The organism is Stenotrophomonas sp. SMYL20 (assembly GCF_036320045.1).
GTDB lineage: Bacteria > Pseudomonadota > Gammaproteobacteria > Xanthomonadales > Xanthomonadaceae > Stenotrophomonas > Stenotrophomonas maltophilia_A.
Map to the genome: position 1 here is coordinate 57,315 of NZ_JAWIRT010000018.1, position 54,058 is coordinate 111,372.

The following is a 54,058-nucleotide window of genomic DNA, read 5'->3' on the forward strand; positions in this document are numbered from 1 at the left end:
GTCTGGCCTGCTGCGCGGTCGAGATGATGCATGCCGGCGCCGCGCGCCTGGACCTTGACCGCTACGGCGTGGTGTTCCGCCCGTCGCCGCGTCAGTCCGACGTGATGATCGTGGCCGGTACCCTGGTCAACAAGATGGCCCCGGCGCTGCGCAAGGTCTACGACCAGATGCCGGACCCGAAGTGGGTCATCTCGATGGGTAGCTGCGCCAATGGTGGCGGCTATTACCACTACTCCTATTCTGTGGTGCGCGGCTGTGATCGCGTGGTGCCGGTGGACGTCTACGTCCCGGGCTGCCCGCCGACCGCCGAGGCGCTGGTGTACGGGATCCTGCAGCTGCAGAAGAAGATCTGGCGTACACAGACCATCGCCCGCTGACCCCTTCACCTGACAAGAGCGCGCCAAGCCCCCATGGCAGAGCAAGCATCCTTCATCGACCGACTCTCCGCACGTTTCGCAGGTGCGAAGGTCATCGTGGTCGAACCCCGCGGCGAAGTGACGCTGGAAGTGCCTGCCGCCGAGTGGCACGCCACCGCCCTGGCGCTGCGTGACGAGTTTGGTTTCGAGCAGGCCGTGGATCTCTGCGGCGTCGACTACCTCGGTTATGGCTCCGACGAATGGGACACCGCCGACGTGTCCTCGCAGGGCTTCAGCCGTGGCGTCGAAGGCAAGGCCCAGGGCCGTTTCGCGTGGGGCGAGTTCCCCACCGAGGAAAACGGCGCCGACGGTGCCCGCCCGCAGCACATGCCGACCCAGCGTTTCGCCGTGGTCGCCCAGCTGCGTTCGTACCAGCACAACCTGATGATGCACCTGCGCTGCTTCGCCCCTGACGAAGCGCTGCCGGTGGTGTCCTCGCTGACCGGCATCTGGCCGGGCCTGAACTGGTTCGAGCGCGAAGCGTTCGACCTGTACGGCGTGATCTTCGAAGGCCACCCGGACCTGCGCCGGATCCTGACCGACTACGGTTTCGTCGGCCATCCGTTCCGCAAGGACTTCCCGCTGATCGGCAATGTCGAAGTCCGCTACGACGAAGAAAAGAAGCGCGTGATCTACGAACCGGTCACCTCGGTGGAGCCGCGTGTCGGCGTGCCGCGCGTGATCCGCGACGACGCCCGTCTGCAGACCGCAGAAGGTGAGCGCGCGCAGGAGGCAGTGAAGTGAGCCACGTACACCAGGCCGGCGAAGCCTTCGCCAGCAACGCCGCCGAAAGCCGGCAGGAAATCCGCAACTACACCATGAACTTCGGCCCGCAGCATCCGGCCGCGCACGGTGTGCTGCGCCTGATCCTGGAAATGGACGGCGAAACCATCATGCGCGCCGACCCGCACGTGGGTCTGCTGCACCGTGGTACCGAAAAGCTGGCCGAGTCCAAGCCGTTCAACCAGTCGATCGGCTACATGGATCGCCTGGATTACGTGTCGATGATGTGCAACGAGCACGCCTACGTGCGCGCGATCGAGACCCTGATGGGCATCGAAGCGCCGGAGCGTGCGCAGTACATCCGCACCATGTACGACGAAATCACCCGTATCCTCAACCACCTGATGTGGCTGGGTTCCAACGCGCTCGACCTGGGTGCGATGGCGGTGATGCTGTATGCCTTCCGCGAGCGCGAAGAGCTGATGGACTGCTATGAAGCGGTCTCCGGCGCGCGCATGCACGCGGCGTACTACCGTCCGGGCGGTGTCTACCGCGACCTGCCGGACCACATGCCGAAGTACAAGGAATCGCGCTGGCACAAGGGCAAGGCGCTGAAGCAGCTCAATGCTTCGCGCGAAGGCTCGCTGCTGGACTTCCTGGAGAACTTCACCGTCGAGTTCCCCAAGCGCATCGACGAATACGAAACCCTGCTGACCGACAACCGTATCTGGAAGCAGCGTACCGTCGGCATCGGCGTGGTCACTCCGGAACTGGCCCACCAGTGGGGCATGACCGGCGTGATGCTGCGCGGCTCGGGCATCGCCTGGGACCTGCGCAAGAAGCGTCCGTATGCCAAGTACGATGCCGTCGATTTCGACATCCCGCTGGGCAAGGAAGGCGACTGCTACGACCGCTACCTGGTCCGCGTTGCCGAAATGCGCGAGTCCAACCGCATCATCAAGCAGTGCGTGGCGTGGCTGAAGGCCAACCCCGGCCCGGTCATGATCAAGAACTTCAAGGTCGCTCCGCCCAAGCGCGAGGACATGAAGGACGACATGGAAGCGCTGATCCACCACTTCAAGCTGTTCAGCGAAGGCTATTGCGTGCCGGCCGGTGAGACCTACGCTGCAGTGGAAGCGCCCAAGGGCGAGTTCGGCTGCTACCTGGTTTCCGACGGCGCCAACAAGCCGTTCCGCGTGCACCTGCGCGCACCGGGCTTCGCCCACCTGTCCTCGATCGATTCGATCGTGCGCGGCCACATGCTGGCCGACGTGGTGGCGATGATCGGTACCTACGACCTGGTGTTCGGCGAGGTTGACCGGTAATGCCGTCCGCCACGCCAACGCCCGCTGCAGGCAGCCGGCGCAAGCCGGCGCCGCAGTTTCTGGAATTTCACGTTATGCATTTCGCTGAGGTCGGCCGATGAAGGCGACAGGTAATTTCGAGGCGGCGCGCGACGTCGACCCGATGGTGGTGCTGAGCGACAAGACCCGCGCTCACATCGATCACTGGCTGTCCAAGTTCCCGCCGGACCGCAAGCGCTCTGCCGTGCTGCAGGGCCTGCATGCGGCCCAGGAGCAGAACGAGGGCTGGCTGACCGACGAACTGATCGCCGGCGTGGCCAAGTACCTGGACCTGCCGCCGGTGTGGGCCTACGAGGTCGCCAGCTTCTACTCGATGTTCGAGACCGAGAAGGTGGGCCGCAACAACGTGGCCATCTGCACCAACATCAGCTGCTGGCTCAATGGCGCCGAGGACATCGTCCGCCATTGCGAGAAGAAGCTGGGCATCAAGCACGGTGAATCGACCCCGGACGGCCGCGTCTACCTCAAGCGCGAGGAAGAGTGCCTGGCTGGTTGCGGTGGCGCGCCGATGATGGTCATCAACGGTCACTACCATGAGCGTCTGACCCTGGAAAAGGTCGACGAGCTGCTGGACGGGCTGGAGTAAGGGCATGGCACATCACCACGAATCCAAGGGTCCGGTCGGCCCCGCGCCGCTGCCGCACCAGGTGGTCTACACCACCCTGCATTACGACACCCCGTGGTCGTACGAAAGCTACCTGAAGACCGGTGGCTACGCCGCCCTGCGCAAGATCCTCGAAGAGAAGATCCCGCCGGAGCAGGTCATCGAGATGGTCAAGGCCTCGGGCCTGCGCGGCCGCGGTGGCGCAGGCTTCCCGACCGGCCTGAAGTGGTCCTTCATGCCCAAGGGCAACATGCAGAAGTACATCCTCTGCAACTCGGACGAATCCGAGCCGGGCACCTGCAAGGATCGCGACATCCTGCGCTACAACCCGCATTCGGTGGTGGAAGGCATGGCGATCGCCTGCTACGCCACCGGTTCGACCGTGGGTTACAACTACCTGCGCGGTGAGTTCCACCACGAGCCGTTCGAGCACTTCGAGCAGGCCCTGGCCGACGCCTATGCAAATGGCTGGCTGGGCAAGAACGTGATGGGCTCGGGCGTGGACATCGACATCTACGGTGCGCTGGGCGCCGGCGCGTACATCTGCGGCGAAGAAACCGCGCTGATGGAATCGCTGGAAGGCAAGAAGGGCCAGCCGCGCTACAAGCCGCCGTTCCCGGCCAACTTCGGCCTGTACGGCAAGCCGTCGACGATCAACAACACCGAAACCTACGGTTCGGTGCCGGCGATCATCCGCAACGGTCCGGAGTGGTTCAAGGGCCTGAGCCTGACCGCCAACGGCGGTCCGAAGTGCTTCTCGGTGTCCGGCTGCGTGCAGAACGGCGGCAACTTCGAAGTGCCGCTGGGCACCAAATTCCACGACCTGCTGGAAATGGCCGGTGGCCTGCGTCCGGGCCGCACCCTCAAGGGCGCGATCCCGGGCGGCGTGTCGATGCCGGTACTGACCGCGGCCGAGCTGCAGGATCTGCCGATGGACTACGACACCATCCGTGCGCTGGGCTCCGGCCTGGGTTCGGGTGCGATCGTGGTGCTCGACGACAGCGTCTGCTGCGTCAAGTTCGCCTGCCGCATCAGCCAGTTCTTCCACAAGGAATCGTGCGGCCAGTGCACCCCGTGCCGTGAAGGCACCGGCTGGATGCACCGCGTGCTGGAGCGCATCGTCGCCGGCAAGGCCACGATGGAAGACCTGCACCAGCTGAAGGCGATGGCCGGCCAGATCGAAGGCCACACCATCTGTGCGTTCGGTGAAGCGGCTGCATGGCCCATCCAGGGCTTCCTGCGCCAGTTCTGGGACGAATTCGAGTACTACATCGTCAACGGTCATTCGATGGTTGACGGCAAGAAGGTGGAGGCAGCCGCCGCATGAGCGCGCAACCCGTAAACCCGAACGTGCCACCGGATCACGTGACCATCGAAATCGATGGCAAGTCGCTGGTCGTGCCCAAGGGTTCGATGATCATCCAGGCGGCCGACAAGGCCGGCATTTCGATTCCGCGCTTCTGCTACCACGAGAAGCTGCCGATCGCCGCCAACTGCCGCATGTGCCTGGTGGACGTGGAAAAGTCGCCGAAGCCGGCGCCGGCCTGTGCCACCCCGGTGATGGATGGCATGAAGGTCGCCACCCGCAGCGAGAAGGCACTGAAGTTCCAGCGCTCGGTGATGGAGTTCCTGCTCATCAACCACCCGCTGGACTGCCCGATCTGCGATCAGGGCGGCGAGTGCGAGCTGCAGGACGTGTCGCTGGGCTATGGCCGTTCGGTCAGCCGCTTCAACGAGCGCAAGCGCGTGGTGCCGGACGAGGACATGGGCCCGCTGGTCGCCACCGAGATGACCCGCTGCATCCAGTGCACCCGCTGCGTTCGCTTCACCGCCGACGTTGCCGGTACCTACGAGCTGGGTGGCATGTACCGCGGTGAGAACCTGCAGATCGGTACCTTCGACGGCAAGCCGCTGACCACCGAGCTGTCCGGCAACGTCGTCGACGTCTGCCCGGTCGGTGCACTCACCAACAAGGTGTTCCAGTTCCGCGCCCGCCCGTGGGAACTGACCGCGCGCGAATCGCTGGGCTACCACGACGCGATGGGTTCGAACCTGTTCCTGCACGTGCGTCGCGGCGAAGTGCTGCGCACCGTGCCGCGCGACAACGAAGCGGTGAACGAGTGCTGGCTGTCCGACCGTGACCGCTACTCGCACCAGGGCCTGTACAGCGAAGACCGTGCGGTCAAGCCGCTGCGCAAGGTCAATGGCGAGTGGAAGGAAGTGAGCTGGGCCGAAGGCCTGGCTGCGGCCGCCGAGATCCTCAAGGCCAACCAGGGCGACAACCTGGGCGTGCTGGTGCACCCGTCCACCTCGAACGAGGAAGGCGCGCTGCTGGCCCGCCTGGCCAAGGGCCTGGGCTCGAGCAACATCGACCACCGCATCAACAACCGCGATTTCTCCGACGCCGCAACCGCCGAAGTGTTCGGCCTGCCGCTCGCCGAGATCGAAGGCGCCGACCGCATCGTCGTTCTGGGCAGCAACATCCGCCACGAACTGCCGCTGCTGCACGCCCGCCTGCGCAAGGCGCAGACCACCAACGGCGCGAAGATCCACGTCGTCAACCCGGTGGACTTCGACTTCGCCTTCAGCATCGCCGGCAAGCAGATCGTCGCGCCGTCGAAGTTCGTCGACGCGCTGGCCAACGCCGAGCTGCGTTCGGCGGTGCAGGGCGGCAACAACACCGTGCTGATCGTCGGTGGCATCGCCGAAAACCATCCGCAGGCTGCCGCGATCCGCGCCGCCGCGCGTGACTTCGCCGCTGCGACCGGTGCCAAGCTGTGCCGCATCCCGCAGGGTGCCAACGCCGTTGGCCTGACCCGCGCAGGCGTGCTGCCGGCCGGCAAGGACGTCGCCGCAATGCTGGCGCAGCCGCGCCAGGCCTACGTGGTGTACGGCCTGGAGCCGGGCCTGGACTTCGCCGACGCCCCCGCCGCGCGCAAGGCGCTGGTCGGCGCCAAGGTGGTGGCCTTCAGCCAGTTCGCCTGCGTCTCCACCCGCGACGTTGCCGACGTGATCCTGCCGATCGGTGCGCTGCCGGAAATCGACGCCACCCTGACCAACCTCGATGGTCGCGAGCAGTCGGCGCGTGCCGGCGGCAAGCTGCCGGGCGAGGCCCGTGAGGGCTGGCGCGTGCTGCGCGCCCTGGGCGGTGAGCTGGCGGTAGCCGGTTTCGACTTCACCGACCTGGCCGGCCTGCGCGCCAGCCTGGCCCCGGTGTCGGTCGCCGTTGCCGCCTCGGCACAGCCGGTGGTTGCCGGCGAAGGCCTGGAAGTGGCTTCGACCGCCGCGATCTACCGCACCGATGCGGTGGTCCGTCGCGCCCCGGCGCTGCAGTCGCATCCGCTCAACAACGCCCCGCGCATCGTGCTGAACGCTGAAGATGCCGCTCGCCTGCAGCTGCAGGAAGGGCAGATGGCCAAGGTCGGCACCGATGCCGGCAAGGCCACCCTGCCGGTGGTGATCGACGCCCGCGTCGCTGCGGGTTCGGTCTGGATTGAATCGGGCCACGGCGCGACCGCGCCGCTGGGTGCCGCTCGCGTAACGGTGGTGGCTGCATGAACGAATTGCTGTTGAACGCGGTCGATCCGCTGCACCAGTGGCTGCTTGGCCTTGGTGACATCGGCGCGCTGATCTGGATCATCCTGAAGATCCTGGTGATCACCGTTCCGGTGATCATCTCGGTGGCCTTCTACGTGGTCTGGGAACGCAAGCTGATCGGCTGGATGCACGTCCGCCACGGCCCGATGTACGTGGGCATGGGCATCTTCCAGGCCTTCGCCGACGTCTTCAAGCTGCTGTTCAAGGAAGTGGTCCAGCCGAGCAGCGCCAACAAGGCGATCTACCTGCTGGCCCCGCTGATCACCCTGGCTCCGGCCTTCGCGGCCTGGTCGGTGGTCCCCTTCGACTCGCAGATCGTGCTGTCCAACGCCAACGCCGGCCTGCTGTACCTGCTGGCGATGACCTCGCTGGGCATCTACGGCATCATCCTGGCCGGTTGGGCATCCAACTCGAAGTATGCGTTCTTGGGTGCGATGCGCGCCTCGGCGCAGATGATCAGCTACGAAATCGCCATGGGCTTCGCCCTGGTCGGCGTGATGATCGCGTCGGGCAGCCTGAACCTGAGCAACATCGTGATGGCGCAGGCTGGCAATTCCGGTTTCTTCGACTGGTTCCTGCTGCCGCTGTTCCCGCTGTTCGTCATCTACTGGGTGTCGGGCGTTGCCGAAACCAACCGCGCGCCGTTCGACGTGGTGGAAGGTGAATCGGAAATCGTCGCTGGCCACATGGTCGAGTACTCGGGCGGTGCGTTCGCGCTGTTCTTCCTGGCCGAATACGCCAACATGATCCTGATCAGCTTCCTGATCTCGATCTTCTTCCTCGGCGGCTGGCTGAGCCCCATCCAGGGCTGGGTCAACTTCGGCGACGTCTCGCCGCTGGTCGACTGGATCTGGAAGGGCGGTGCACCGTGGCTGTTCGTCAAGGTGTTCTTCTTCGCCAGTGCCTACATCTGGTTCCGTGCCAGCTTCCCGCGCTTCCGCTATGACCAGATCATGCGCCTGGGCTGGAAGGTCTTCATCCCGCTGGCCATTCTGTGGATCGCGGTTACCGCCGTCATGGTGTTCTTCGGCGTGATTCAAAAGGGCGTCTAAGTGATGAACAGGATTACCCATTACTTCAAGAGCCTGCTGCTGCTCGAACTGCTGGGCGGCCTTTGGCTGACGCTGAAGTACAGCTTCAAGCCCAAGTACACGATGATGTACCCGATGGAGAAGTTCCCGCAGTCGCCGCGCTTCCGTGGACTGCACGCCCTGCGCCGTTACCCCAACGGTGAAGAGCGCTGCATCGCCTGCAAGCTGTGCGAAGCGGTGTGCCCTGCATTGGCCATCACCATCGACTCGGCCAAGCGCGAAGACGGCACCCGCCGTACCACGCGCTATGACATCGATCTGTTCAAGTGCATCTTCTGCGGCTTCTGCGAAGAAAGCTGCCCGGTGGACTCGATCGTCGAAACCCACATCCTCGAGTATCACTTCGAGAATCGTGGCGAAAACATCGTTACCAAGCCGCAGCTGCTGGCCCTGGGCGACCGTCTCGAGTCCGAGATCGCCGAGCGTCGCGCCGCCGATGCCGCTTACCGCTGAGGTCGAGAGATGGATTGGGTAAATATCGCTTTCTGGGTGTTCGCCATCGCGGCAACGGTTTCGGCCGGTGCGGTGATCAGCGTGCGCAACCCGGTTCACGCCGTGCTCTGCCTGGTGCTGACCTTCTTCTCCATTGCCTGCGTGTGGCTGCTGGTCGGCGCCGAGTTCCTCGGCGTGGCGCTGGTGCTGGTCTACGTCGGCGCGGTGATGGTGCTGTTCCTGTTCGTGGTGATGATGCTCGACATCGACCCCACCAAGCTGCGTGAGGGCTGGGTCCGCTACCTGCCGGTCGGTCTCATTGTTGCCGTGGCGATGCTGGTGCAGATGCTGATCCTGATCGGCGTGAAGGGCAGGGCGGTCAACCCGTTCCCGGCCGACAACGCCGCCGCGGTCGCTGCCGACAGCTCCAACGTCACCTGGCTGGCGCGTACGCTGTTCACCGAGTACCTGCTGCCGTTCGAGTTCGCCGCCGTCATCCTGACCGTGGCCGTGGTTGCCGCCGTGATGCTGACCTTGCGCCGCCGTACCGGGGTGAAGAGCCAGAACCCGGGTGAGCAGACCATGGTCAAGGCCGGCCAGCGCCTGCGCATGGTCAAGATGGGCGCCGAAGCGCCGGTCGTGCACAGCAACAGCAAGCCGGCCGCCGGCGAGGAGACCCAGCCGTGATTACCCTTGGCCACATCCTTGCGCTGGGCGCGGTGCTGTTCGCCATCAGCCTGGCCGGCATCTTCCTCAACCGGAAGAACGTCATCGTCCTGCTGATGTCGATCGAACTGATGCTGCTGTCGGTGAACATCAACTTCGTCGGCTTCTCGCGTCAGCTGGGCGATCCGTCCGGCCAGCTGTTCGTGTTCTTCATCCTGACCGTCGCCGCCGCGGAAGCCGCCATCGGCCTGGCGATCCTGGTGACCCTGTTCCGTACCCGCCGCACGATCAATGTCGGCGAAGTCGATTCGTTGAAGGGCTGATCCACAGATGGAAATCACTCTCTCCAAGAGTCTGTTGATCGCAGTGGTGCTTGCACCGCTGTTCGGCAGCATCATCGCCGGCCTGTTCGGTCGCCAGGTCAAGCGCTTCGGCGCGCAGACCATCACCATCCTCGGCGTCGCGGTTGCCTGCGGCCTGTCGATGTACACGCTCTACCAGTTGCTGTGGGGCGGTGCGCAGCCGTTCAACCAGAACATCTACACGTTCTTCGAAGTCGGCCAGTACTCGGCCCACGTCGGTTTCATGGTCGACAAGCTGACCGCGATGATGATGGTGGTGGTGACCTTCGTGTCGCTGCTGGTCCACATCTACACGATCGGCTACATGCAGGACGATCCGGGCTACCAGCGGTTCTTCAGCTACATCTCGCTGTTCACCTTCTCGATGCTCACCCTGGTGATGAGCAACAACTTCCTGCAGCTGTTCTTCGGCTGGGAAGCGGTGGGCCTGGTGTCGTACCTGCTGATCGGCTTCTGGTTCAAGCGCCCGACTGCGATCTTCGCCAACATGAAGGCGTTCCTGGTCAATCGCGTTGGTGACTTCGGCTTCCTGCTCGGTATCGCCGGCGTGCTGTGGGTGTTCGGCACCCTGGACTACTCGCAGGTGTTCTCGCAGGCCGGCATGCTGGCTGACCCGCGCGCCCAGCTGCAGATCTGGGACGGCACCATGTTCGGCATGCAGCTGCTGAACGAGCCGGTGATCTGGTCGATCGCCACCGTCATCTGCATCTGCCTGTTCATCGGTGCCATGGGCAAGTCGGCCCAGGTCCCGCTGCACGTGTGGCTGCCGGACTCGATGGAAGGCCCGACCCCGATCTCGGCACTGATCCACGCCGCGACGATGGTGACCGCCGGTATCTTCATGGTCACCCGCATGTCGCCGCTGTTCGAGCTGTCGCAGACCGCGCTGAACTTCATCCTGTTCATCGGTGCCACCACCGCGTTCTTCACCGGCCTGATCGGCATCGTGCAGAACGACATCAAGCGCGTCGTCGCGTACTCCACGCTGTCGCAGCTGGGCTACATGACGGTTGCACTGGGCGTGTCGGCGTACTCGGCCGCCGTGTTCCACCTGATGACCCACGCCTTCTTCAAGGCGCTGCTGTTCCTGGGTGCCGGCTCGGTCATCATCGCGATGCACCACGAGCAGGACATGCGCAAGATGGGCGGCCTGCGCAAGTACATGCCGATCACCTTCGTCACCATGTGGATCGGTACCCTGGCCCTGGTCGGTACGCCGTTCTTCTCCGGCTTCTACTCGAAGGACACCATCATCGAGGCGGCCGAGATCCACGCCCACATGCAGAACAGCTGGGTGGCCACCTATGGCTACTGGGCAGTGCTGGGTGGCGTGCTGGTGACCAGCTTCTACAGCTTCCGCCTGCTGTTCCTGACCTTCCACGGCAAGGAGCGCTTCCGCGACGCGCATGATGATCACGGCCATGCCCATGACGATCACCACGCCGCAGATGCGCACCCTGCTGATGCCCATCATGGGGACGCGCACCATGACGACCACGGCCATGGCCACGGTCCGCATGAGCCGCACGAAACCCCGTGGGTGGTGACCCTGCCGCTGATCCTGCTGGCCATCCCGTCGATCGCCATCGGTTTCTTCAGCATCGGTCCGATGCTGCACGGCACCGACTGGGCCGGCCACCATGCACACGACGCAATCAAGGGCCAGGTCAACACGTTCTTCACCGGCATCGTCGATTTCTACGATCCGGCCAAGAACACCGTTGCCTTCCTGGGCGAAGAGTTCCACGGGCCGGTGGCGTTCGCGCTGCACGGCATGATGCTGCCGCCGTTCTGGCTGACCTTGGCGGGCTTCCTGCTGGCTGCGCTGTTCTACCTGTGGAAGCCGGACCTGTCGGGCAAGGCGCGCAAGACCTTCGCTCCGCTGGTGTCGGTGCTGGAAAACAAGTACGGCTTCGACAAGCTGTGGATCGATGGCTTTGCCGGTGGCAGCGTCAAGCTGGGCAAGGTCGCACGCTGGATCGACAGCAACATCGTCGACGGCGTGGTCAATCTTTCGGCACGTGTTGTGGACGTCGCAGCCGGCGTGCTGCGTCGTACCCAATCCGGTTTCCTCTATCACTACGCCTTCGCGATGATCATCGGCCTGATTGCCCTTCTGGGCGTGCTGATGCATTACCTGCGTTGATGACCTGTACGGAATAAGAAGACGTGTCGAACTGGCCTCTACTCAGTGTCCTCATCTGGCTGCCGATCATCGGTGGCGCCCTGATCCTTGCGATCCGTGATGCGCAGACCGCCCGCTGGGCGTCGCTGGGCGTAGCGGTGCTGACGTTCGTGGCGAGCCTCTCGCTGCTGAGCGGCTACAACGCGGGCATCGACGGTCTGCAGTTCGTCGAGACCCATGCCTGGATCCCGGCGTACAAGATCGGCTACAACCTGGGCGTGGACGGCATCGCCGTGGCGCTGATCCTGCTGACTACCCTGGTCAGCGTGCTTGCCCTGATCGGCGCCTGGAGCGCCATCGACAAGCGCGTCAACCAGTACGTGGCCGCCTTCCTGATCCTGGAAGGCGTCACGGTCGGTATCTTCTCGGCCACGGACGCGATGCTGTTCTACGTGTTCTTCGAGGCGATGCTGATCCCGATGTTCCTGATCATCGGTGTCTGGGGCGGCCCGCGTCGCATCTACGCCGCGCTGAAGTTCTTCCTGTACACCTTCCTCGGCTCGGTGCTGATGCTGGTGGCGCTGATCTACCTGTACATGAAGGGCGGCAGCTTCCAGCTGGCCGACCTGTACGCGCTGCCGCTGTCGGCCAAGGAACAGACCTGGATCTTCTTCGCCTTCCTGATCGCCTTCGCGGTCAAGGTGCCGATGTTCCCGGTCCACACCTGGCTGCCGGATGCCCACGTGGAAGCGCCGACCGCCGGTTCGGTGATCCTGGCCGCCATCGCCCTGAAGATCGGTGGCTACGGCTTCCTGCGCTTCAACCTGCCGATCGTCCCGGACGCGTCGCAGGAATGGGCGTGGCTGGTGATCGCGCTGTCGCTGATCGCGGTGATCTACGTCGGCCTCGTCGCCCTGGTGCAGGACGACATGAAGAAGCTGATCGCCTATTCGTCGATCGCGCACATGGGCTTCGTCACCCTGGGCACCTTCATCGCGTTGTGGCTGGTGCGTGAAGCCGGCAACGCCGATGCCGCACGCCTGGGCCTGCAGGGCGCCATGGTGCAGATGATCTCGCACGGCTTCGTGTCCGGTGCGATGTTCTCCAGCGTCGGCGTGCTGTACGACCGCATGCACAGCCGCCGCATCGCCGATTACGGCGGTGTGGTCAACGTGATGCCCTGGTTTGCGACCTTCGCCATGCTGTTCTTCATGGCCAATGCAGGCCTGCCGGGCACCAGCGGTTTCGTCGGCGAGTTCATGGTCATCCTCGCGGCCTTCCAGCGTAATCCGTGGATCGCGCTGGGCGCGGCCACCACCCTGATCATCGGCGCCGCCTACACCCTGTGGCTGTACAAGCGCATCTTCTTCGGTGAAGTGGCCAACAGCCACGTTGCCGAACTGAAGGACATCAACGGCCGCGAATGGCTGGTGCTGGGCGTGTTCGCCATCGGCGTGCTGGCCCTGGGCATCTACCCCAAGCCGCTGACCGACCTGATGGAGCCCTCGATCGCGAAGCTGGCGATGCAGATCGCATCCAGCAAGCTGCTGTAATTCCAGGATTTGATGATGACCACCTCGCCGCTGCTGCCATTGACCGCCGCTGACCTGCCACCGCTCGCTCCCGAGCTGGTGCTGATCGGTAGCGCCTTCGCCCTGATGATCCTCGACCTGTTCGTCAGCAACCGGAACAAGATCGTCACCCACCTGTTCTCGCTCGCTGCGCTGGCCGTGGTGCTGTTCATGCTGGCCACCGGCGTGGGCGGGCAGGGGGAGGTCTTCCATGGCATGTTCGTGCGCGATACCGCCGCGGACGTGATGAAGACCGGGATCGTGCTGCTCAGCGGCCTGACCCTGGTCTACGGCTGGCGCTACCTGCGCGACCGCAACCTGTTCCAGGGCGAGATCCCGGTGCTGATCCTGTTCGGCACCGCCGGCATGATGATCCTGGTCTCGGCGGGCAGCCTGCTGATGGTCTACCTGGGCCTGGAACTGCTGGCGCTGTGCTCCTACGCGCTGGTTGCCAGCAACCGTGAGAACGGCCTGGCCTCGGAAGCGGCGATGAAGTACATCGTGCTGGGTTCGCTGGCTTCTGGCCTGCTGCTGTACGGCATGTCGCTGATCTACGGCGCCACCGGCAGCCTCCACCTGGACGTCATCCGCGAGGCCATCCCGCACTCGGAAGAGCGCGTGCTGCTGATCACCGGTGCGGTGTTCATGATCGCCGGCGTCGCCTTCAAGCTGGGTGCCGCGCCGTTCCACATGTGGCTGCCGGACGTGTACCAGGGTGCCCCGGCACCGATCGCACTGTTCATCAGCTCGGCGCCGAAGCTGGCCGCCTTCGGCATGGCCTACCGCCTGCTGGAAATGGGCGTGGGCCCGCTGTCGACCGAACTGCAGCTGCTGATCGCCGGCCTGGCCGCAGTCTCGCTGGTCATCGGCAACCTGATGGCCATCGCGCAGAGCAACCTCAAGCGCATGCTGGCGTTCTCCACCGTCTCGCACATCGGCTTCCTGCTGATGGGCATTGCCGGTGGCGGTTCGCAGGGCTATGCCGCCGCACTGTTCTACGCACTGGCCTACGCCATCATGTCGACCGCCGCCTTCGGCGCGATCATCGCGCTGTCGCGTGCCGGCTTCGAAGCCGAGAACATCGAAGACTTCAAGGGCCTCAATGCCCGCAACCCGTGGATGGCCGGCCTGGTGCTGTGCATCATGGCGTCGCTGGCCGGCATCCCGCCGTTCCTGGGCTTCTGGACCAAGCTGGCGGTGCTGGGCGCGGCCGTCAACGGTGGCCTGCTGTGGCTGGCCATCCTCGGCGTGCTGTGTGCCGTGGTCGGCTGCTTCTACTACCTGCGCGTCATCAAGGTCATGTACTTCGATGAGCCGGTGGGCGAGGCCATGCCGCGCAGCAACGACCGCGTGCTGGGCCTGGTCCTGGGCGTGAACGCGCTGGCGCTGCTGGCGCTGGGCCTGGCCTGGAACCCGATCATGGTCTGGTGCCAGCAGGCATTTGCGCATCTTGCATAAAAGTTGACACAAAGCTGCGCGATTCGTGTAATATGCGCAGCCTGAGTTGTCACTGCAGCGGTTCAGCCAGAACATCGTTGCGGTAGCCCTCCTCGAAAGAGCAGGGCAGCAGTTCAAACACTTCCGGTGCGGGGTGGAGCAGTCTGGCAGCTCGTCGGGCTCATAACCCGAAGGTCGCAGGTTCAAATCCTGCCCCCGCTACCAACACATCGAATCGGCGCCAACCAGTTCGATGAATGAGGAAAAGCTTGCAGGTTTTGAAGTTATGCCTCATAATTCCGCTTCTGATGCGGGGTGGAGCAGTCTGGCAGCTCGTCGGGCTCATAACCCGAAGGTCGCAGGTTCAAATCCTGCCCCCGCTACCAAGTAAAGAGATCGCCTTCGAAGTCCTGCTTCGAGGGCGTTTTTCTTTGGGGTTCCGCATTTTTGTAGAGTCGAGCCATGCTCGACTGCCGGTGCGGCAAGGCCGGCCCAAGCCTTGCACCAGCGCGGTGCAGTCGCTATCATCAGCGGCCTAGCAATACCCCTGAAGGCGGCCTCCCAGCGGGAGTCCGGACCCGGAAGGAGGGCCGCAACCGGCAGGCACTGCAGGTTGCAACCGGAATCCAGTCACCGGAGTCTTTCCGGAAAAGGGGCCCAGCGGGCCCTTTGTCGTTTCCGGGGCGTCATGTTTCCATGCCGGCCAAGGCCGGCACCCAACCAAGAGATCAAGGCAGGCTGTGAGCGACAAGGCAACCGACATCGCGAATCTGCTCGCCCCGACCGTTGTGTCGCTGGGCCTGGAGCTGCTGGGCGTTGAGTATCTGCCGGCCCCCGGCGGTGCGACCCTGCGCCTTTACATCGACGTGCCGCTGGCTGAACAGCCCGAGCGCATCATCAATGTCGACGACTGCGAGCGGGTCAGCCGCGAAGTGTCGGCACAGATGGACGTCGAAGACCCGATCAGCGGCAACTACACGCTGGAAGTGTCTTCGCCGGGCGTCGATCGTCCGCTGTTCAACCTGGAGCAGTTCGGCCGTCACCTCGGCGAAATGGCCAAGGTCACGCTGAAGCTGCCGCAGGACAACCGTCGCCGCCTGCAGGGCCGCATCGAAGCCATCGACGAGACCGCAGGTGCCATCACCTTCATCGTCGACAAGGCCGAAGTGGTCGTGTCGGCCGACAACATCGACAAGGCACGGATCATGCCCGACTGGGTGGCGCTGGGGCTGGCCCCGAGCAAGCCGACCGGTCCGGCACCGAAGCGTCCGAAGCCGAACACGAATTCTTCTTCCAACGAGCCGGCGGCAAAGAAGCCGCGCGCGGAGTGAGCCAATGAGCAAGGAACTGTTGCTGGTAGTCGACGCAGTCGCCAACGAGAAGGGCGTGCCGCGTGAAGTGATCTTCGATGCCATCGAGGCCGCCCTGGCCTCGGCAGCGAAGAAGCGCTATCCCGACGAGGAAGTGCTGACCCGCGTGGTCATCGACCACAAGGACGGCAGCTACGAAACCTTCCGCCGCTGGGAAGTGGTGGCCGATGACGTGGTCATGGAATCGCCGGACCGCCAGATCCGCCTGATGGACGCCGTCGATGAAGCCGAAGGCGTGGACGTCGGCGACTACATCGAAGAGCAGATCGAGAACCCGGACTTCGGCCGCATTGCTGCCCAGGCCGCCAAGCAGGTCATCGTCCAGCGCGTGCGCGAAGCCGAGCGCCAGCAGGTCGTGGATGCGTGGAAGGATCGCGTGGGTGAGCTGATCACCGGTGTGGTCAAGCGCGCCGAGCGCGGCAACATCTATGTCGACCTCGGTGGCAACGCCGAAGGTTTCATCCCGAAGGACAAGGGCATTCCGCGCGACGTGCTGCGCGCCGGTGACCGCGTGCGCGGCTACCTGGCCGAAGTCCGTTCGGAACCGCGTGGCCCGCAGCTGTTCATCAGCCGCGCCGCCCCGGAATTCATGATCGAGCTGTTCAAGCTGGAAGTGCCGGAAGTCGGCCAGGGCCTGGTGGAAATCAAGGCCTGCGCCCGCGATCCGGGCGATCGCGCCAAGATCGCCGTGCTCGCCCACGACCAGCGCACCGATCCGATCGGTGCCTGCATCGGCATGCGCGGTTCGCGCGTGCAGGCCGTGTCCAACGAGCTCAATGGCGAGCGCGTGGACATCGTGCTGTGGAACGACAACCCGGCCAACTTCGTCATCAACGCGATGGCGCCGGCCGAAGTGCAGTCGATCATCGTCGATGAAGACAAGCACTCGATGGACCTGGCTGTCGCCGAAGACCGCCTGGCCCAGGCGATCGGCAAGGGCGGCCAGAACGTGCGCCTGGCCAGCCGCCTGACCGGCTGGCAGCTCAACGTGATGACCCAGGACCAGGTCACCGCCAAGTCGGAGGCCGAGCAGGCTTCGGCCCGCCAGCTGTTCATGGACAAGCTGGAAGTGGACGAGGAAATCGCCGGCATCCTGGTGAGCGAAGGCTTCGGCACCGTCGAGGAAATCGCATATGTCCCGGTCGGCGAACTGCTGGCCGTGGAAGGTTTCGACGAAGACATCGTCGAAGAGCTGCGCGCTCGTGCCCGCGATGCGCTGCTCAATGAGGCCCTGGCAGTCGAGGAAGGCCTTGAAGACGGCCAGCCGGCGCAGGACCTGCTGTCCCTGAAGGGCATGGACGAAGCCACCGCGTATGCGCTGGCCGGCCACGGCGTGCGTACCAGTGAGGACCTGTCCGACCTGGCCGCCGACGAGGTCATGGACTTCGGCATCGAAGGGCTGGATCAGGCGCGCGCCGCTGCGCTGATCCTGGCCGCACGTGCCGAGGAGATCGCCCGACTGGAACGCGGCGAATGAGCCGGCAATGAACAGGGCCCTGAGCCGCTCAGGGCGTAGAATCCGCGCCACCTCCAGATGCGGGGGGGCGCCCACAAGATCATAGGATCCGAATGTCGCAGCAAACCACCATCCGCAAGCTTGCCGAACTGGTCAACACGCCGGTCGAAAAACTGCTGGAACAGCTGGCCGGTGCCGGCATGAAGTTCAGCGGTCCCGACCAGGTCGTGACCAGCACCGAGAAGGTGAAGCTCCTGGGCTTCCTTCGTCGTTCGCACGGCAAGCCCGAGCAGGCCCCGGAAGAAACTGATCAGTCTGCAAAGAAGATCACGCTCAACCGCCGGAAACAGCAGGAAGTGACGGTCAGTTCCGGTCGCAGCAAGACGACCGTGAATGTCGAGGTGCGCCAGAAGCGTACCTACGTCAAGGATGGTGCTCGCGCCATGACCCCGGACGAAGAGCGCGCCGACATCCTGCGCAAGCTGGAAGAGTCGCGTGCGCGCAACCTTGCCGAACAGCAGGCCCTGGCCGAGAAGGATCGTCTGCGCGACGAAGCCATCGTCCGTGCCCGTGAGGAAGAGGTTGCGGCCAAGGAACGCGCAGAGGCCGAGAAGAAGGCCGCCGAGGAAGCTGCGGCCGCCGCCAAGGCTGCCGAGGCGCTGGCTGCCAGCAAGCCCAAGCGCGCTCCGATCGATGAAACCGCGCCGCGCCCGCCGCGTGCTCCGGCCGCCGCTCCGGCTGCGCCGCGCAGCGCTCCGCCGCCGCCGCGCAACGACGACCGCAACAACCGCAGCGCGCCGCGCAACGAGCGTGGCCCGGGCGACCGTTTCGCCGGCCAGATGCACCTGTCGGCTGCCGACCGCGCGCGCCGTGGCAACAGCAACAACAGCAACACCCGTGGTCGTCCGGGCGGGCGTAACCAGGCCGGTGGCCGTCGCGACATGTCGCGCGGTGGCAACAATGCAGGTCCGCACGCCTTCGAGCGTCCGACCGCGCCGGTGGTGCGTGAAGTGGCGATCGGCGACACGATCACCGTGGCCGACCTGGCGCAGAAGCTCGCGCTCAAGGGCGGTGAGGTGGTCAAGGCGCTGTTCAAGATGGGCGTGATGGCCACCATCACCCAGTCCATCGACCATGACACCGCCGCGCTGGTGACCGAAGAACTCGGCCACAAGGCGATCCGTGCCAACGACAACGACGCCGAAGACGCACTGCTGGCCTCGACCGGTGAAAACCAGGGCGAAGCCACCCAGCGTCCGCCGGTGGTCACCATCATGGGCCACGTCGACCACGGCAAGACCTCGCTGCTGGATTACATCCGTCGCACCAAGGTCGCCACCGGCGAAGCCGGCGGCATCACCCAGCACATCGGTGCCTACCACGTGGATACGCCGAAGGGCGTGATCAGCTTCCTGGATACCCCGGGCCACGCGGCATTCACCTCGATGCGTGCGCGCGGCGCCAAGCTGACCGACATCGTGGTGCTGGTCGTGGCCGCCGATGACGGCGTCATGCCGCAGACCAAGGAAGCGATCCAGCACGCGCGTTCGGCGGGTGTGCCGCTGATCGTGGCGATCAACAAGATCGACAAGTCCGACGCCGACCCGATGCGGGTCAAGAACGAACTGCTGTCCGAGCAGGTCGTGGCCGAAGACTTCGGTGGTGACACCCAGATGGTGGAGATCTCGGCCAAGACCGGCCTGGGCATCGACGACCTGCTGGACGCCATCTCGATCCAGGCCGAACTGCTGGAACTGAAGGCCGTCGACGAAGGCCGCGCTTCGGGCGTGGTGATCGAATCGTCGCTGGACAAGGGCCGTGGCCCGGTCGCCACCGTGCTGGTGCAGCAGGGCCGCCTGAAGAAGGGCGACTACCTGGTGTGCGGCATCCAGTACGGCCGCGTGCGTGCGCTGTTCGACGAAACCGGCAAGCAGCCGGAGTTCGCCGGCCCGTCCATCCCGGTGCAGGTCCTGGGCCTGTCCGGCGTGCCGGAAGCGGGTGATGACTTCGTGGTCGTCGAGGACGAGCGCCTGGCCAAGGACGTTGCCCAGCAGCGTGAGACCAAGCGCCGTGAATCGCGCCTGGTCGCCACCGCCGGCAGCCGCATGGAAGACATCATGGCGACCCTGGGCAAGGGCGAGGGCCAGCAGGTCCTCAACCTGGTCATCAAGGCCGACGTGCAGGGTTCGGTGCAGGCGCTGAGCCAGGCACTGGTCGCGCTGTCCAACGAAGACATCCGCATCAACGTGATCCACTCCGGCGTGGGCGGCATCACCGAATCGGACGCCAACTCGGCGGCCGCTTCGAAGGCCACCGTCATCGGCTTCAACGTGCGTGCGGACGCTTCGGCCCGTCGCATCATCGAATCCAACGGCGTCGATCTGCGTTACTTCTCGATCATCTATGACGTGATCGACCAGGTGAAGCAGGTGGCTTCCGGTCTGCTGGGCGTGGAGATCCGCGAAGAGATCATCGGTATCGCCGAGGTCCGCGACGTCTTCCGCAGCTCCAAGCTGGGCGCCGTGGCCGGCTCGATGGTCATCGAGGGCGTGGTCAAGCGCAACAAGCCGATCCGCGTGCTGCGCGACAGCGTGGTGATCTTCGAGGGCGAGCTGGAATCGCTGCGTCGCTTCAAGGAGAACGTCGAGGAAGTCCGCAACGGTACCGAGTGCGGTATCGCGGTGAAGGCCTACAACGACGTCAAGCCGGGTGACCAGATCGAGTGCTTCGAGCGTATCGAAGTGCCGCGCACCCTGTAATGCTGCAAGGTGGCCCGACCGTTGGTCGGGCCCCACCATGATGTAGAACCCGACCAACGGTCGGGTACCATGTAGTAGCGCCCGACCGTTGGTCGGGCGACCATTGAATCAAGAGTAGTGCCCGACCGTTGGCCGGGCGACAACTGAACCAAGAGCTCCTCGTGCCCAAGACTTTCCATCGAACCGACCGTGTCTCCGCCCAGCTGCGCCGTGAACTCGGCACCCTGGTGCACAACGCTGTGCGCGAGCACGGGTTGCCCTCGGTGAGCGTGTCCGACGTGGAAATCACCCGCGACATGGCCCATGCCAAGGTGTTCGTCACCGCGCTGATGCCGGAACGTTCGGCCGAAGCCGTGGCCGGCCTGAAGGAGCTGGGCTATCGCCTGCGCATGGACCTGGCCCGTGCGATGAAGCTGCGCCACGTGCCGGAGCTGCATTTCCACTACGACGACTCGGTCGACCGTGGTGAGCACATCGACAACATCCTGCGCGATCTGCCTGATACGCTGGCCGCCGAGAAGCGTCGCGAGAGCGACGAAGAATAACCGCGCGACGCCGGGCATGCCCGGCGTTGTTGCATTCCGGCTGCGCGATGTCTGATGCAGACCGCGCTGCAGCAGTCGAGCATGGCTCGACTCTACAAAATCCTGTCATGACCCGAATTCAGTTCCGCCGCCTGGATGGCATCCTGCTGCTCGACAAGTCGACCGGCATGAGCTCCAACGCCGCCCTGCAGGTGGCCCGTCGCCTGTTCCGTGCCGAAAAGGGTGGCCATACCGGCAGCCTCGATCCGCTGGCCACCGGCCTGTTGCCGCTGTGCTTCGGCGAGGCGACCAAGATTGCCGGACTGTTGCTCGGCTCGGCCAAGGCCTACGACGCCGAGATCATGCTGGGCCAGACCACCGACACCGATGACTCCGAAGGCCAGGTGCTGCTGCAGCGCGTGGTGCCGGCGATCAGTGCCGAGGCCCTGCAGGCGGCGCTGGTGCCGCTGACCGGCAACATCCGCCAGCGTGCCCCGATCTATTCGGCGCTGAAGCAGGGTGGGGAGCCGCTGTATGTGAAGGCCCGCCGCGGTGACGTCATCGAAGCGCCGGAGCGTGAGGTGCAGGTGCACGCCATCGAGGTGATGGAGCAGCAGCCCGAGCGGTTGCGGCTGCGCGTGACCTGCGGCTCCGGCACCTACATCCGCAGCCTGGCCCGCGACCTGGGCGAGGCACTGGGCTGCGGCGCTCACATCACTGCGTTGCGCCGGCTCTGGGTCGAGCCGTTCCATGAACCGGCGATGGTCACCCTGGACCAGCTGCGGGCGATGGTCGAGGCCGGTGACGAGGCCGGGATGGACGCGCTGCTGCTGCCGCTGGCGGCCGGCCTGGCTGAATACCCGCGGGTCGACCTCGATGCCGACCAGGCCCACCGCTTCTGCGTCGGCCAGCGCCAGCGGGACCTGTCCTGGCCGCATGGCCTGGTGGCCGTGTTTGGCCCGGACGATGCTGTCCAGGGCCTGGGCCAGGTCGATGACAGTGGCTTGCTGGCTCCGCAGCGTCGTTTCAACCTCTGACCGGACCCGGGCGGTTCAGCCCCGGTCCTTGTCCCGGAAGCCCCCGACCGTTACAATTTCGCGGCCGTTTTCCGGCAGCCTGCCTCGCGCAGGTTTCATCCTCGTAGTCCACGGCGAGCCTGGCGGTGCGCGAAGCGCGTTCCTGCCGGCCACGCATCACAGAGAAAAAAGAAATGTCGATCGACACCCAGAAGGTCATTGAAGACAACAAGCGCAGCTCGGCTGACACCGGCTCCCCGGAAGTCCAGGTTGCACTGCTGACCGCCCGCATCGAACTGCTGACCGGCCACTTCAAGACCCACAAGAAGGACCACCACAGCCGCCGCGGCCTGCTGCAGATGGTCAACCGCCGTCGCAGCCTGCTCGACTACCTGAAGAAGAAGGACGTCGAGCGTTACAAGGCCCTGATCGAGAAGCTTGGCCTGCGTCGCTAAGCAACGAATCCCCCGCGGCGCAGCGATGCGCCGCGGTTTTGTTTTGTAGCACCGCAATCCCCGATTCAGGCCGGAACGATCCGGCCACCCGCTGGCGGCAAGGGTCGCCGACGGTCCAAATTCGCAGACAGCATCCCCAAGGACACCCTCCGTGGCAAAAATCACCAAAACCTTCCAGTACGGCAAGCACACCGTCACGCTTGAGACCGGCGAAGTCGCCCGTCAGGCCAGCGGCGCCGTCATCGTCAAGATGGACGACACCGTACTGCTGGTCACCGCCGTCGCCGCCAAGAGCGCGCGCGAAGGCCAGGACTTCTTCCCGCTGACCGTCGATTATCAGGAAAAGTTCTACGCCGGCGGCCGTATCCCGGGTGGTTTCTTCAAGCGTGAAGGCCGTGCGACCGAGAAGGAAACCCTGATCTCGCGCCTGATCGACCGTCCGATCCGTCCGCTGTTCCCGGAAGACTACAAGAACGAAGTGCAGATCATCGCCACGGTCATGTCGCTGAACCCGGACGTGGACGGTGACATCCCGGCCCTGATCGGCGCCTCGGCTGCCCTGGCCCTGGCCGGCACCCCGTTCATGGGTCCGATCGGCGCTGCCAAGGTCGGCTACAAGAACGGCGAGTACATCCTGAACCCGACCGTCAGCGAACTGGCTGACTCGCAGCTGGAACTGGTTGTCGCCGGTACCTCCAACGCCGTGCTGATGGTCGAATCCGAAGCCGCGCTGCTGTCCGAAGAAGTGATGCTGGGCGCCGTGACCTTCGGTCACCGCGAAATGCAGAAGGTCATCAACGCGATCAACGAGCTGACCGTCGAAGCCGGCACCAAGCCGTCGACCTGGGAAGCCCCGGCCAAGAACGACGCGCTGATCTCCGCCCTGAAGGAAGCCATCGGCCCGCGCCTGGGCGAAGCCTTCCAGGTGCGTGACAAGCTGCAGCGCCGTGACGCCATCTCGGCGATCAAGAAGGACGTGGTTGAAACCCTGGCTGGCCGCGTGGCCGCTGAAGGCTGGAACCCGGCCGAGCTGTCGAAGGAATTCGGCGAGCTGGAATACCGCACCATGCGTGACTCGGTGCTGGACACCAAGGTCCGTATCGACGGCCGTGCGCTGGACACCGTCCGCCCGATCGCCGTGAAGACCGGCGTGCTGCCGCGTACCCACGGTTCCTCGCTGTTCACCCGCGGCGAAACCCAGGCCATCGTGACCATCACCCTGGGCACCGCCCGTGATGGCCAGGTCATCGATGCCGTTGCCGGTGAGTACAAGGAAAACTTCCTGTTCCACTACAACTTCCCTCCGTTCTCGGTGGGTGAGTGCGGCCGCATGATGGGCCCGAAGCGCCGCGAAATCGGCCACGGTCGCCTGGCCAAGCGCGGCGTGCTGGCTGTCATGCCGTCGCTGGAAGCCTTCCCGTACACCATCCGCGTCGTCTCGGAAATCACCGAGTCGAACGGTTCCTCGTCGATGGCATCGGTCTGCGGTTCGTCGCTGGCCCTGATGGACGCCGGCGTGCCGGTGAAGGCGCCGGTTGCCGGTATCGCCATGGGCCTGGTCAAGGAAGGCGAGCGTTTCGTCGTCCTGTCCGACATCCTGGGTGACGAAGATCACCTGGGCGACATGGACTTCAAGGTGGCCGGTACCGCTGAGGGCATCTCCGCCCTGCAGATGGACATCAAGATCGAAGGCATCACCGAAGAGATCATGAAGCAGGCCCTGCAGCAGGCCAAGGCTGGCCGTCTGCACATCCTGGGCGAAATGGCCCACGGCCTGACCGCTCCGCGTGAAGAGCTGTCGGACTACGCGCCGCGCCTGCTGACCATCAAGATCCACCCGGACAAGATCCGCGAAGTGATCGGCAAGGGTGGCTCGACCATCCAGGCCATCACCAAGGAAACCGGCACCCAGATCGACATCCAGGACGACGGCACCATCGTCATCGCTTCGGTCAATGCCATCGCTGCCCAGGCCGCCAAGGCCCGCATCGAGCAGATCACCTCGGACGTCGAGCCGGGCCGCATCTACGAAGGCAAGGTCGCCAAGATCATGGACTTCGGTGCGTTCGTCACGATCCTGCCGGGCAAGGACGGTCTGGTCCACGTGTCGCAGATCTCCAGCGATCGCGTCGAGAAGGTCGGCGACGTGCTGAAGGAAGGCGATGTGGTCAAGGTCAAGGTGCTGGAAGTCGACAAGCAGGGCCGTATCCGCCTGTCGATGAAGGCCGTGGAAGAAGGCGAAGCCGCGAGCGCCGAATAATCGGCGGTGGGTGTCAACCTTGGTTGACACGCTCCTGGAATCGCTGAAATGAAAAAGCGGGCTTCGGCCCGCTTTTTCTTTGCCTGGAATCCTGTGGATGAGGACCGTTGGTCCTTGCACTTACGCGTCTTCTTCGTCCTCACCCAGCCACCAGACCTGGCCTGGCTCCGGGTCGCTCATCGGGTGCTCGCGCTGTTCGATGGCCTCCAGCACCCGGCCGGGGGCTGCAGCGACCCACACCGCCATGAGCTTTTCCACCGCAGCCCGACCCTGTGCGGCCACGCCGAGGTCACGTTCGCGTCTCCATTGGTCTTCATCTGGCGCCTCATCACCATGCTGGTGCGGCGTGCCGTAGCTGCAGCGGCGGCACAGCCGGCGCACGGTAGCCGTCCAGTCCTCGACCATGCCGATGCCGGGCAGGGTGATTGCCTCCAGCGCAGCGATGTCATCGGCCGAATCGCACTGCACGAACACGGTGAAGGTCGCCATGTCCGATGCCTGCAGGCGCTGCATTGCATTGAACACCGGCACCTCGTGTTCGCTGTACGTACGGCGGCCGGTCGAGGCGCCGTCGTGCAGCACGATGTCGCCGAAGCGGAAGCCGCTTTCGGGCAGCGGTACGTTGTCGATGCGTGCACGCACCGGATCAATGCGGCTCATGTACACCACTTCGGCGTCGGACCATGGCGCCAGGCGCACGCAGGCCACGCCGAAGTGGCCCTCGATCGGGCCCTCGCCTTCGGGCAGGGTGATGCCACAGCGGGTCCACTGGCGTCGTGCTTCGGCCCAGTCCGCCATGCCGGTGGCGGCGATGCCGGCATTCCAGGCAGTGGCGACATCGAACTCGCCGCGCAGCTGCTCCGATCGCAGGTTGTCCTGCAGTGAGGCAGCCCAGTCGCGCAGATACTTGTGCGCCAATCCGCGCATGTAATGCAGGTACGGCACTTCGGGGGCGAGTGCGATCAGCTCGCCGAACAGCGCCACCGCCCGCTGCAGGTTGCCTTCGTGGAAGGCGTCGTAGGCGCGTGCCTCCAGGGCCTGGCCTTCGTCGAGGGTTTCGTCGTCCAGCAGGTCGCCGTCGTCGAGGTTGTCGTGGTCGGTGCTCATGTCCATGCGCGGTTGAAGGTCCGCGGCTACCTTAGCCGATGCGCGAGCCCGCGAACGCGGCGTCGGCGTGTGTCCTGCTGCAGTGCATGAGGGTCGTTGCATGACTGGCGCGTTGTCGCCATTCGGCGGGATGCACCTGTCCACTGGACGACATGCCACGACAACCGTCCCACAGCCCCATCCGTTTGCTAACGTGGCTGCGCCTTCGAACCGGGAGATCCCATGTTCCGCCAGACCGTGGCTGCCCTTGCCGTGCTGATTGCCGGTGCCTTGCCCATTGCCGTGCATGCGGCACCCGCGCAGCCGCCGATCTTCGGTGCCTACTACCCCGGTGGTTCGGCCGAGCGCTACCCGGTGTCGAGCATTCCGGCCGAGCGCCTCACCCACCTGTTCTACGCGTTCTCCACCATCGAGGACGGGCGCTGCACGATCGGTGCGGAAGCGCCGAAGAATTTCGCGGCGCTGGCCGAGCTGAAGAAGGCGCACCCGCATCTGCGCACGCTGATCTCGATCGGTGGCTGGGGCGCAGGTGGATTCTCCGATGCAGCGCTGACCGAGGGCAGCCGCAAGCGCCTGGTCGACTCATGCATGGCGCTGTTCTTCGATCGTCATGCTGGCAGTTTCGATGGCGTGGACATCGACTGGGAGTTCCCGGTCAGTGGCGGGCCAAAGGAGCTGGCACACCGCCCGCAGGACCGCGCCAATCTGACCCGGCTCGCGCAGGCGTTCCGCGTGGCCCTTGATGCGCATGGCCGCAAGGCGGGGCAGCCGATGCTGTTGACCGCCGCACTGGCCGCCGGTCGCCTGCAGACCGATGGCCCCTACGATCCAGCCGCAAGCTATGACCTGCCGGCGCTGGCCAAGGTGTTCGATTTCATCAACCTGATGAGCTACGACATGGGCACCGGCTTCTCGGCGGTGTCGACGTTCAATGCGCCCCTGCATGAAGTGCCAGCTGATCCGCTGGCGCCGGAACTGCGGCGCTGGAACAACGTTGCCGGCGCGGTGCAGTACTACCGCGAGCGCGGGGTGCCAGCCCACAAGTTGGTGCTGGGTGTGCCGTTCTACGGGCGCGGCTTCAAGGTCACCGGCGATGCGCCGGATGGGCTGTACCAGTCCTACAGTGCACCGGCCGATGCCGGCGACTGGCGCGTGATCAAGGCGCGCTATCTCGACCAGCCGGGCTGGACGAAGCACTGGCAGCCACAGGCGCAGAGCCCGTGGCTGTACAACGCCGAGCAGAAGGTTTTCATCAGCTATGAAGACCCGCGCTCGATCGGCCTGCGTGCGCAGTTCGCCCGCGAGCAGGGCCTGGCCGGCGTCTTCATGTGGGAGCTGACCGGCGACGACGAACAGGCCAGCCTGCTCAACGCCATGCTGGGCCCCTGGCAGAAGGCACGCATCGGCGATTGAGCTGCATCAGGCGATGTCCGGCGCAACGCCGCAACGCCATCGGCCCGACCCCGCACAGCATGTCCGTGCCCGCAGCGTTACGCTGCGGGCATGATCCATCTCGAACGCCTGGACCACCTGGTCCTCACCGTCGCCGACATCGACCGCAGCTGTGATTTCTACCAGCGCGTGCTCGGCATGCAGGTCGTGCACTTCGGCGCGGGCCGCACCGCGCTGCAGTTCGGCCAGCAGAAGATCAACCTGCACTCGGCCAGCGCCCCGCTGCAACCGCATGCGCTGCGGCCCATGCCGGGCAGCGCCGATCTGTGCCTGGTCACGCGCACGGCGACGACCGATGTGCTGGCTCACCTGCAGGCGCAGTCCGTTGCAGTGGAGGAGGGGCCGGTCGCACGTACCGGCGCGCTGGGGCCGATCGAATCGGTGTACTTCCGCGACCCGGATGGCAACCTGATCGAAGTGAGTCGTTACCCCGGCGAGGCATGATCCTGCTTGGGTAGCGTCGAGCTTGCTCGACGGAGCTTGGCGCGAAATCAACAGCTGTCGAGCATGCTCGACGCTACAGGGGGCGTTGCGCGTAACGGTCGGTAGCGCCGGGCCATGCCCGGTGACGGCTCAGTTGGCCCAGACGCTGTTGGGGTCGCCGTTGCGGGCGCGGCGTTGGCTGGCCACAGCCAGGCGGGCGAAGCCGAAGGCCATGGCCAGCGCGATGGCATCGACCCAGAACAGCGGCCAGTGGCCACGCGCAGCCGCACGCCACAGCCAGTCACCATTGAGCGCGCCATGCAGGATCGGCACCAGCGCGGTGCTGATCGCCGCCGCCCACAGCAGTTCGCGTGCCGCCTGCGCCGGGCGTCGCAGCGCGGCCCACAGCGCACAGGCCGCCCAGCTGCCGAAGCAGGCCCAGCGGATGCCGTGGTCGACCGCGGACGGTGCCAGCCGCTCCAGCACCAGTGCGGTGACGAACGCCACCGAAATCGCAACGCACAGCCCGATGCAGACGCCGACCGTGGCCCGTGCCATGTTCACCCCGGCACGCGGTTGCTGTGGCTGGCGACGCTTGCGCCGCGATTCGATCCACAACAGGTTGCCGGAGTAGAACAGGAAGGCACCGCCAAGGCCGAGCAGGAAGTACAGCCAGACCACCACACCGTTGCCGAACTCGCCGAAGTGCAGGGCATAGGCCGCGCTTAGCGTGGCGTGGTTGGCGTCGCGCTGGCCGGGCAGCTGCGAGGCCAGGACGTTGCCGGTGGCCACGTCCAGTGCCACCGCGCCGAGCGGGCCGAGCGTTCCGGTGGATTCGCCGGTGATCTCGATGGTGGCGTTGGCATCGCCGGCGTTGGCCAGCTTCAGGTAGGCCGGTTCGAAATTGGCCACGCCCTGTGCGCGGGCCACTTCAAGCGCGCGTGCATGCAGCACGCGCAGGCTGCCCGGCGGTGCCGGGATGCCGCTGGCGTCGCGCACAGGCGCGGTGTCCATTGCGGTCGGTACCGCCTGCAGGGCCTTGCCGTCGTAGATCAGCGGGTTGAGCAGGGCCATCTGCACGAACACCAGGCAGAGCAGGGCGCCAGTGACCGCGAACATCAGGTGGAAGGGCAGGCTGAGCACGCCGATCACGTTGTGCGCGTCCTGCCACAGTTGTTTCAGGTTGCGGCCCGGACGCAGTGCGAACAGATCACCGAACAGCTTTGGCAGGTGGATCACCAGGCCGCTGAGCAGGGCCATGCCATACAGCAGGCTGACGATGCCCATCACGTAGATGCCGGCCACCGGCAGTCCGAGGCTGTAATGCAGCTCGTTGACCAGTTCGGCCAGCCCGGTCTGTGGCGGCGTGGTGCTGCCGGCGATCTGTCCCGGCCAGGCGTAGCGCCAGCTGCCGTCATCGGCCTGCCAGTAGGCCAGTGGCTGCGGGTGTTCGGTGCCGGGGAAGGTCATGCCGACGTGGCGGCGCGCTTCCGGATGCGCGGCAAGCACGTCTTCCAGCAGGTACTGCGCGTCGTCCAGGCCGGCGGGGAGTGCGGTGGCTGCACCGGGCGTCTGCCACAGCGGCAGGTCGTGGTGGAACAGGGTCAGCGCACCCGCGTAGAAGGCCACGAACAGGCCGAAGCCGGCAACCAGGCCGACCCAGGTGTGCAGGGTGGTGAACGTGCGCAGCGTCTGCGAACTGAACTTCATGGGAAAGGTCTCATTGCACCGCGCCGGTCAGGCGCAGCAGCCCGAGCACGGCAAAGCCGGCGGCGGCGCTGCCGGCCAGCATCAGCCAGGCGCGCAGCGCGCTGCGGAAACTGAACGCCCACAGGGCGGCCAGCATCCACAGCGGGATGAAGGCGATGAGGGTCGGCACCAGCGCCCGTTGCCACGGGCCGGGCGGCAGCCACGCCAGCAGGCCGGTGACGGCGGCGGCCAGGAGGAAGCCGGCCACGATGCCGGCGAAGGCGCGCGGCCACATCACGGCGACTCCGTGCCGGGGCGATGCCAGGCGGCCAGTGCCGGCAGCAGCATCGCCGCCAGCATCCAGGTGCACAGCATCGCCACCAGGCCGGCGGCAAAACCGAGCTCGGCCATCCACAGCCACAGCGCGGCGGCAGCGGCGACCAGGCCGATCTGGCGGCCAAGGCGGCCGGCACGGCGCAGGCGCGGCCAGCGGCAGTGTGGCGAGGCGGCATAGAAGGCCAGCGCCGAGAACATCGCCGCCAGCATGCCCAGGCTGCAGAAGCCGAGCGTGGAAAGGCCGACGGTGATCATCGCGGGCGGCCGGCGTGGCAGCGGGCCGGCGAACGCGGGGCACGGGCGGGGCCGGCGGGAGCCGGTCGGAGCGGGTGGCGCATCACGGGGTCCTGGGGGAAAGCGGGCAGGCTGGCACAGGGCGGCCTGCGCCGACATGGTAATCATTGCAATTTCACGCCGCCAGCGAGACCCATTCAGCGGACCGTACGGTAGGCCTTGGGCTTTCCCCTGCGCTGGTTTAAGATCAGCGTAGGACCCTGACTGGAACAAGGTGGCCCGCGCCCAGCGCCGGCCGAGCGTGCGACATGAGCACTACCACCGCCCACTGTTGACCTGCCCCCGAAGGCCCTGTGTTCCAGGCGCCCTCGCGGCGCTTTTTTATTGCCCGGGCGCCGCCCCGGGAACGCTTTCCAGCCCGCCCTGCGGGCCCCGCACGAAGCCACTGCGATGATCAACATTACTCTTCCCGACGGCAGCCGCCGCGAATTCGAAAATCCCGTCAGCGTCATGGAGGTCGCCCAGTCGATCGGCGCCGGCCTGGCCAAGGCCACCATCGCCGGTGCCGTGGATGGCGTGCTGGTCGATGCCAGCGACGTCATCGACCACGATGCCAGCCTGCGCATCATCACCGCCAAGGACGAGGAGGGCGTGGAGATCATCCGCCACTCCTGCGCCCACCTGGTCGGCCACGCCGTCAAGCAGCTGTACCCGGACGTGAAGATGGTGATCGGCCCGGTGATCGCCGAGGGCTTCTACTACGACATCTACTCCGAGCGCCCGTTCACCCCGGACGACATGGCCGCGATCGAGAAGCGCATGGGTGAACTGATCGCCCAGGACTACGACGTCATCAAGAAGGTGACGCCGCGCGCCGAAGTGATCGAGATCTTCAAGGCCCGTGGCGAGGACTACAAGCTGCGCCTGATCGAGGACATGTCCGACGACATCCAGGCGATGGGCATGTATTACCACCAGGAATACGTGGACATGTGCCGCGGCCCGCACGTGCCGAACACGCGCTTCCTGAAGGCCTTCAAGCTGACCCGCATCTCCGGTGCCTACTGGCGCGGTGACGCGCAGAACGAGCAGCTGCAGCGCATCTACGGCACCGCCTGGGCCGACAAGAAGCAGCTCGAGGCGTACATCAAGCGCATCGAAGAAGCCGAGATGCGCGACCACCGCCGCATCGGCAAGCAGCAGGACCTGTTCCACCTGCAGGAAGAAGCGCCGGGCCTGGTGTTCTGGCACCCGAAGGGCTGGGCGCTGTGGCAGGTGGTCGAGCAGTACATGCGCAAGGTGTACCGCAAGACCGGCTACGGCGAAGTGCGCTGCCCGCAGATCCTGGACGTGAGCCTGTGGCAGAAGTCCGGCCACTGGGACAACTACCAGGACGCGATGTTCTTCACCGAATCGGAGAAGCGCACCTACGCGCTCAAGCCGATGAACTGCCCGGGCCACGTGCAGGTGTTCAACCAGGGCCTGCACAGCTACCGCGACCTGCCGATCCGCTATGGTGAGTTCGGTGCCTGCCACCGCAACGAGCCGTCCGGCGCGCTGCACGGCATCCTGCGCGTGCGTGGTTTCACCCAGGACGACGGCCACGTGTTCTGCACGGAAAACCAGGTCGAGGCGGAAGTGACCGCGTTCCACCAGCAGGCGCTGGCGGTCTACCAGCACTTCGGCTTCGATGAGATCCAGGTCAAGATCGCGCTGCGTCCGGAATCGCGCCTGGGCGATGACGCCACCTGGGACAAGGCCGAGGGCGCGCTGCGCTCGGCACTGTCCAGCAATGGGGTGGAGTGGCAGGAGCTGCCGGGCGAGGGCGCCTTCTACGGCCCGAAGATCGAGTACCACCTGAAGGACGCGATCGGCCGTACCTGGCAGCTGGGCACGATGCAGGTCGACTTCATGATGCCGGGCCGTCTGGGCGCCGAGTACGTGGACGAGAACAGCCAGAAGAAGCACCCGGTCATGCTGCATCGCGCCATCGTGGGCTCGATGGAGCGCTTCCTGGGCATCCTGATCGAGCACCATGCCGGCCAGTTCCCGACCTGGCTGGCGCCGACCCAGGTGGTGGTGGCCAACATCACCGACGCTCAGGCCGAGTACGTCTCGGGCGTGACCAAAACCCTTGCGGAGCAAGGCTTCCGCGTCAGCTCGGATTTGCGTAACGAGAAGATCGGCTATAAAATCCGCGAGCATACGTTGCAGCGCGTGCCCTACCTGCTGGTCATTGGTGACCGCGAGAAGGAAAATGGGGCTGTGGCGGTGCGTACGCGTTCTGGCGAAGACCTGGGCAGCATGAGCCTGCAGGCCTTCATCGAGCGGCTCCAGGCCGAGGGCGCGTAAGCAAAGGTCCGGTCCGGGGGCACAGGCACCCGGACCGGTTCGATACCCTTGGGAGAACGTAATATCAGCACCCCTGACAACAAACAGAACCGCAAGAATCAGGAAATCCGAGTGCCGCGCGTCCGCGTGATCGGCAGTGACGGAGAAATGATCGGCGTGTTGTCGCGCGACGAAGCGCTGTCCATGGCCGAAGATGAAGGCCTGGACCTGGTCGAAATCCAGCCGCAGGCCGATCCGCCGGTCTGCAAGATCATGGACTTCGGCAAGTTCAAGTTCGAAGCGCAGAAGAAGGCCAGCGAGGCCAAGAAGAAGACCAAGCAGGTCGAGATCAAGGAAGTGAAGTTCCGTCCGGTCACGGACGAGGGCGACTACCAGATCAAGCTGCGCAAGATGCGCGGGTTCCTCGAGGATGGTGACAAGATCAAGGTCAACATCCGTTTCCGTGGCCGTGAAATGAGCCACCAGGAACTGGGCCGCGAAATGGCCAACCGGATCGAGACCGATCTGGGCGAGGACATCGTCATTGAATCCCGTCCGCGCCTGGAAGGGCGTCAGATGGTCATGATGATCGCGCCGAAGAAGAAGACCTGAGGCCTGACGGGCCGCCTTCCGGGGCGCCTGGCTGAATGGTTCAGGGTAAAGGGACGCCGTCGGCGTCCCTTTGTCTTTTGCGGCAGGCCGGTGCAGTGCCGGTAAACGGGTTGCAGGGGCTGGTGGCAGGGCGGTTTTGCCTGTATCATGCCCGGCTCGACCCACCCAGGACGGGTCGTACGCCGATCATGGCAGGACGGAAAGAGCGGCCCAGGCCGCCGCCAGATCAGTCAGAAACCAGGGTCATATCCCATCAAGGACATTGCAATGCCCAAGATCAAGACCAACCGGGCAGCGGCCAAGCGTTTCCGCAAGACCGCCTCGGGCAAGTACAAGTGCGGCCACGCCAACCGTAGCCACATCCTCACGAAGAAAGCGACCAAGCGTAAGCGTAATCTGCGTCAGACGGGCCATGTCCGTGCAGAAGACGCAGGCCGTCTGGACCGCATGCTCCCTTACCTCTGAGGAACTGAAAAATGGCACGAGTTAAGCGTGGCGTACAGGCGCGTCGCCGCCACAAGAAGATTCTGGATCTCGCCAAGGGCTATTACAACGCCCGTCGCAAGGTCTTCCGCGTCGCCAAGCAGGCGGTCATCAAGGCACAGCAGTACGCCTACATCGGCCGTAAGCAGAAGAAGCGCAACTTCCGTTCGCTGTGGATCACCCGTATCAATGCGGCTGCCCGCATCAACGGCCTGAGCTACAGCCGCTTCATGAACGGTCTGCTGAAGGCCGGCATCACCCTGGATCGCAAGGTCCTGGCTGACATCGCCGTGCACGACGCAGCCGGCTTTACCGCGCTGGCCGAAAAGGCCAAGGGCGCGCTGGCGGCATAAGTCCTTCCCGATGCCGTAACCGTTCACTCGGAACGGTGTCAGGTCAAGGCAATGCATGGGGAAGGGCGCAAGTCCTTCCCCATTCTTTTTTGGGTCCCGGCGAGGCCACAGCGGCAGCGCAGGGACGGCGGTGGCGACAGGGGTCGGCCCTTCGCGCATCGCGATGGCAGATCGACTGGAGTTCCGGCCCCCCATGAGCGACATCCAATCCCTCACCACCCAGGCGCTGGCCGATGTGGCCGCCGCACAGAGCCCCGACGTGCTGGAACAGCTGCGCGTGGCCCTGCTTGGCAAGAGTGGCAGCATCACCTCGCAGCTCAAGCAGCTCGGTGCCCTGCCGGCCGACGAGCGCAAGTCCGCCGGTGAAGCGATCAACCAGGCCCGCGACACGCTGACCCGCGCGCTGGGCGAGCGCAAGGCGCTGCTGGAAGACGCGGCACTGGACGCGCGCCTGGCTGCCGAAGCCATCGACATCACCCTGCCGGGCCGCAATGGCGACCGCGCCGGCCTGCATCCGATCACCCGCACCCTGGAGCGCATCACCGGCATCTTCGGCCGGCTGGGCTACGAGCTCTCTGAAGGGCCGGAGATCGAGGACGACTGGCACAACTTCGAGGCGCTGAACTTCCCGCCGCACCACCCGGCGCGCGCCATGCACGACACCTTCTACTTCGGCGACGGCCGCCTGCTGCGCACGCATACCTCCGGTGTGCAGGTGCGCTACATGGGCGACCACGCGCCGCCGCTGCGCATGATCGCCGCCGGCAAGGTGTACCGCAGCGACAGCGACCAGACCCATTCGCCGATGTTCCATCAGGTGGAAGGCCTGCTGGTGGACGAGCATTCGACCTTCGCCGACCTGAAGGGCACGCTGGCCGAGTTCGTGCGCGCGTTCTTCGAGCGCGACTTCGAGATGCGCTTCCGCCCCAGCTACTTCCCGTTCGTTGAACCGGGCGCGGAAGTGGACATCGCCTGGCAGCAGCCCGATGGCAGCACCCGCTGGCTGGAAGTGCTCGGCTGCGGCATGGTCCATCCGAACGTGCTGCGCAACGTCGGCATCGATCCGGAGCGCTACACCGGCTTCGCCTTCGGCATGGGCGTGGAGCGCTTCGCGATGCTGCGTTATGGCGTCAACGATCTGCGCGCGTTCTTCGAGAACGATGTGCGCTTCCTCAAGCAGTTCGCGTAAGCGCCGGTCCGTAGAGTCGAGCTTGCTCGACTGCTTCTGAATTCGCAGGCCCAGGCGCATGCGCCGGGCCCACCAGGGTGACACCATGAAATTCTCCGAAAACTGGCTGCGCAGCCACGTCCCGACCCGTGCTTCGCGCGATGAACTGAGTGCGGTGCTGACCGCCATCGGCCTGGAAGTGGAAGACGTGACTGCGCTGGGCGAGGGCCTCGAGCATGTGGTCGTGGCACGCATCATCGAAGCCGTACGCCATCCGGAAGCCGACCGCCTGCAGGTGTGCAGGGTCGATGCCGGGCAGGGCGAGCTGCTGCAGATCGTGTGCGGCGCACCGAACGCACGTCCGGGCCTGGTTGCGCCGCTGGCGATGGTCGGCGCGCAGATTGGCGAGCTGAAGATCAAGCCGGCCAAGCTGCGCGGTGTCGAGTCCAACGGCATGCTGTGCTCGGCCAAGGAGCTGGGCCTGGACAACGATGCCTCCGGCCTGCTGGAACTGCCGGATGACGCACCGGTCGGCCAGGCTCTGGTCGATTACCTGGGCCTGCCGGACGCCAGCATCGAGATCAAGCTGACCCCGAACCGCGCCGACTGCTTCAGCCTGCGCGGTATCGCCTACGACGTCGCCGCGGCCACCCGCAGCGACGTGCTGGATTTCACCGCCGAGGCGATTCCCGCCATCGGCAGCCGTGAGCTGGCCATCCAGCTCGACGCCGGCGCCGAAGCACCGCGTTACCTGGGCCGCGTCATCGAAGGTGTCAACGCCGCCGCCGAGACCCCGCTGTGGATGGCCGAGCGCCTGCGCCGCAGTGGCGTGCGCCCGGTCTCGCTGCTGGTCGACATCACCCAGTACGTGATGCTCGAGCTCGGCCAGCCGATGCACGCGTACGACCTGGGCACCCTGCAGGGCAGCATCGCCGTGCGTCGTTCGCGTGCCGGCGAGAGCCTGAAGCTGTTGGACGGCCGCGATGCCGCGCTGGACGACAGCTTCCTGGTGGTCACCGACGCCGATCGCGCGGTCGGCCTGGCCGGCCTGATGGGTGGCTTCGACACCCGCGTCACCGACGTCACCACTGCCGTGTTCCTGGAAGCCGCGCACTTCGCCCCGGCAGCGATCATGGGCCGTGGCCGCAAGCTGGGCCTGCACACCGATGCCGGCCACCGCTTCGAGCGTGGTGTCGACCCGGCACTGCCGCGTACCGCCATCGAGTACGCCACCCGCCTGGTGCTGGACCTGGCCGGCGGCACCCCGGCGCCGGTCACCGAGGCCGTGCGTGAGGCCGATCTGCCGCAGCCGGCAACCATCGTGCTGCGCCGCGCCCGCATCACCCGCGTGCTCGGCATCACCATCGAAGATGCGGAAGTCGAGCGCATCCTGCGCGCGCTGGGCATGGACGTGGTTGCCACCGCCGACGGCTGGCAGGTCACGGCGCCGAGCCGCCGCTTCGACATCGCCATCGAAGAAGACCTGATCGAAGAGCTGGCCCGCATCCACGGTTACGAGCAGATCCCGACCACGCTGCCGGGCGGCGCCTCGCGCGTGGCGATGCCGAGCGAGACCCAGCTGGACGCGCTGAGCGTGCGCCGCCAGCTGATCGCCCGTGACCAGCAGGAAACCGTCAATTTCGCTTTCGTCGACGATGCGCTGCTGAGCCAGTGGCAGCTGCGCGACGGCCTGGTACCGCTGGCCAACCCGCTGTCGGCCGAACTGGCGGTGATGCGCCCGTCGCTGCTGCCAGGCCTGGTCGCCACGTTGGGCCGCAACGCCGCCCGCCAGATCGGCCGCGTGCGCCTGTTCGAACTGGGCCGCGTGTTCGCCCAGCAGGCCGGCGACGGCCGGCCGGCGCCGCTGGAAACCCCGCGCGTGGCCGCTGCGGTCTGTGGTGATGCACAGGCACTGCAGTGGGGCCTGCCGGCCCGCAAGGTCGATTTCCATGACCTGAAGGGCGATCTGGAATCGCTGGCCGCTGCCAGTGGTGCGGTACTGGAGTTCCGCCCGTCGGCCCGCCCCTACGGCCACCCGGCCCGTTCGGCCGAGGTGTTCCGCGATGGCGTGGCGATCGGCTGGATCGGCCAGATCCACCCGCGCCTGGCCAAGGCAATGGAGATCGAAGCCGACGTCTATGCCTTCGAACTGGACCTGGAGCCGCTGACCGCCCGCCGCCTGCCGCGTGCCGGCGAACTGTCGCGCTTCCCGGCAGTGCGTCGCGACCTGGCATTCCTGGTGCCTGAACAGGTGGCCTGGGCCGATCTCGCGGCCACCGTCCGCCAGGCTGCTGGCCCGCTGCTGCGCGACCTGAACCTGTTCGACCGCTACGTCGGCCAGGGCGTCGAGCCGGGATTCAAGAGTCTCGCTATGGGCTTGATTTTGCAGGACAAGTCGCGCACTCTGACGGACCGCGACGTGGATGCGGTGGTGGCCGAGGCGGTCACTGCCATCGAGCGTGAACATCACGCCCGGATCCGCGGCTGAGCGGGCAGCACTCGGGGGTAGCAGGCAATGGCATTGACCAAGGCGGAGATGGCGGAAAAGCTGTTCGACGAAGTCGGTCTGAACAAGCGGGAAGCCAAGGAATTCGTCGACGCGTTTTTCGATGTGCTGCGTGAAGCATTGGAACAGGGACGTCAGGTGAAGCTGTCGGGCTTCGGTAATTTCGATCTGCGGCGCAAGAACCAGCGCCCGGGTCGCAACCCCAAGACCGGCGAGGAAATTCCGATTTCCGCCCGTACGGTGGTCACCTTCCGTCCGGGCCAGAAGCTCAAGGAGAGGGTGGAAGCTTATGCTGGATCCGGGCAGTAACCGCGAACTACCGCCGATCCCGGCCAAGCGCTACTTCACCATCGGTGAAGTCAGCGAGCTGTGCGACGTCAAGCCGCACGTCCTGCGCTACTGGGAAACCGAGTTTCCCAGCCTTGAGCCGGCCAAGCGCCGAGGCAACCGCCGCTACTACCAGCGCCACGACGTGCTGATGGTGCGGCAGATCCGCAGCCTGCTGTACGAACAGGGCTACACCATCGGTGGTGCACGCCTGCGTCTGGATGGCCCCGATGCCCGCGAGGAATCGGCGCTGAGCAACCAGATCATCAAGCAGGTGCGCATGGAGCTGGAAGAAGTGCTGCAGTTGTTGCGCCGCTGATCCCATTTCCATCGTAATCCGCTATACTTCACGGCCCGCCGCACTGGCGGGCACATCGCAGCATCAGTCGGGGCGTAGCGCAGCCTGGTAGCGCATCTGCCTGGGGGGCAGAGGGTCGTCGGTTCGAATCCGGCCGTCCCGACCACTGTGATGAATCAAGAAGCCTGCGCAGCGATGCGTGGGCTTTTTTGTGCGCGCGGTGTATGCTGCGCGCCACTCGTACTACCGCGGCTGCTGAACCCGGTACTCACGAGAACACATCATGGAATCTGCAAGAAACCGTGCCTGGCGTCGCAGCCAGGCGCACAACCGTGGTGGCGACCGCGCCACGACCGCCTACAGCTACAAGCCCGAGAAGAACTGGAAGCTGCTGTACACGCGCGATGCCAAGCTTGCGCGCGCACGCCAGCTGGGCTTCACCTATCCAGTGCTCAGCGCCCGCCAACTGCAGGAACAGGAATGATCAACCTGCTGTTCGTCTGTAGCCGCAACCAGCTGCGCAGCCCAACCGCCGAAGCCATGTGGCGACGGCGGCCCGGCTTCACTGCGCTGTCGGCCGGCACCAGCCCGCATGCACGACGCCCCATCGGCCCGGCGGACATCCGCTGGGCCGATGTCATCTTCGTGATGGAGGCCAAGCACCAGCATCGCCTGCAGGCCGCGTACGCGCGCCTGCTGGAACACAAGCGCCTGCATTGCCTGGATATACCGGACGACTATCGCTGCATGGATCCCGTGCTGATGGATCTGCTGGACACCAAGGTGACCGCGTATCTCGATCAGCAGCCGGCAAAGCGGTAGATCAGCTCCGGGTCGCCGTCATCCAGTCCATGCACGATGCCGCTGTCGATGAAGCCCGATGCAACGAGCAGGCGCTGCATGGCGATGTTGGAGGCATTGGTCGAGGTGAACAGCTTGCGTTGTCCACGCTGTGCGATCGCGTGCCGCAGCAGTGCGGCGCCGACGCCCTGGCTGCGCCGCTCGCGCGCGACCATCAGCATTTCGACGAAGCCTTCGCCGAAGAAGTGCTCATGGAGGGTCATGTAGCCAACGATCTCGCGCTCCTGCTCGGCAACATGCACGTTGCCCCGCGCCAACCACTCGCCAATCTGTTCCGCCCGTCGAGGGTCGCTTGCCGCCACGCTGTCGAGTGCGATCAGCGCGGAGGCATCGGCGGGCGTCGCGTCGCGGAGGCGCAGCGCAGTCGCAGCGGGCATGGTCGGGCTCCTGACAGGAGGGCTCAGTCTATCGGCTCTGCCACAGGTGCAGTCGCACCCGCCGCAGCCAGCGCGTGCTCGGCAGTCAATACACGCGGAACTCGGCCCGGCAGCCGTCGCTGACCCACACGCCGCGGCGGTCCCAGCCCCAGTTCTGGTCCTCGATGCAGGCCGTCACCGACTTCTGCTTGATCAGGCGCACCTCGTGGCGCACACGGATGCGGCATTCCTTGTCCTTCTTTTCGTAGGACTCGCAGACCAGGCGCTCGCCATCATCGTCACGGTCCCTGCCGCGGCCCGGCCAGCGTCCGCGCCCATAGCCGTCGGCGACGAACTCGGCGCGGCAGCCGTCGGTCACCCACAACGTGCGGCGGCTCTGGCCCCAGTTCTGGTTCTCCACGCAGCGGGTCACCGACAGTTGCCTGGCCAGGCGCATGGGGCCCTCGATCGGGCATTGCGCGGTCTTGTTGAACTGCGATTCGCAGCGCAGCGCCGGAATGTGATCGGTGTCGTAGTCCTGTGCGGCTACGGTGGTGGCGGCCAGCAGCAGGGCAAGGGAGGTGCCGGTGATCGTCAGCAGCAGGCGATGGGACATGTGCAGGCTCGGTGGGGATGGGGCGGCAAGAATGGCCCAGTCCGGGGCTGCCGGAACGCTTCGTTCCGAAGATGGCTCAGTGGCGGTTTAGTAGTACGCGCGGGCCCATGCAGAGGCTTACATCCCGTATCATCGCTGCACATCCGATCGCATCGGTTTACACCCTCTTACATGTCTCCCACGCCGGTCGGCACAGCCTGTGGCTGTTGTCACTGGCATGCGGCCGGCGCGTGGAGGAGGATGCGCGGACCACGACGACCACAGGGGGTTGCGTTGATCAGCAGTACCGTCATTCATCGCTCGGCCGACGCAGGCGGCGCCGAGGTGCGGGTCCTGGACACTACGTTCAAGGGCAAGCATGTGTTCATTGCCTGGGGCCTGCGCGGGCCGGAACTGACCCGTAGCGCGGACCCGGCTGCCACCGTGGCCGCACGCAAGGCGCTGCACGCGGTTGCCGGCCACAGCGAGGGGCCGCGCAGCCCGGAAGTGTTCATCGCCAACCAGTCGGCGGTGGCGATCACGGTCTATCGCCTGCTTACCGAGGCGCGCTCCGGCGATGCCATCTTTTTCCTGTGCGATTCACAGGCGGTGGTCGAGTGGCTCATCACCGCGCTGGAAGTGCAGGGCGCGGACTGATTCCGCGCTCCGGCGCGCATCGATTCACGCCAGCGCCGCGTCCACCGCAGCCCGTGCGTGCAGTGCAGTGGTATCGAACAGCGGCACTGCGCTGTCTTCCGGTCGTACCAGCAGCATGATCTCGGTACAGCCCAGGATGATGGCTTCGGCACCGCGCGCCACCAGTCTCGCGATCACGCCGGCGTAGACCTGTCGTGAGTGCTCGCTGACCACACCGGCGATCAGTTCCTGGTAGATGATGTCGTGCACGCTGCGACGATCATCGGCTTCGGGAACCAGCACCTCCAATCCGAAGCGATCCTGCAGCCGGCCGCGGTAGAAGTCCTGTTCCATGGTGAAGGCGGTACCGAGCAGGCCCACCTTGCGTGCGCCTGCCTGCACGATGGCCTGGGCGGTGGGGTCGGCGATATGCAGCAGCGGCAGTGGGCAGACCGCCTCGATGCGGTCGGCCAGCTTGTGCATGGTGTTGGTGCAGATCAACAGCAGATCGGCGCCACCGGCCTGCAGGCGCCGTGCAGCGTCGGCCATATGGTCGCCCAGCGCATTCCAGTCGCCGTCATGCTGCAGCTGCTTGATGCCGGCGAAATCCACCGACCACAGCAGCAGCTGCGCCGAATGTGCGCCACCGAGGCGCTGCCGCACGTCCTCGTTGATGAGCCGGTAATACTGCGCCGAGCTTTCCCAGCTCATGCCGCCGATCAGGCCAAGGGTCTTCATGCACAGCTCCATGCCGGGGAGCCGTCATTGCAGCACAGCCGATGCGGGAGTTGCACTACACATTAGTGATTGCTAATGTTTTGGTCATGATCGAGAACGCCCTCTTCAAAGCGCTGGCCGACCCCACCCGCCGCCACATCTTCGAAAAGCTGGCCGAGGGCGGGCAGCATGCCAGCGCGCTGCGCGAGGGCATGGCGATCAGCCAGTCTGCGATGTCCCAGCACCTGGCGGTGCTGCGCGATGCCGGGCTGGTGAGCGAACAGCGCCAAGGCCGCTTCGTCCACTACGAGGTCGATCCGCGCGGGCTGGCGCACATCGGCAACTGGCTGCAGCGCTACCGGGCCTACTGGCCCGCGCGGATGGATGCCTTGCAGGATCTGCTGAAGGAGATGGACTGATGGACGATGTTCTGAACGAAGCGGCTCCCGCGTTGGTGATGGAGCAGTGGCTGCCAGCGCCACCGGAACGGGTCTGGCGCGCACTGCGCGATCCGGCGCTGCGTGAGCGCTGGATGCCTGCGGCCGATCTTGCCGATCCGCAGCCCTGCCTGTGCGAGGAGGGGCGGGAGCTGGGGTTCCGCCTGCGCGATGCGCAGCCTCCGCATCTGCACAGCCTGGTGTGTTTCCAGCTGCGCGCGGATGACGGTGGGGGGACGGTGCTGACCATCGTGCATCGGCTCACCGACCTGCGCGCGCTGCTGCCGTTGGCCGCCAACGACGATCATCGCACCATGATGCGCGCGGCCTGAGCCGGCGCCTGGATCAAACGCTACAGGGAGCAGGCACATGCGGGACAGAATGCAGCTGATACCGATGGTGGTGGAACGCAGCGAGCGCGGTGAGCGCTCCCATGACATCTACTCGCGGCTCCTGCGCGAGCGCATCATCTTTCTCAACGGCGAAGTCGATGACACTGTGTCGGCGCTGGTCTGCGCGCAGCTGCTGTTCCTGGAATCGGAAAACCCGGAGAAGCCGATCCATCTGTACATCAACTCGCCGGGTGGAGTGATCTCCAGCGGCCTGGCGATGTACGACACCATGCAATACATCTCGGCCCCGGTGCATACGCTGTGCATGGGCACCGCGCGGTCGATGGGTTCGTTCCTGCTGATGGCCGGCGAGCCCGGTCACCGTGCGGCGTTGGCCAATGCCAGCCTGCATGTGCATCAGCCGCTGGGCGGGGTGCAGGGCCAGGCGTCGGACATCTTCATCCATGCCGAGGAAATGCAGCGCACCAAGCAGCGCATCACCCGGCTGTATGCGCAGCATTGCGGACGCAGTGTCGAGGAGGTCGAGCAGACCCTGGACCGCGATCGTTTCATGAGTGCCGAGCAGGCATGCGAATGGGGCTTGATCGACCAGGTACTGGTACGGCGCGACGCGCTCGCGGCCTGAGCCTGCCTCTGTAACCACCGCATCCATGCTGCGCTGTGTGTGCCGCGCCAGGCCGGCGCACTCTATGCTGGTGGGATCTTCTGAAGTGGATGTCCGATATGGCCCTGCATACCTGGTGGTGGTTCCTCGCCACGGTGTTCGTTCTGTGTGGTACGCCGGGGCCGAACATGCTGCATATCCTCGGTCGCAGCGTCGGGCTCGGCTTTCGCGGTAGCGTGCCGGCGATGGCTGGCTGCCTGCTGGCGATGCTGCTGGTGCTGGCGGCCTCCGCAGCAGGCCTGAGTGCGCTGCTGCATTCCTCGCCGATGCTGTTTGAGGTGTTGCGCTATCTGGGCGTGGCCTATCTGGCCTGGCTGGGCCTGAAGGCATGGCGTGACAGTTGCCGTCCGGCACCACCGGTGACGGTCGATGCCGCGCTGCCGGTTGCGGCGTCGCTGGGCGCGTGGAAGGTGTTCCGTGGTGGCCTTCTGGTGGGCCTGAGCAATCCCAAGCTGCTGCTGTTCGCTGCGGCGTTCCTGCCGCAGTTCGTCGACCCGTCGCGTGGCCAGGCGCTGCAGTACAGCGTGCTGGTCGCCACCTTCGCCGGCTGCGAACTGTTCTGGTACGTGATGTATGCCGCCGGTGGCCATGGCCTGCGCCGATGGTTGGCCAAACCCTTCGCGCGGCGCTGGTTCGAGCGGCTGGTGGGCAGCGTGTTCCTGGCCTTTGCGGTGGCCCTGCTGCGTTTCCGCCCGCGCTGATTCACGCCGTGCACGCGGCCTGTTCACGACTGCCGCATCGGCTACGGCCTAGCCTGATCATCCAGTACGCAGTCCCCACGGGGAAAGGTTTGACATGATCAAGTGGGCCATCATCTTCGCCATCATCGGCGTCATTGCGGGCGTGCTCGGCTTCGGCGGCATTGCCGGCGCCGCGGTCGGCATCGCCAAGTTCCTGTTCTGGGCCGGCATCATCATCGCCGTGGTGCTGTTCCTGCTCGGCATGACCGTAGCGAAGAAGGTCAGCTAGCGTTGATCGCGCAGCAGCGTACTCAGTGTGCGCTGCTGCGCGAGAACAGATTGATCACCAGTACGCCAGCACAGATCAGGCCGATGCCGATCAACGCCGGTGCATCCAGGCGCTGCTTGAACACCACCAGCCCGATCAGCGAGATCAGCACGATGCCGACGCCGGACCAGATCGCGTAGGCGATGCCGGTCGGGATCGACTTCATGGTCATCGACAGCAGGTAGAAGCACAGTCCATAGCCGATCAGCGCGCCCAGTGTCGGCGCCAGCCGGCTCATGCCGTCGGATGCCTTCAGCAGCGACGTGGCAATTACTTCCAGCACGATGGCAGCGGCAAGGTAGAGGTAGGGATTCATTGAGCGCTCCTGCTTACTGCGGGTCGCATAGTTTCAGGGCCTGTTCGGCCATCGCCAATGCGTTGGCGCGTTCTTCCTCGTCCAGCGGTCGCCCATAGGCCGTGGCCCAGTAGCCATCGGCAGCGCAGCGCGCCGCATACAGTCGGGGATCGTTGGCTTCGCCTGCGAACTCGGCCAGCATCGCACGCTTCCAGGTACGCCAATGCGCGAGCAGGGCTGGTTCCATCAGGTTGCCCAGGGTCAGGCCGATGTCGTTGTCCTGTTCCTGCTGCAGCAGATGCTCGAAATTGGCCTGCACATAGGCGCGGCTGAAACGGCCATGCCCTTCGGGGTTTTCCTGCAGCAGGGCACGCACCCGCGCTTCGAATTCGCCGATGAGCGCTCCGATGGCTTCATCCACCAGTGCCTGCTTGCTGCTGAAATGATGGAACAGCGCACCCTTGCTGACACCGGCGGCCTGTGCGACGTCCTGCACGGTCAACGCGGCCAGGCCATTACGGCCGATCACTTCAATGGTGGCCTGCAGCAGTGACTGGCGCACGCTGTCGGGCGCCTTGCGGCGCGAGCGGGAGGGGGATGCGGACATGGCGGGAAGAAACCGACTGGACGGTACGATTGTAACGCAGGCCCGTGGCGTTACCGCGCTGCCGGCCAGGGCCGGCAGCGGAACCGTCATGCGTCGATGCGGGCGAAACGCGGCTGCGGTCCGTGTTCGCCCGGTACCTGTTCGACGAACATGGCATACGGGCGCACCCACAGGCCGCCTTCGCCATAGAGCGCGCGATACAGCACCAGTGGCTCCAGCGTCTCGCTGTTGCGGACGATATCGAGCACGTCGTACTCGCCGCCCTTGAAGTGGCGGTAGCGACCCGGGGCCAGAGTAGGTAGCGGGCTCAGCTCAGCCATGGGGTGTGCGCCTCACTTGCGTGCCGGGCTGGCCGGCTTCGCGCAGTAGGCATCGATGGCCTCGGCGGTATTGGCCAGGCCCTGTGCCTGTGCCAGTTCCCACGGGCGTTCGCAACGCTGGCTGTGCTCGCACCACTGGTAGCCGGCCGAACCAATGCATCCGTGGGCATCGCGATCGCCGCCCACCTTCGGTATCGCAGACGAGGTGGTCGCCGCATCGGCACGTGCGGCGGCGTCGTGCTGGTTGGCGCACGCGGTCAGCACCAGCAGGGCTGGAATCAGAAGAAGCGCTTTCATCGGGCGGGCTCCGTGCCTAAAGCGACAGTGTCTGTCGCAAATAGCCGTCCAGCAAGCGCTCAGTGCATGGCGGCGCGGATCAGCTCTTCAATCAGCACCAGATAGCTGGCCACGAAATAGAACTTCAGCAGCGTCCAGCGCTGCTGCGAGAAGAAGGTGCGCATGTGGAAGGGGCCCCTGTTGGTGACGGTAGTGTGAAGCTCCGTCAACTCCGTGACAAGGGTCACGGAACGCCTTCACTAAACAGCCTCAGGGATGTGAGGGTTGGGAAGCGCCCGACCGAATCCTGAGGCATTTTCGTACAAATCTGATGGGCCATCTCCGACGCGATCGATAGCCTGAGGGTGTACTGGCACGTGGCCCTGCCGCCTGTCACCGCCTCTTTCCTTCCGCAGGAGCTTCTCATGGTCTTTACTGTCCAATGCACTGCCCGGCACTGGTCCGTGTTGCATCCGAAGGCGGGTGACGCCACCCGTTACGCCCGCGGTGCCGATGCCTTCGACGCGGCCGCTGCGCTGGCCCTCGAGCACCATCGTCGCACCGGCCAGCGCAGCACGGTCCGGGTCGAGGCGCTCGGCAGCACCGTGGATGCGCTCCATATCGGGGAGTGACGCCACCGGCCGAGGCGCAGTCAGCCACGGTTGAGTTGTTTGAATGGGGAAAAAACCGCCGTGGGGCGCCCCCTGTGCGCCGCGCCACGAATCCCGGATGCTTGCGCCATCGTATTCATCCGGAGATTCCGATGGGCAAGGCACTCACCTGGCGAACCCTGGCCTGCACGCTGCTGCCGATGCTGGCGGCCGCGGGCGGCGCGCAGGCGCAGAGCTATGGCTACGGTTATGACGACGATCGCTATGGCGGTCGTGATGGCGGCGGCATCGTCCGCTGCGAATCGATCAAGAACCGCAGCAATGAATGCCGCCTGGAAGGCCGTGCCCGGATGATCCGCCAGTTGTCCGGTTCGCCTTGCGTGGAAGGCGAGACCTGGGGGCAATCGCGCTACGGTGTGTGGGTCACCCAGGGCTGCCGTGCCGAGTTCGTTGGCGAGTACCGCCGTGGCGGTGGCTGGGGTGGTGGCCATGGCAACGGCTGGGGCAACGGTGGCAATGGCTGGGGCGGGGGTGAGGTGATCACCTGCCATTCCAACGGCCACCGCCAGGAGTACTGTGATGCCCGCATCCGTCGTGGTGTGCGCCTGGTGCGTCAGGATTCACGCAGCGCCTGCATCGAGGGCCAGACCTGGGGCTGGAACCGTCGTGGCATCTGGGTCAGCGACGGCTGCCGGGCGCAGTTCCAGGTGAATTGAGCTCGCCCATCGAAAATCAGAATAATCTGATACAGCTCACATTTTGAACGTCGTATCTTCTGTGATCAGGGCACCCCTGCGTGCCCCTGATCCGTCGCGATGAAGTCTGCCGTAACCGGCACGCCCGTCCCGCCACCGTCGATACGCTGCCTCAAGGAGTGAGCTGCATGTTGATCCGCCTGCAATGCGAGCAACGCCAATGGCGCGTGCTGCACCCGGACCGGCCGGAACCGATCGAGTTCCGCGATGGTGCCCGGGCCTACGATTTCGCTGAAACCCTTGCACGCCTCCACTTCGTCGACACCGGGCAGCGCGCTGCGGTGCGGGTGGAGGCCAGCGGTGCGTTCGTGGAAGCGGTCAGCTACGGCTGAGGGTTGGGGTTTCCGGCCAGATCATCGTTCCGGAGCCCGCTAGCCACGCACAGCGTGGATCTACTTTGCATCTGTCTCCACGCATGGCGTGGATCGACCCCTGTTCCGCAGTAGATCCACGCCATGCGTGGATCTACTGGTGGTGACCGGCCTCAGCCTGCTGCGCTGAGCGGCGGGGTCCCGGCAGCCAGCTGCGGCCAGCGCTTGAGCACCGCCGCGCGGATGCCCGCCGCATCGATACCGGCTTCGGCCAGCAGGTCCTCACGGCTTGCGTGGTGCTGGTAACTGTCGGGCAGGCCCAGGTGCAGGATCGGGCGCAGTACGCCTTCGGCGTTGAGCAGTTCGCCGACGCCGGAGCCGGCGCCGCCGGCCACCACATTGTCTTCGATTGTGGCCAGGCCCTCGTGCTGGGCGGCCACGGCCAGCACCAGCTCGCGGTCCAGCGGCTTGATGAAGCGCATGTTGACCACGCTCAGGCCCAGTTCGCGGCCGACCTGCTCAGCGGCGGCCACGGTGCTGCCGAAGGCGAGCAGCGCGACGCGGCTGCCCTGCAGGCGCAGCTCGCCCTTGCCGATCGGCAGGGTCGACAGGTCGGTACCGGCGGCAACGCCGGTGCCGGTGCCGCGCGGATAGCGCACGGCAGCCGGGCCCGGGTGCTGCAGGCCAGTGCTGAGCATCTGCCGGCACTCGGCTTCATTGGACGGAGCCATCACCACCAGGTTCGGCACGCACCGCAGGAAGCTCAGGTCGAGGTTGCCGGCATGGGTCGCGCCGTCCGGGCCGACCACGCCGGCGCGGTCGATCGCGAACAGCACGTCCAGGTCCTGGATGGCCACGTCATGCACCAGCTGGTCGTACGCACGCTGCAGGAAGGTCGAGTAGATCGCCACCACCGGCTTGCCGCCCTGGGTGGCCATGCCGGCGGCGAGGGTGACCGCGTGCTGCTCGGCAATTGCCACGTCGAAATAGCGCTGCGGGTATTCCTTGCTGAAACGCACCAGGCCGGAGCCTTCGCGCATCGCCGGGGTGATGCCGTACAGGCGTGGCTCGGCAGCGGCGGCATCGCACAGCCAGTCGCTGAACACATCGGTGTAGGTCGGCTTCTTGGCACCGGCCTTGGCCACCAGTCCCTTGTCCGGATCGAACGGGCCGACGGCGTGGTAACCGATCTGGTCGCCTTCGGCCGGCTCGTAGCCCTTGCCCTTGGTGGTCATCACGTGCAGCAGCTTCGGGCCCTTGGAGGCGCGCAGCGTCTTCAGCGTGGACAGCAGGGCCGGCATGTCGTGGCCGTCGATCGGGCCGGTGTAGTGGAAGCCCATTTCCTCGAACATCGTGGACGGCACGAACATGCCCTTCCAGTGTTCTTCCCAGCGCTTCACGAAGCGCGCCGGGTTGTTCTTCTTGTCGCCGAGGATCTTCTTGCCGCCTTCGCGCAGCGCATTGAGCGTGCGGCTGCCGGTGGCGCGGCCGAGCATCTTGGTCAGACCGCCGACCGCCTCGGAGATCGACATGTTGTTGTCGTTGAGGATCACCAGCAGGTTCGGCTCGGGCTCCATGCCACCGGCGTGCATCAGCGCTTCGAACGCCATGCCGGCGGTCATTGCGCCATCACCGATCACTGCAACGACCTGGCGGTTGTCGCCTTCGGACTGGCGGGCGATGGCCATGCCGAGTGCGGCCGAGATCGAGGTCGAGGAGTGGCCGACGCCGAAGGTGTCGTACTCGCTCTCTTCGCGCTTCGGGAACGGCGCGACGCCGTCCTTCTGCTTGACGGTGTGGATCTCGTCGCGGCGACCGGTCAGGATCTTGTGCGGGTAGGTCTGGTGACCGACGTCCCAGACCAGCTGGTCCTGCGGGGTCTGGTACAGGTAGTGCAGGGCCACGGTGAGTTCGATCACGCCCAGGCCGGCGGCGAAGTGGCCGCCGCTCTTGCCCACCGACTCGATGAGGTAGGCGCGCAGTTCGTCGGCGACCGCCCTCAATTCGGATTCGTCGAACGTGCGCAGGTCATCCGGTGTCTGGATGCGCGCGAGGCGGGGATAGCGGGCAGAGTCGATCATTATGTTCGCACTTGTTCTGAACGCCCATTTTCGCCCTCAAACGGGGGTGGGGCAAGCAAACGCCGCCGCCCGTGACAGGACGGTGAGGGTTGCATTTTCAGCGATTCAGGTGCTCAGTTTTGACCGCTTGGGCAATTGCGCCTTCAGGAAGGCCATCTGGTCGGCCAGGATGTTGCGGTTGGACAGGATCAGGTGCTCGATCCAGCTGGGCCGGTAAGGCACCGCCAGCAACGGCATTCCGGCCTGCTGCGGGGTGCGGTCGCTCTTGCGCGAGTTGCAGTGGAAGCAGGCGGTGACCACGTTTTCCCAGCAGTCCAGGCCACCCTTGGACAGCGGCATGACGTGGTCGCGGGTGAGCGTGGGGCGGTTGAACTGCTGGCCGCAGTACATGCACAGGTGCGCGTCGCGGGCGAACAGGGCCGGGTTGGTCAGGTTCGGCGTGGGGTCGATCGCGCGGGAGCGGGCGTGGCCGCGGGCGGCGATGATCGGGTGCAGGTCCATGCCGCTCTGCAGGCCGCTGAAGCGGTTGGTGCCGCCGTGGATGTGCAGGCAGGGATCGCCGAGTGTCCAGGCGACGGCTTCGCGGGCGTAGAGGCACGCCGCATCCTGCCAGGTGATCCAGTCCAGTACGCGTCCGTGGGCATCAAGCGAGAGTAGCCGGACCGAACCGGGGCGATGCAGCGTCGTGGCGTTGGGCGATGCTTCGGCGCCCGGAGCAGAAAACGGAGCTCCGGCTTCGATCAGACCCAAGCGTGTAGTGTCTGTCTCCATCGGGAGAACAGCTTATACCTGAATGTTGACGATTTGTGTATCGCCTGTCGGCGATACGCAAATCGTCAACATTCAGGTCCACGCATTCCGCATCCCAGCCCGCCGATGGCGGGTTGGGATGCCCACGCATTCCTCCTATCCCCTGCGCCGTTGGCGCGCCCCCCTTAACAAAGGGGGGCTCTTCTCCAGAGAGATCCCGGTGGTTTCCATCCACGCGTGGCGTGGATCTACCGTGTCGACCAAGGTCGACACCCACCAGCAGCAGAAATCTGTCGAGGGCGGGGTGGGTCCGGTTGCGGGGGCGTGAGCCGCATGGATGCGGCGACCGAGCTTACATGGACGTACTTGCAGCGCCCCCCGCAATTGGACCCACCCTGCCATCCCTCAGGAAGCCGGCTGTTGCTGTTGCTCCAGCCGTTGCCTCCGCGGGTGCCGGGCGCAGCCCGGCTCAGGCGCCGAAGCGCTCGTCGTCCATCGCCATCAGCGGGGCGGCGCCGGCCTGGATCGCGGCGGCGTGGGCGAGGGTGCGCGGCAGCACGCGGGCGAAGTAGAACCGTGCGGTCTCGCGCTTGCCCTGAGCGAAAGCGGCGCCGTGCGCGCTGGCATCGGCGGCCGCCACGCTGCGGGCCCACCAGTAGGCCAGCACCACGTAACCCGAATAGAACAGGTAGTCATAGCTGGCCGCGCCCAGTTCGTCCGGGTTGGCGGCCGCGCGCTGCAGCACGTCCAGGGTCAGCTTGCCCCATTCGGCGGCCTTGGCGCGCAGCGGGCCGATGAACTCGGCCAGCGCTTCGTTGCCTTCGTTGGCCTTGGCGAACGCCTCGATCTCGGCCAGCATCAGCTTCAGGCCGGCACCCTGGCTGGACGCGGTCTTGCGGCCGATCAGGTCCAGCGCCTGGATGCCGGTGGTGCCTTCATACAGCGTGGTGATGCGCGCATCGCGGGCCAGCTGCTCCATGCCGTGTTCGCGGATGTAGCCGTGGCCACCGAAGCACTGCAGGGCGTTGTAGGTGTTCTCGATACCCCATTCGGTCTGGCAGGCCTTGGAGATCGGGGTCAGGAAGCTCACCAGGGTGTCGGCGCGCTCGCGCTCGGCGGCGTCCTCGGCGTGGTGGGCGACGTCGATCAGGGTGGCGGCGTGCAGGGCCAGCAGGCGGCTGCCCTCGACCAGTGACTTCACCGTCAGCAGCATGCGGCGCACATCCGGATGGACCAGGATCGGGTCGGCCGGCTTGTCCGGGAACTTGGCGCCGCTCAGGGCGCGCGACTGCAGGCGCTCACGGCTGTACTTCAGTGCGTTCTGGTAGGCGCGCTCGGACAGGCCGATGCCCTGCAGGCCGACGCCCAGGCGCGCGGTGTTCATCATGGTGAACATAGCCTGCAGGCCCTTGTGCGGCTGGCCGACCAGGTAGCCCTGCGCACCATCGAAGTTCATCACGCAGGTGACCGACCCCTTGATGCCCATCTTGTGCTCGATCGAGCCGCAGCGCAGTGCGTTGCGCTCGCCGACGTTGCCTTCGCGGTCGACCTTGAACTTCGGGGTGACGAACAGCGAGATGCCCTTGGCACCCGGGGGCGCGTCAGGCAGCTTGGCCAGCACCAGGTGCACGATGTTGCCGGTCAGGTCGTGCTCGCCGGCAGTGATGAAGATCTTGGTGCCGGTGATCGAGTAGCTGCCATCGGCATTCGGCTCGGCCTTGGTCTTGAGCAGGCCCAGGTCGGTGCCGCAGTGCGGTTCGGTCAGGCACATGGTGCCGGTCCAGCGGCCCTCGATCAGCGGCTTCAGGAAGGCCTCGTGCTGCCAGGCTTCGCCGTGCTGCTTCAGTGCTTCGATGGCGCCGTGCGAGAGCAGCGGGAAGTTGCCCCAGGCCAGGTTGGCGGCGTTGATCATCTCGTTGAGCGGCACGCCCAGGGTGTGCGGCAGGCCCTGGCCGCCCAGCTCCGGCGAGGCGGTCAGGCCGGTCCAGCCGCCATCGACGAACTGGTCGTAGGCCTGCTTGAAGCCGGGCGGGGTGGTCACTTCACCGGTGGCCTGGTCGAGCACGCAGCCGATCTCGTCGCCGACGCTGTTGAGCGGGGCCAGCACGGTGGCGCTGAAGCGGCCGGCTTCTTCCAGCACGGCATCGACCACGTCGGCGGTGGCGTCGGTGAAGCCCAGGCGGGCGAACAGGGGTTCGACCTTGAGCACATCGTGCAGGGCGAAACGGAGGTCGGAAAGCGGGGCGGTGTAGCTGCTCATCGGTACGTCTCGATTTGATCAGGGACAGGGGGAGCGGCGCCGGGCGCCGCGGCGGAAAGCGGGAGTCAGCGCAGCACGCCCGGCAGGCCCGGGGCCTGGTTGAGGGTGCTGCGGCTGCTGATGTCGAAGCTGCGCTGCTTCTTTTCCTGCGGCGTGGCTGCCACCGTTCCCTTCAGGCCATAGGCCAGGGTGCGGTTGCTGGCCAGCGCATCGGCCACTACCAGGCGTGCGGCCGAGCTGGGCACCAGATTGACCTGGATGACGTCGGCCGAGGTGCCGCCGATGGAAATGCCCGGCTTGGCCTGCAGGGTGCCGGCGTCGCTGTCGCCGACGGTCAGCGCCAGCGCGACGTCATCGAAGGTCATGGGCATGGAGCTGTAGTTCTGCAGGCGCAGGGCCACGGTCCAGTTGCCGTCGGCGCGCACGGTCAGCTGCTGCAGGCTGGCCGCCGGTTCCGAAACACGCTTGACGATGCCGTTGTTGCAGGCAACAAGGGCGAGGGTGCACAGGACGATCAAGGCGATACGGAAGCGGTGGAGCATGGGCGCAGGTCCTCTGGAGGGGTGCGTTGGATAAGCATACTACGGCGTATGGTCGTTTGGATCGCCTGTGGCGACCCGTCGCAGAGGGTAGCGCGTGAAGATGGCGGCCGGGCGTGCGGGGCGCCGGATGGCGCGCGCGTGGTGCGCCGGATGCGGCGCGGTTCAGTCGGCGGGCGTATCGCGAATCGGAGCCATCAGGCGCAGTGGGCCGAGGTCGTAGCCCATTGTCTCGGCTTTCTCTTTCAACTGTTCGAACCGGGTGCGATCCATTTCCGGCAGGCGCGAGAGGATCCACAGGTACTTACGGTCCGGCTCACCGACCAACGCCCACTGATAGTCCGGGTCCAGTGCCAGGACCCAGTAGTCGGCCCAGACCAGCGGCACCCAGCTCAGCCAGTCCGGCACGAAGCGCACCTGCAACTGGCCGGGATGGCCGGCAACCGGGCGTGCAACGCCTTCAGCAACCACGCGTTCTCCGTCGCCGTTGCGGCAGGCATTGGTGACACTGATGCGGCCATCGCGGCGCAGCCCGTAGTTGGCGGTGATCTCGCCGACGCACTGCTTCTGGAACGACACCGGAAGATGCGCGATCTCGTGCCACTGGCCTGCGTAGCGGTCGATGTCCAGCGTGTCGACTGCGCGCACCGGTTCGGCGGCGATCACCGGGGAGGCGGCCAGCAGCAGGCAGGCGAGCAGGGTGGGGCGCAGAGGCATCGGCAGGCTCCAGGCAGGAGTCTGGAGCTTAGGCGAGCGGCCACGGGCGCGTGTAAAGGTTCCATGCGCCGGCACCATTGCCGTCGTCGGTTGCGGCTACTGCTCGAACGGGCGTTGACTGCGCTCGTCGCCGTCAAAGGTAAGTGTCCGCGTATGCAATGTGCCGCTGCCCATATCCCATTTGAAGGTGTCCAGCCCTCCGCCGCCAGTTCCCTTGGAATGCAGGCGTACTGCGCCGCGGGTCAGATTGTCGGTCAGCAGCAGTTGCGCGGAGCCGTCGGCGTCCACACGGAGTCCGGCCCGGTCCCGCCACCGGTCCTCGCCCTGTCCCTTCGGGGCGTCCAGAGCAAGAGCGACGCTGTTGTCCTCGAACGTGCTCAGGCCGCCTCGCTCGGCGCCGGAAGCGTCGAAAATCAGGATGCCGGCAGCGCGGCTTCGTCGCCCTTCTTCTACGCTGTCCTGGCCAATCTCCACCCGTACCACGCCGTGCTCGTCGAGTACCTGCAGCTGCCGCGTGCTCAAATGATCGACGTGTAATGGGGCATCGCGCTGCGAAAGCAGCCAGGCCGTGACTGCGGCCAAGCCAAGCAACAATACGGACAGCCCGGCAACCAGCCATTGCAGGCGACGCAGCGATTGCCGTAGTTGGGACAGGGAAGGGGTGTCATCCATGTCATCAGTGCTCCATGCAGTGAACCAAGAACGGTACTACAGAGACGGCAGGCACGGTCGCGCAAAAAAAAAGACCTGCATTTCTGCAGGTCTCTGAAGATGGTGGCCGAAGACGGAATCGAACCGCCGACACGGGGATTTTCAATCCCCTGCTCTACCAACTGAGCTACTCGGCCAAATTGTGTGGCAACCGTGATCAAACCCGGTTTCCGGAAAAAAAAGACCCGCATTTCTGCAGGCCTTCGAAAGTGGTGGCCGAAGACGGAATCGAACCGCCGACACGGGGATTTTCAATCCCCTGCTCTACCAACTGAGCTACTCGGCCACATGTTTCGTTGCAGCGAGGTCGCTGCCAAGGACGCGTATATTACGGAGGTCGGCTGCCTTCGGCAAGCGTTTTGCCAAGATTTCTTCACATTGCCGTCTGCGCGCTCGCAAGTGCTTGATCCTCCGTTCTGGGGCGGGGCGTGGCCAGTCGATCATCGTCTGCGGTGGAAATCAGCAGATCGCCGCGATCGCCAAAGCTGCAAGGGCAAGGGCTGCGCCGGACCTGCGCCGGTCCGGGCGATGGAACGCTGTTTTCGTGGCCGCCATCGGGGATGGCTGCGGCGTAGTGTCGGCACTCCTTTCCTGATGCTGGCAACAGCAGAGACCTGGCCATGTCCGATCCCTCGACCACCTCCCGCATCG

At 65.6% G+C, this 54,058-nt stretch carries 59 protein-coding genes and 5 tRNA genes (2 of these 64 only partly in view); 45 read left to right on the forward strand and 19 right to left on the reverse strand.

The window, feature by feature from the left end; translation table 11 throughout:
- The 22 genes from V3B48_RS14615 to pnp all read left to right on the forward strand — a co-directional run.
- On the forward strand, positions 1 to 377 hold the 3' portion of the coding sequence (locus V3B48_RS14615) for an NADH-quinone oxidoreductase subunit B (RefSeq protein WP_005410463.1). The gene continues 178 nt to the left of window position 1, outside the view; only the last 377 of its 555 coding nucleotides appear in the window; the start codon falls outside the window, past its left edge; it ends in the stop codon at positions 375 to 377.
- Between the two features lie 33 nt (positions 378 to 410).
- Positions 411 to 1,160, forward strand: coding sequence for an NADH-quinone oxidoreductase subunit C (locus tag V3B48_RS14620; RefSeq protein ID WP_005410462.1), 750 nt, complete (start codon positions 411 to 413; stop codon positions 1,158 to 1,160).
- Positions 1,157 to 2,464: an NADH-quinone oxidoreductase subunit D gene (locus V3B48_RS14625; protein ID WP_329893980.1), complete on the forward strand. Its 1,308-nt coding sequence runs from the start codon at positions 1,157 to 1,159 to the stop codon at positions 2,462 to 2,464. Before V3B48_RS14620 ends, V3B48_RS14625 begins: the two co-directional genes overlap by 4 nt.
- 97 nt (positions 2,465 to 2,561) lie before the next feature.
- Positions 2,562 to 3,089 (forward strand): NADH-quinone oxidoreductase subunit NuoE, encoded by a 528-nt coding sequence (gene nuoE / locus V3B48_RS14630; RefSeq protein ID WP_006381132.1) that lies wholly within the window; start codon positions 2,562 to 2,564, stop codon positions 3,087 to 3,089.
- Between the two features lie 4 nt (positions 3,090 to 3,093).
- The gene (nuoF, locus tag V3B48_RS14635; protein ID WP_329893981.1) at positions 3,094 to 4,434 is read left to right on the forward strand and encodes an NADH-quinone oxidoreductase subunit NuoF; all 1,341 of its coding nucleotides are present in this window, start codon (positions 3,094 to 3,096) and stop codon (positions 4,432 to 4,434) included.
- On the forward strand, positions 4,431 to 6,665 hold the full coding sequence (nuoG, locus tag V3B48_RS14640) for an NADH-quinone oxidoreductase subunit NuoG (protein ID WP_006381130.1): 2,235 nt from the start codon (positions 4,431 to 4,433) through the stop codon (positions 6,663 to 6,665). Before nuoF ends, nuoG begins: the two co-directional genes overlap by 4 nt.
- A complete protein-coding gene (gene nuoH, locus V3B48_RS14645; RefSeq protein ID WP_006381129.1) occupies positions 6,662 to 7,756 on the forward strand; it encodes an NADH-quinone oxidoreductase subunit NuoH in 1,095 nt (364 codons plus the stop codon). Before nuoG ends, nuoH begins: the two co-directional genes overlap by 4 nt.
- A 3-nt stretch (positions 7,757 to 7,759) precedes the next feature.
- Positions 7,760 to 8,248: an NADH-quinone oxidoreductase subunit NuoI gene (gene nuoI / locus V3B48_RS14650; protein WP_006381128.1), complete on the forward strand. Its 489-nt coding sequence runs from the start codon at positions 7,760 to 7,762 to the stop codon at positions 8,246 to 8,248.
- Between the two features lie 9 nt (positions 8,249 to 8,257).
- Positions 8,258 to 8,914 (forward strand): NADH-quinone oxidoreductase subunit J, encoded by a 657-nt coding sequence (locus tag V3B48_RS14655; RefSeq protein WP_032128645.1) that lies wholly within the window; start codon positions 8,258 to 8,260, stop codon positions 8,912 to 8,914.
- On the forward strand, positions 8,911 to 9,216 hold the full coding sequence (nuoK, locus tag V3B48_RS14660; protein ID WP_005417921.1) for an NADH-quinone oxidoreductase subunit NuoK: 306 nt from the start codon (positions 8,911 to 8,913) through the stop codon (positions 9,214 to 9,216). The genes V3B48_RS14655 and nuoK overlap by 4 nt, the downstream gene beginning before the upstream one ends.
- 7 nt (positions 9,217 to 9,223) lie before the next feature.
- Complete coding sequence (nuoL, locus tag V3B48_RS14665; protein WP_182266468.1) at positions 9,224 to 11,401, forward strand: NADH-quinone oxidoreductase subunit L; 2,178 nt, start codon at positions 9,224 to 9,226, stop codon at positions 11,399 to 11,401.
- A 23-nt stretch (positions 11,402 to 11,424) separates the two neighbouring features.
- The gene (locus V3B48_RS14670) at positions 11,425 to 12,933 is read left to right on the forward strand and encodes an NADH-quinone oxidoreductase subunit M (RefSeq protein WP_032128647.1); all 1,509 of its coding nucleotides are present in this window, start codon (positions 11,425 to 11,427) and stop codon (positions 12,931 to 12,933) included.
- Between the two features lie 15 nt (positions 12,934 to 12,948).
- On the forward strand, positions 12,949 to 14,409 hold the full coding sequence (gene nuoN, locus V3B48_RS14675; protein ID WP_032128648.1) for an NADH-quinone oxidoreductase subunit NuoN: 1,461 nt from the start codon (positions 12,949 to 12,951) through the stop codon (positions 14,407 to 14,409).
- 127 nt (positions 14,410 to 14,536) lie between these two features.
- A tRNA-Met gene (locus V3B48_RS14680) sits at positions 14,537 to 14,613 on the forward strand.
- A gap of 84 nt (positions 14,614 to 14,697) precedes the next feature.
- Positions 14,698 to 14,774, forward strand: a tRNA-Met gene (locus tag V3B48_RS14685).
- 354 nt (positions 14,775 to 15,128) lie between these two features.
- The gene (gene rimP, locus V3B48_RS14690) at positions 15,129 to 15,719 is read left to right on the forward strand and encodes a ribosome maturation factor RimP (RefSeq protein ID WP_032128649.1); all 591 of its coding nucleotides are present in this window, start codon (positions 15,129 to 15,131) and stop codon (positions 15,717 to 15,719) included.
- A gap of 4 nt (positions 15,720 to 15,723) precedes the next feature.
- Entirely contained in the window at positions 15,724 to 17,235 is a 1,512-nt protein-coding gene (gene nusA / locus V3B48_RS14695; RefSeq protein WP_005410449.1) for a transcription termination factor NusA, read from the forward strand.
- A 92-nt stretch (positions 17,236 to 17,327) separates the two neighbouring features.
- The gene (infB, locus tag V3B48_RS14700; protein WP_032128650.1) at positions 17,328 to 19,973 is read left to right on the forward strand and encodes a translation initiation factor IF-2; all 2,646 of its coding nucleotides are present in this window, start codon (positions 17,328 to 17,330) and stop codon (positions 19,971 to 19,973) included.
- A 161-nt stretch (positions 19,974 to 20,134) separates the two neighbouring features.
- Positions 20,135 to 20,518, forward strand: a complete 384-nt coding sequence (gene rbfA / locus V3B48_RS14705; RefSeq protein WP_005410447.1) for a 30S ribosome-binding factor RbfA — start codon at positions 20,135 to 20,137, stop codon at positions 20,516 to 20,518.
- 107 nt (positions 20,519 to 20,625) lie between these two features.
- The gene (gene truB / locus V3B48_RS14710) at positions 20,626 to 21,534 is read left to right on the forward strand and encodes a tRNA pseudouridine(55) synthase TruB (RefSeq protein WP_329893982.1); all 909 of its coding nucleotides are present in this window, start codon (positions 20,626 to 20,628) and stop codon (positions 21,532 to 21,534) included.
- Between the two features lie 173 nt (positions 21,535 to 21,707).
- The gene (rpsO, locus tag V3B48_RS14715) at positions 21,708 to 21,968 is read left to right on the forward strand and encodes a 30S ribosomal protein S15 (protein ID WP_005410445.1); all 261 of its coding nucleotides are present in this window, start codon (positions 21,708 to 21,710) and stop codon (positions 21,966 to 21,968) included.
- Between the two features lie 151 nt (positions 21,969 to 22,119).
- A complete protein-coding gene (gene pnp, locus V3B48_RS14720) occupies positions 22,120 to 24,228 on the forward strand; it encodes a polyribonucleotide nucleotidyltransferase (protein WP_125427128.1) in 2,109 nt (702 codons plus the stop codon).
- Positions 24,229 to 24,348: 120 nt separating this feature from the next.
- On the opposite strand, the gene V3B48_RS14725 is transcribed toward pnp, so the two are convergent.
- Entirely contained in the window at positions 24,349 to 25,335 is a 987-nt protein-coding gene (locus tag V3B48_RS14725) for a hypothetical protein (RefSeq protein ID WP_329893983.1), read from the reverse strand.
- Positions 25,336 to 25,557: 222 nt separating this feature from the next.
- Between V3B48_RS14725 and V3B48_RS14730 the strand changes: the two genes are divergently transcribed.
- A complete protein-coding gene (locus tag V3B48_RS14730; RefSeq protein WP_329893984.1) occupies positions 25,558 to 26,748 on the forward strand; it encodes a glycoside hydrolase family 18 protein in 1,191 nt (396 codons plus the stop codon).
- Positions 26,749 to 26,838: 90 nt separating this feature from the next.
- Positions 26,839 to 27,231 (forward strand): VOC family protein, encoded by a 393-nt coding sequence (locus V3B48_RS14735; RefSeq protein WP_329893985.1) that lies wholly within the window; start codon positions 26,839 to 26,841, stop codon positions 27,229 to 27,231.
- Between the two features lie 129 nt (positions 27,232 to 27,360).
- Here V3B48_RS14735 and V3B48_RS14740 read toward each other — a convergent pair whose 3' ends face one another.
- From V3B48_RS14740 to V3B48_RS14750, 3 genes are read right to left on the reverse strand one after another with little or no spacing between them, the layout of a single operon-like run.
- On the reverse strand, positions 27,361 to 28,920 hold the full coding sequence (locus V3B48_RS14740; protein ID WP_329893986.1) for a PepSY-associated TM helix domain-containing protein: 1,560 nt from the start codon (positions 28,918 to 28,920) through the stop codon (positions 27,361 to 27,363).
- A 10-nt stretch (positions 28,921 to 28,930) separates the two neighbouring features.
- Positions 28,931 to 29,194, reverse strand: coding sequence for a hypothetical protein (locus tag V3B48_RS14745; protein WP_329894002.1), 264 nt, complete (start codon positions 29,192 to 29,194; stop codon positions 28,931 to 28,933).
- Entirely contained in the window at positions 29,194 to 29,490 is a 297-nt protein-coding gene (locus V3B48_RS14750) for a hypothetical protein (protein ID WP_005410439.1), read from the reverse strand. The genes V3B48_RS14745 and V3B48_RS14750 overlap by 1 nt, the downstream gene beginning before the upstream one ends.
- Positions 29,491 to 29,919: 429 nt before the next feature.
- Here V3B48_RS14750 and thrS point away from each other — a divergent pair, with 429 nt between their 5' ends.
- From thrS to V3B48_RS14805, 11 genes are all read left to right on the forward strand, one after another.
- The gene (gene thrS, locus V3B48_RS14755; RefSeq protein ID WP_049401217.1) at positions 29,920 to 31,821 is read left to right on the forward strand and encodes a threonine--tRNA ligase; all 1,902 of its coding nucleotides are present in this window, start codon (positions 29,920 to 29,922) and stop codon (positions 31,819 to 31,821) included.
- 63 nt (positions 31,822 to 31,884) lie between these two features.
- Positions 31,885 to 32,412: a translation initiation factor IF-3 gene (infC, locus tag V3B48_RS14760; protein WP_074725076.1), complete on the forward strand. Its 528-nt coding sequence runs from the start codon at positions 31,885 to 31,887 to the stop codon at positions 32,410 to 32,412.
- A gap of 267 nt (positions 32,413 to 32,679) precedes the next feature.
- Positions 32,680 to 32,877, forward strand: coding sequence for a 50S ribosomal protein L35 (gene rpmI / locus V3B48_RS14765; protein ID WP_005410436.1), 198 nt, complete (start codon positions 32,680 to 32,682; stop codon positions 32,875 to 32,877).
- 11 nt (positions 32,878 to 32,888) lie between these two features.
- On the forward strand, positions 32,889 to 33,248 hold the full coding sequence (gene rplT, locus V3B48_RS14770; protein WP_006380762.1) for a 50S ribosomal protein L20: 360 nt from the start codon (positions 32,889 to 32,891) through the stop codon (positions 33,246 to 33,248).
- Positions 33,249 to 33,441: 193 nt separating this feature from the next.
- Positions 33,442 to 34,437, forward strand: coding sequence for a phenylalanine--tRNA ligase subunit alpha (locus V3B48_RS14775; RefSeq protein ID WP_110712975.1), 996 nt, complete (start codon positions 33,442 to 33,444; stop codon positions 34,435 to 34,437).
- A gap of 85 nt (positions 34,438 to 34,522) precedes the next feature.
- Positions 34,523 to 36,904, forward strand: a complete 2,382-nt coding sequence (gene pheT, locus V3B48_RS14780; RefSeq protein WP_329893987.1) for a phenylalanine--tRNA ligase subunit beta — start codon at positions 34,523 to 34,525, stop codon at positions 36,902 to 36,904.
- A 27-nt stretch (positions 36,905 to 36,931) separates the two neighbouring features.
- On the forward strand, positions 36,932 to 37,231 hold the full coding sequence (locus V3B48_RS14785; RefSeq protein ID WP_005410432.1) for an integration host factor subunit alpha: 300 nt from the start codon (positions 36,932 to 36,934) through the stop codon (positions 37,229 to 37,231).
- Positions 37,212 to 37,568 carry a MerR family transcriptional regulator gene (locus tag V3B48_RS14790; protein ID WP_005410431.1) on the forward strand — a complete coding sequence of 119 codons (357 nt, stop codon included), beginning with the start codon at positions 37,212 to 37,214 and terminating at the stop codon, positions 37,566 to 37,568. The genes V3B48_RS14785 and V3B48_RS14790 overlap by 20 nt, the downstream gene beginning before the upstream one ends.
- Positions 37,569 to 37,636: 68 nt before the next feature.
- Positions 37,637 to 37,713 (forward strand) — tRNA-Pro (locus tag V3B48_RS14795).
- A 117-nt stretch (positions 37,714 to 37,830) separates the two neighbouring features.
- The gene (locus V3B48_RS14800) at positions 37,831 to 38,031 is read left to right on the forward strand and encodes a hypothetical protein (protein WP_329893988.1); all 201 of its coding nucleotides are present in this window, start codon (positions 37,831 to 37,833) and stop codon (positions 38,029 to 38,031) included.
- On the forward strand, positions 38,028 to 38,369 hold the full coding sequence (locus tag V3B48_RS14805) for a phosphotyrosine protein phosphatase (RefSeq protein WP_149909454.1): 342 nt from the start codon (positions 38,028 to 38,030) through the stop codon (positions 38,367 to 38,369). The genes V3B48_RS14800 and V3B48_RS14805 overlap by 4 nt, the downstream gene beginning before the upstream one ends.
- On the opposite strand, the gene V3B48_RS14810 is transcribed toward V3B48_RS14805, so the two are convergent.
- Together V3B48_RS14810 and V3B48_RS14815 are read right to left on the reverse strand one after the other, a co-directional pair.
- Positions 38,348 to 38,785, reverse strand: a complete 438-nt coding sequence (locus tag V3B48_RS14810) for a GNAT family N-acetyltransferase (protein ID WP_329893990.1) — start codon at positions 38,783 to 38,785, stop codon at positions 38,348 to 38,350. The genes V3B48_RS14805 and V3B48_RS14810 overlap by 22 nt on opposite strands.
- A gap of 85 nt (positions 38,786 to 38,870) precedes the next feature.
- On the reverse strand, positions 38,871 to 39,380 hold the full coding sequence (locus V3B48_RS14815; protein ID WP_032128662.1) for a DUF3011 domain-containing protein: 510 nt from the start codon (positions 39,378 to 39,380) through the stop codon (positions 38,871 to 38,873).
- Positions 39,381 to 39,620: 240 nt separating this feature from the next.
- Here V3B48_RS14815 and V3B48_RS14820 point away from each other — a divergent pair, with 240 nt between their 5' ends.
- Positions 39,621 to 40,016, forward strand: a complete 396-nt coding sequence (locus V3B48_RS14820; RefSeq protein WP_012511691.1) for a hypothetical protein — start codon at positions 39,621 to 39,623, stop codon at positions 40,014 to 40,016.
- Between the two features lie 24 nt (positions 40,017 to 40,040).
- On the opposite strand, the gene V3B48_RS14825 is transcribed toward V3B48_RS14820, so the two are convergent.
- Positions 40,041 to 40,733 (reverse strand): aspartate/glutamate racemase family protein, encoded by a 693-nt coding sequence (locus tag V3B48_RS14825; RefSeq protein ID WP_049423866.1) that lies wholly within the window; start codon positions 40,731 to 40,733, stop codon positions 40,041 to 40,043.
- An 86-nt stretch (positions 40,734 to 40,819) separates the two neighbouring features.
- Between V3B48_RS14825 and V3B48_RS14830 the strand changes: the two genes are divergently transcribed.
- From V3B48_RS14830 to V3B48_RS14850, 5 genes are all read left to right on the forward strand, one after another.
- A complete protein-coding gene (locus V3B48_RS14830; protein ID WP_042358872.1) occupies positions 40,820 to 41,131 on the forward strand; it encodes a metalloregulator ArsR/SmtB family transcription factor in 312 nt (103 codons plus the stop codon).
- The gene (locus V3B48_RS14835; RefSeq protein ID WP_121504555.1) at positions 41,131 to 41,481 is read left to right on the forward strand and encodes a polyketide cyclase; all 351 of its coding nucleotides are present in this window, start codon (positions 41,131 to 41,133) and stop codon (positions 41,479 to 41,481) included. Before V3B48_RS14830 ends, V3B48_RS14835 begins: the two co-directional genes overlap by 1 nt.
- A gap of 37 nt (positions 41,482 to 41,518) precedes the next feature.
- On the forward strand, positions 41,519 to 42,127 hold the full coding sequence (locus tag V3B48_RS14840) for an ATP-dependent Clp protease proteolytic subunit (RefSeq protein ID WP_032128666.1): 609 nt from the start codon (positions 41,519 to 41,521) through the stop codon (positions 42,125 to 42,127).
- A gap of 98 nt (positions 42,128 to 42,225) precedes the next feature.
- Positions 42,226 to 42,867 carry a LysE family translocator gene (locus V3B48_RS14845; RefSeq protein WP_032128667.1) on the forward strand — a complete coding sequence of 214 codons (642 nt, stop codon included), beginning with the start codon at positions 42,226 to 42,228 and terminating at the stop codon, positions 42,865 to 42,867.
- A gap of 94 nt (positions 42,868 to 42,961) precedes the next feature.
- The gene (locus V3B48_RS14850; protein ID WP_006380555.1) at positions 42,962 to 43,135 is read left to right on the forward strand and encodes a DUF1328 domain-containing protein; all 174 of its coding nucleotides are present in this window, start codon (positions 42,962 to 42,964) and stop codon (positions 43,133 to 43,135) included.
- 22 nt (positions 43,136 to 43,157) lie between these two features.
- Here V3B48_RS14850 and V3B48_RS14855 read toward each other — a convergent pair whose 3' ends face one another.
- The 4 genes from V3B48_RS14855 to V3B48_RS14870 all read right to left on the reverse strand — a co-directional run bounded on the left by V3B48_RS14855 (position 43,158) and on the right by V3B48_RS14870 (position 44,693).
- Positions 43,158 to 43,490 carry an SMR family transporter gene (locus tag V3B48_RS14855; protein ID WP_189720832.1) on the reverse strand — a complete coding sequence of 111 codons (333 nt, stop codon included), beginning with the start codon at positions 43,488 to 43,490 and terminating at the stop codon, positions 43,158 to 43,160.
- A gap of 13 nt (positions 43,491 to 43,503) precedes the next feature.
- Positions 43,504 to 44,076 (reverse strand): TetR/AcrR family transcriptional regulator, encoded by a 573-nt coding sequence (locus V3B48_RS14860; protein ID WP_049401207.1) that lies wholly within the window; start codon positions 44,074 to 44,076, stop codon positions 43,504 to 43,506.
- An 86-nt stretch (positions 44,077 to 44,162) separates the two neighbouring features.
- The gene (locus tag V3B48_RS14865; protein WP_329893991.1) at positions 44,163 to 44,396 is read right to left on the reverse strand and encodes a DUF1653 domain-containing protein; all 234 of its coding nucleotides are present in this window, start codon (positions 44,394 to 44,396) and stop codon (positions 44,163 to 44,165) included.
- Positions 44,397 to 44,408: 12 nt separating this feature from the next.
- Complete coding sequence (locus V3B48_RS14870) at positions 44,409 to 44,693, reverse strand: hypothetical protein (protein ID WP_125894318.1); 285 nt, start codon at positions 44,691 to 44,693, stop codon at positions 44,409 to 44,411.
- A gap of 404 nt (positions 44,694 to 45,097) precedes the next feature.
- Between V3B48_RS14870 and V3B48_RS14875 the strand changes: the two genes are divergently transcribed.
- The 3 genes from V3B48_RS14875 (at position 45,098) to V3B48_RS14885 (ending at position 46,370) form a co-directional block, all read left to right on the forward strand.
- Entirely contained in the window at positions 45,098 to 45,304 is a 207-nt protein-coding gene (locus V3B48_RS14875) for a hypothetical protein (RefSeq protein WP_049423877.1), read from the forward strand.
- A gap of 131 nt (positions 45,305 to 45,435) precedes the next feature.
- Positions 45,436 to 45,999 (forward strand): DUF3011 domain-containing protein, encoded by a 564-nt coding sequence (locus tag V3B48_RS14880; protein ID WP_049401711.1) that lies wholly within the window; start codon positions 45,436 to 45,438, stop codon positions 45,997 to 45,999.
- Positions 46,000 to 46,166: 167 nt separating this feature from the next.
- Entirely contained in the window at positions 46,167 to 46,370 is a 204-nt protein-coding gene (locus V3B48_RS14885; RefSeq protein WP_005417823.1) for a hypothetical protein, read from the forward strand.
- A gap of 152 nt (positions 46,371 to 46,522) precedes the next feature.
- Here the strand turns inward: V3B48_RS14885 and dxs are convergent, their stop codons facing one another.
- The 8 genes from dxs to V3B48_RS14925 all read right to left on the reverse strand — a co-directional run bounded on the left by dxs (position 46,523) and on the right by V3B48_RS14925 (position 53,693).
- A complete protein-coding gene (gene dxs / locus V3B48_RS14890; RefSeq protein ID WP_329893992.1) occupies positions 46,523 to 48,430 on the reverse strand; it encodes a 1-deoxy-D-xylulose-5-phosphate synthase in 1,908 nt (635 codons plus the stop codon).
- Positions 48,431 to 48,535: 105 nt separating this feature from the next.
- Positions 48,536 to 49,201, reverse strand: a complete 666-nt coding sequence (locus V3B48_RS14895; RefSeq protein WP_019336875.1) for an HNH endonuclease — start codon at positions 49,199 to 49,201, stop codon at positions 48,536 to 48,538.
- 448 nt (positions 49,202 to 49,649) lie between these two features.
- Positions 49,650 to 51,440, reverse strand: a complete 1,791-nt coding sequence (locus V3B48_RS14900; RefSeq protein ID WP_032130305.1) for an acyl-CoA dehydrogenase C-terminal domain-containing protein — start codon at positions 51,438 to 51,440, stop codon at positions 49,650 to 49,652.
- Between the two features lie 65 nt (positions 51,441 to 51,505).
- A complete protein-coding gene (locus V3B48_RS14905; RefSeq protein ID WP_032130304.1) occupies positions 51,506 to 51,982 on the reverse strand; it encodes an LEA type 2 family protein in 477 nt (158 codons plus the stop codon).
- A gap of 162 nt (positions 51,983 to 52,144) precedes the next feature.
- Positions 52,145 to 52,696 carry a lipocalin family protein gene (locus V3B48_RS14910; RefSeq protein ID WP_049401708.1) on the reverse strand — a complete coding sequence of 184 codons (552 nt, stop codon included), beginning with the start codon at positions 52,694 to 52,696 and terminating at the stop codon, positions 52,145 to 52,147.
- Positions 52,697 to 52,792: 96 nt separating this feature from the next.
- Positions 52,793 to 53,368: a hypothetical protein gene (locus V3B48_RS14915; RefSeq protein WP_107432594.1), complete on the reverse strand. Its 576-nt coding sequence runs from the start codon at positions 53,366 to 53,368 to the stop codon at positions 52,793 to 52,795.
- Positions 53,369 to 53,468: 100 nt separating this feature from the next.
- A tRNA-Phe gene (locus V3B48_RS14920) sits at positions 53,469 to 53,544 on the reverse strand.
- 73 nt (positions 53,545 to 53,617) lie between these two features.
- Positions 53,618 to 53,693 (reverse strand) — tRNA-Phe (locus V3B48_RS14925).
- A gap of 334 nt (positions 53,694 to 54,027) precedes the next feature.
- Between V3B48_RS14925 and V3B48_RS14930 the strand changes: the two genes are divergently transcribed.
- On the forward strand, positions 54,028 to 54,058 hold the start of the coding sequence (locus V3B48_RS14930) for an NADP-dependent oxidoreductase (protein ID WP_329893993.1). The gene runs 995 nt beyond the window's last position; the window shows 31 of its 1,026 coding nt (coding positions 1-31); it begins with the start codon at positions 54,028 to 54,030; its stop codon lies beyond the right edge, outside the window.

Excerpts from the sequence above, each read along its gene's own strand:
- V3B48_RS14620 (WP_005410462.1), top strand. The coding sequence starts at position 411 with ATGGCAGAGCAAGCATCCTTCATCGACCGACTCTCCGCACGTTTCGCA.
- nuoE (WP_006381132.1), top strand. The coding sequence starts at position 2,562 with ATGAAGGCGACAGGTAATTTCGAGGCGGCGCGCGACGTCGACCCGATG.
- nuoF (WP_329893981.1), top strand. The coding sequence starts at position 3,094 with ATGGCACATCACCACGAATCCAAGGGTCCGGTCGGCCCCGCGCCGCTG.
- nuoG (WP_006381130.1), top strand. The coding sequence starts at position 4,431 with ATGAGCGCGCAACCCGTAAACCCGAACGTGCCACCGGATCACGTGACC.
- nuoH (WP_006381129.1), top strand. The coding sequence starts at position 6,662 with ATGAACGAATTGCTGTTGAACGCGGTCGATCCGCTGCACCAGTGGCTG.
- nuoI (WP_006381128.1), top strand. The coding sequence starts at position 7,760 with ATGAACAGGATTACCCATTACTTCAAGAGCCTGCTGCTGCTCGAACTG.
- V3B48_RS14655 (WP_032128645.1), top strand. The coding sequence starts at position 8,258 with ATGGATTGGGTAAATATCGCTTTCTGGGTGTTCGCCATCGCGGCAACG.
- nuoL (WP_182266468.1), top strand. The coding sequence starts at position 9,224 with ATGGAAATCACTCTCTCCAAGAGTCTGTTGATCGCAGTGGTGCTTGCA.
- nuoN (WP_032128648.1), top strand. The coding sequence starts at position 12,949 with ATGACCACCTCGCCGCTGCTGCCATTGACCGCCGCTGACCTGCCACCG.
- nusA (WP_005410449.1), top strand. The coding sequence starts at position 15,724 with ATGAGCAAGGAACTGTTGCTGGTAGTCGACGCAGTCGCCAACGAGAAG.
- infB (WP_032128650.1), top strand. The coding sequence starts at position 17,328 with ATGTCGCAGCAAACCACCATCCGCAAGCTTGCCGAACTGGTCAACACG.
- truB (WP_329893982.1), top strand. The coding sequence starts at position 20,626 with ATGACCCGAATTCAGTTCCGCCGCCTGGATGGCATCCTGCTGCTCGAC.
- rpsO (WP_005410445.1), top strand. The coding sequence starts at position 21,708 with ATGTCGATCGACACCCAGAAGGTCATTGAAGACAACAAGCGCAGCTCG.
- V3B48_RS14725 (WP_329893983.1), bottom strand. The coding sequence starts at position 25,335 with ATGAGCACCGACCACGACAACCTCGACGACGGCGACCTGCTGGACGAC.
- V3B48_RS14730 (WP_329893984.1), top strand. The coding sequence starts at position 25,558 with ATGTTCCGCCAGACCGTGGCTGCCCTTGCCGTGCTGATTGCCGGTGCC.
- V3B48_RS14735 (WP_329893985.1), top strand. The coding sequence starts at position 26,839 with ATGATCCATCTCGAACGCCTGGACCACCTGGTCCTCACCGTCGCCGAC.
- V3B48_RS14740 (WP_329893986.1), bottom strand. The coding sequence starts at position 28,920 with ATGAAGTTCAGTTCGCAGACGCTGCGCACGTTCACCACCCTGCACACC.
- V3B48_RS14745 (WP_329894002.1), bottom strand. The coding sequence starts at position 29,194 with ATGTGGCCGCGCGCCTTCGCCGGCATCGTGGCCGGCTTCCTCCTGGCC.
- V3B48_RS14750 (WP_005410439.1), bottom strand. The coding sequence starts at position 29,490 with ATGATCACCGTCGGCCTTTCCACGCTCGGCTTCTGCAGCCTGGGCATG.
- thrS (WP_049401217.1), top strand. The coding sequence starts at position 29,920 with ATGATCAACATTACTCTTCCCGACGGCAGCCGCCGCGAATTCGAAAAT.
- rpmI (WP_005410436.1), top strand. The coding sequence starts at position 32,680 with ATGCCCAAGATCAAGACCAACCGGGCAGCGGCCAAGCGTTTCCGCAAG.
- rplT (WP_006380762.1), top strand. The coding sequence starts at position 32,889 with ATGGCACGAGTTAAGCGTGGCGTACAGGCGCGTCGCCGCCACAAGAAG.
- V3B48_RS14775 (WP_110712975.1), top strand. The coding sequence starts at position 33,442 with ATGAGCGACATCCAATCCCTCACCACCCAGGCGCTGGCCGATGTGGCC.
- pheT (WP_329893987.1), top strand. The coding sequence starts at position 34,523 with ATGAAATTCTCCGAAAACTGGCTGCGCAGCCACGTCCCGACCCGTGCT.
- V3B48_RS14785 (WP_005410432.1), top strand. The coding sequence starts at position 36,932 with ATGGCATTGACCAAGGCGGAGATGGCGGAAAAGCTGTTCGACGAAGTC.
- V3B48_RS14790 (WP_005410431.1), top strand. The coding sequence starts at position 37,212 with ATGCTGGATCCGGGCAGTAACCGCGAACTACCGCCGATCCCGGCCAAG.
- V3B48_RS14800 (WP_329893988.1), top strand. The coding sequence starts at position 37,831 with ATGGAATCTGCAAGAAACCGTGCCTGGCGTCGCAGCCAGGCGCACAAC.
- V3B48_RS14805 (WP_149909454.1), top strand. The coding sequence starts at position 38,028 with ATGATCAACCTGCTGTTCGTCTGTAGCCGCAACCAGCTGCGCAGCCCA.
- V3B48_RS14810 (WP_329893990.1), bottom strand. The coding sequence starts at position 38,785 with ATGCCCGCTGCGACTGCGCTGCGCCTCCGCGACGCGACGCCCGCCGAT.
- V3B48_RS14815 (WP_032128662.1), bottom strand. The coding sequence starts at position 39,380 with ATGTCCCATCGCCTGCTGCTGACGATCACCGGCACCTCCCTTGCCCTG.
- V3B48_RS14820 (WP_012511691.1), top strand. The coding sequence starts at position 39,621 with ATGCGCGGACCACGACGACCACAGGGGGTTGCGTTGATCAGCAGTACC.
- V3B48_RS14825 (WP_049423866.1), bottom strand. The coding sequence starts at position 40,733 with ATGAAGACCCTTGGCCTGATCGGCGGCATGAGCTGGGAAAGCTCGGCG.
- V3B48_RS14830 (WP_042358872.1), top strand. The coding sequence starts at position 40,820 with ATGATCGAGAACGCCCTCTTCAAAGCGCTGGCCGACCCCACCCGCCGC.
- V3B48_RS14835 (WP_121504555.1), top strand. The coding sequence starts at position 41,131 with ATGGACGATGTTCTGAACGAAGCGGCTCCCGCGTTGGTGATGGAGCAG.
- V3B48_RS14840 (WP_032128666.1), top strand. The coding sequence starts at position 41,519 with ATGCGGGACAGAATGCAGCTGATACCGATGGTGGTGGAACGCAGCGAG.
- V3B48_RS14845 (WP_032128667.1), top strand. The coding sequence starts at position 42,226 with ATGGCCCTGCATACCTGGTGGTGGTTCCTCGCCACGGTGTTCGTTCTG.
- V3B48_RS14850 (WP_006380555.1), top strand. The coding sequence starts at position 42,962 with ATGATCAAGTGGGCCATCATCTTCGCCATCATCGGCGTCATTGCGGGC.
- V3B48_RS14855 (WP_189720832.1), bottom strand. The coding sequence starts at position 43,490 with ATGAATCCCTACCTCTACCTTGCCGCTGCCATCGTGCTGGAAGTAATT.
- V3B48_RS14860 (WP_049401207.1), bottom strand. The coding sequence starts at position 44,076 with ATGTCCGCATCCCCCTCCCGCTCGCGCCGCAAGGCGCCCGACAGCGTG.
- V3B48_RS14865 (WP_329893991.1), bottom strand. The coding sequence starts at position 44,396 with ATGGCTGAGCTGAGCCCGCTACCTACTCTGGCCCCGGGTCGCTACCGC.
- V3B48_RS14870 (WP_125894318.1), bottom strand. The coding sequence starts at position 44,693 with ATGAAAGCGCTTCTTCTGATTCCAGCCCTGCTGGTGCTGACCGCGTGC.
- V3B48_RS14875 (WP_049423877.1), top strand. The coding sequence starts at position 45,098 with ATGGTCTTTACTGTCCAATGCACTGCCCGGCACTGGTCCGTGTTGCAT.
- V3B48_RS14880 (WP_049401711.1), top strand. The coding sequence starts at position 45,436 with ATGGGCAAGGCACTCACCTGGCGAACCCTGGCCTGCACGCTGCTGCCG.
- V3B48_RS14885 (WP_005417823.1), top strand. The coding sequence starts at position 46,167 with ATGTTGATCCGCCTGCAATGCGAGCAACGCCAATGGCGCGTGCTGCAC.
- dxs (WP_329893992.1), bottom strand. The coding sequence starts at position 48,430 with ATGATCGACTCTGCCCGCTATCCCCGCCTCGCGCGCATCCAGACACCG.
- V3B48_RS14895 (WP_019336875.1), bottom strand. The coding sequence starts at position 49,201 with ATGGAGACAGACACTACACGCTTGGGTCTGATCGAAGCCGGAGCTCCG.
- V3B48_RS14900 (WP_032130305.1), bottom strand. The coding sequence starts at position 51,440 with ATGAGCAGCTACACCGCCCCGCTTTCCGACCTCCGTTTCGCCCTGCAC.
- V3B48_RS14905 (WP_032130304.1), bottom strand. The coding sequence starts at position 51,982 with ATGCTCCACCGCTTCCGTATCGCCTTGATCGTCCTGTGCACCCTCGCC.
- V3B48_RS14910 (WP_049401708.1), bottom strand. The coding sequence starts at position 52,696 with ATGCCTCTGCGCCCCACCCTGCTCGCCTGCCTGCTGCTGGCCGCCTCC.
- V3B48_RS14915 (WP_107432594.1), bottom strand. The coding sequence starts at position 53,368 with ATGGATGACACCCCTTCCCTGTCCCAACTACGGCAATCGCTGCGTCGC.